Origin of the sequence: Enterococcus alcedinis (assembly GCF_014635985.1) — a bacterium.
Taxonomy (GTDB): Bacteria; Bacillota; Bacilli; order Lactobacillales; family Enterococcaceae; genus Enterococcus_I; species Enterococcus_I alcedinis.
In genome coordinates this window covers 57672-115342 of record NZ_BMDT01000005.1, presented here as the reverse complement: position 1 = coordinate 115342, position 57671 = coordinate 57672, and the positions used below count along the sequence as shown (strand labels likewise).

The following is a 57671-nucleotide window of genomic DNA, read 5'->3' as shown; positions in this document are numbered from 1 at the left end:
AGCACCAGGTACTTACTACTTGGTTGAAACAAAAGCACCAACTGGTTACCAATTAACGAACGAAAAAGCTTCGATTGTTATTTCTGATAAAGAAGAAGGTCAACCAACAGTTCAATTAGTCACTGTGACGAATGAGAAGGTCAAAGAACCGACACCAGAGAAACCAAGTAAACCGGGGCAACCAGGTAAGCCAAATAAACCAGGTCAAAAATTACCACAAACTGGTGAGGCGAACAACGCGATTTTAAGCGCCATCGGTTTAGTCTTGATTGCATCGACTAGTTTAGTCTTTGCCTTCAAACGTTTTAGAAAAAGATCATAAGAATTGAGAAAACAGCAAGAATGGCAAGTCGCCTCTCTTGCTGTTTTTTTTTGATTAATGGACCATTTCGCATAGAAAACAAACACGTTTGCAAGCTGATTCTCCTGAATGTTCGGAAATCACTGTATCTTTCATTAGAGTTTCATGAAAAATGATGAAATGAACTCATAAATCTTTACAAATGATTTTAGATGAGTATAATTCATCAAGTGGTCATCTTTATTGTCCGTGTTTAGCGGAATGAGATGAGTAAAAATCATTTTTTTTATGGCTTTAATCGTAAATTAAAAAGAATCAACCAACATTAGGAGGAAATATTCATGAAATTCAATAAATTAGGGTTATTATTTATGGCAGGAGCTGTTTTGTTAGCAGCTTGTGGCGGAACAACCGATTCTTCAAATAAATCAAGTTCGACTGAAACAGCAGGAAGTCAACAAGCCAATAATGATATCAAAACAGTTGCATTTATTACCGATACAAACGGTGTCGATGACCGTTCATTTAACCAATCAGCGTGGGAAGGTATGGTTGAATGGGGCGATGAAAATAATTTAGCACGTGGGAATGCAGGGTATCAATATTTCCAATCATCAAACGAATCAGACTACATCCCAAATATTGATCAAGCGTTAAACGCGGGCTTCCAAACGGTTTTTGGGATTGGTTATAAACTTGTTTCTTCAATGGAAGAGCAAGCTAAAGCGAATCCAAACGTGAATTTTGTAATGGTGGATGAAGTGATTTCAGGTTTAGATAACGTTGTTTCAGCAACATTTAAATCAGAAGAAGCGGCTTACTTAGCAGGTTTAGCAGCAGCTTATACAACGAAAACAGATAAAGTTGGTTTCATTGGTGGCGTTCAAGTCGCGGTAATCGAAGTCTTTGATGCCGGATTCCGTCAAGGAGTAGCTGATGCAGCAAAAGATTTAGGAAAAGATATTAAAGTCGTTTCACAATATGCCGGTGCTTTCGATGCACCAGACAAAGGCCGTACAATTGCCCAAGCGATGTATGCGCAAGACATTGATGTCATTTATGCAGCAGCAGGTGCCACAGGTAATGGTTTATTCCAAGAAGCAAAATCATTAAACGAAGTACAAGATAAAAAAGTTTGGGTTATCGGTGTTGACCGTGACCAAACTGAAGAAGGTAATTACGAAAAAGACGGTGAAAAATTAAACTTCACATTAGCTTCAACGTTAAAACAAGTCGGTGAAACAGTGAAAGACTTAGCAACTAAAGCAAATAGTGGTGAATTCCCAGGCGGAGAGCACATTGTTTATGGTTTAGAAGAAGAAGGCGTAGGACTAACAGACGGACAATTAACAGAAGATGTTAAAAATAAGATTGAAACTGCCCGTCAAGCGATTATTGATGGTACAATTACAGTGAAGGCAACATTAAAATAATTCAATGCAAGGAGAAATAAAAACATGCGTAAAGTTTATTTGAACCATGACGGTGGCGTCGATGATTTAGTGACACTCTTTTTAATGCTACAAATGAAAGAGGTCGAAGTAGTGGGGGTTGGAGTGATTCCTGCAGACTGCTACTTAGAACCGGCAGTTTTAGCGAGCCAAAAAATTATTGATAAATTTGGACATGGTCAAAAAATCAGTGTGGCAGCTTCAAATTCACGCCCACAAAACCCATTCCCGAAAGATTGGCGGATGCATGCTTTTACTGTTGATGCGTTACCGATTTTAAATGAAAGCGGCAAAATCGAAACGCAAGTATCGGAATTACCTGCTCACCTTCACTTAGTTGAAACATTAAAAAACCAAACAGAAAAAATTGATTTGGTTTTTGTCGGTCCATTAACCGACCTAGCAAGAGCTTTAGATGTTGATCCAACCATTGAAGACAAGATTCAAAAATTATACTGGATGGGTGGCACGTTCTTAGAAAAAGGCAACGTTGAAGAACCAGAACATGATGGGACAGCAGAATGGAATGCTTTCTGGGATCCAGAAGCGGTTGCTCGTGTCTGGGAAACAGCCATTGAGATTGATTTAGTTGCATTAGAAAGCACGAATAAAGTGCCATTAACACCAAGTATTCGCCAAATGTGGGCAGAAAAAAGAAAAGACGAAGGCATTGATTTCTTAGGTCAAGCCTATGCAATCGTCCCACCATTAGTCCACTTCCAAACGAATTCAACGTATTTCCTATGGGATGTACTAACAGCTGCAACTTTTGGTAAAGAGTCATTAGTGAAAAAAGAAGTCGTTTTATCAAAAGTTCATGCATACGGCGCAAGCCAAGGTCAAACCTATGAGGACAAAACAGGACGTCCGGTTAACCTTGTTCATGACGTAGACCACGATGCATTCTTTGAATACATCACAAACTTAGCAAAACAAGACTAAGGTTGTTTCTAGAGCGTCATGATACGAGTAATAAGGGGGATTTCGAAAAAATGGTACTTTCATTTTTATCGGAAGCCCCCTTATTATTGAGTATCAGCTCTACAAACACCGTTCAATAAAGGTTGTATTTAAAAAGTGTCCAGATCCCAAACACCAACACGCATCCACTTTATCCGAGATAAGGTTGGTGCGTGTTTTTGATATTCAAGGAGAATGTGAAATTTGCTTGTAGAAAAAAGGGTTTTCCATTAGAATTGAATGAAAGCGATTTACTGAGGAGTGGTTGGTTGGAGAAGTATTATAAAGTGTTGTTGATTGACGATGAGGCGGAGATTCGAGAAGGAATGGCCTTTCGAATCCCTTGGGAACAACTAGGATTAACGATTTGTGGTACGGCTGAAAATGGTGTCGAGGCACTTGAGCTAGCCGAAAAACACCATCCCGATATTATTATCACTGATATTCAAATGCCTTTTATGGATGGTTTAACGTTTATTCAAAAAGCACAAAAAATGTTACCGCTATCAAAATTTATTGTTTTTTCGGGATATGAACGATTTGAGTACGCGCAAAAGGCGGTGTCTTTGCACGTCACCGAATATTTACTAAAGCCTTTTTCCTCGCAAGAACTAGTCGAAGTCTTGATTCATACGAAAAACGAAATGCTTCGAGAAAAACAACAGCATCGTGATATTGAAAGGCTGCAACAACAATTCCAAGAAAATTTACCTTTGCTGAGGCAGAGTTTTTTATTGAGTTGCCTTAGTGGACTAGCGACAGAAGAAAGCATTGAACACCAAAGTGAAAGTTTTCAATTAATGGCGAATAATCATTATAGTCTCTTACTTTTTGATACAGGAAATCTCAAACATGCGAGCCACTTTAAAGGAAAAGAAGCACTTTATATGATTTCAATCAAGCAATTTGTCAATGAAAAGCTAAGCCAATTGTTAGTGAATGATACCTTTATTTTTGGTGATTATGTTGTTTCGCTTTTACCCTTAGCTCTCGATTTTGATGTGGATTTGTTAATGAAGCACGTGAATGAAATCTGCCGTGAAGTCAGTCGAGAAAATGGTGAGATGGTCGTGGCTGGTTTAAGTCAATCAGTTGCGGGCTTGGCTCAATTACCATTTGCCTATGAACAAGCACAAGATGCTCTCGCTTATAGCTATCGATTGGATCGACAAGAGTGGTTTGCGACTTACATTCAAGACGTCACACAAGCGACAGATTTAATCATTTTAAGTGAAAAAGGAGAAAGACAGTTAACCAATTTATTGAAATTAGGAAGCGAAAGGGATTTAGAGGAGCGAATCGCAACTATTTTTCAAGAAATCAAAGATAAACATCTATCCTTTCAAAATTATCGAGTGTATTTGATTGAGCATGTGACCTTACTACTACGTATCGTGGCGTCTTATGATTCCGACCCACAGCAAGTTTTTCAAGAAGACATCATGAAAAAAATCGCGATGCTTGATAAGCTCTCGTTAGAGGAAATGGCGGATTGGTTTTTAGAAAAGTCTACGCAATTAAATCAGTCGATTCAAATGAGTACCCTTGACTCTGGGAAAGCTGCGATTAATAAAGCGAAATGGTTAGTCAAAGAACGGTACCAAGACCCGGATTTATCGATTGAAGACATTAGCCAAGAATTGTTTTTAAGTTCAGCTTATTTTTCATCGATTTTCAAAAAGGAGACGGGGCAAAGCTTTATCTCGTACTTAACTGAGGAACGATTAAAACAAGCAGTCAGATTGCTAGAAACGTCAACGGATAAAAATTATATGATTGCAGAAAAAGTCGGATATAGCGAACCGAATTATTTTAGCTATGTCTTTAAAAAACATTACGGTTTGTCACCTTCGAAATACCGTGCGCAGCGTTTGACGGTTTAGGAGAGATGCGATGAAACGAAAAATAAAGCAACTTTACACGTCAATTACACAGTTTTTCCAACGTAAAGGTTTGCAGTTTACGTTATTATCTACTTTTACCGTTGTTTCGATTGTCGCCATTTTAATCGTTACGGTAGGGTATACACGCCAATTTTCACTTAAAATGGAAGAAACGACTCGCAAGAATAATGTTGATTTGTTGGCCCAAGTCAATTTAAATCTCGATGATTACGTGCATCGCTTGATGGGTGTTTCGAATACGGCCTACTATAAAATTCTAAAAGATGCAGACATTGTTAAAAACAAGACAGAAGTCGATCGAGAGTTAAGTTTGCTCTATTCAGCGAACGAAAGCATTGTATCAACGATTGCTATTTTTAGTTCGGATGGTCAATTGATTACGAGTTCACCTGCGAATCAATTGAGAGAAGGAGCGAATGCGACAGAGGAAAGTTGGTTTAAGCAAGCCAATGAACAAATTGAGAACGTGCATTTTTCCAAGCCGTATGTCGACAATCTGTTTCTCACACCGAACAATACGTATCACTGGGTGGTCTCGTTAAGTCGTTCCATTCAAATCATCAATAATGGCGAAGTTGAACGAGGCGTATTGTTAGTCAATATGAATTTTTCAGGAATCGAAAAAATCAGCACAAACGTAAATTTTGGTGAAGGCGGCTATATTTATTTGATGACACAAGATGGGCAATTGCTTTACCATCCAAGGCAACAACTCATTTATAGCGGTTTGATGCTAGAAAATACGCATAATGCTTCCAAGTACGCAGAAGGTAGTCATCTTGAGACCTTTCAAAATGAAAATCGAATTGTCACCTTAAAAACAATGGGGTATACCGGATGGAAAATTATTGGTGTCACACCAATTGATCAAATGCAGTCGGGTTTATTTGATAATCAGTTGCTATTGTGGAGTATCGCCTTAATGGTGAGCCTGCTATTATTCAGTGTGAATGCGGTGATTAGTGCCAAAATTACCAATCCTTTACGCCAGTTAGAAGAGGCCGTTTTTCGTATGGAGCAAGACCTCACAGACATCGACATTCCGATTGAAGGGACGTATGAAATTCAACACCTTTCAAAAACATTGGCAACAATGGCTCAAACGATGCAACGCCTAATGAAAGATATCGTGAAGCAACAAGAACAGCTACGTAAAAAAGAAATGACGGCATTGCAACAGCAAATCAATCCTCATTTCTTGTATAACACGCTCGATTCAACAATTTGGATGATTGAAAGTGGCCGGTTAGAAGGGGCGATTACGATGATTACTTCTTTGGCACGTCTTTTCCGAATTAGTTTGAGTAAAGGCAGCAATATCATTTCATTGAAAGATGAAATTGCCCACGTCCAAAGTTATTTACAAATTCAAGAAATTCGTTATCGCAACAAATTTGAATATTCGATTACGGTCGATCCATCAATTGAAGATGCGGCCACGATTAAATTAATTGTTCAACCTTTAGTCGAAAATGCCATTTACCATGGGATGGATTATATGTATGAAGAAGGGGAAATCCAAATTCGAGCGTATCGCTTTGAAGAAGACATTTATATTGATATTGAAGATAACGGTCCTGGAATGACGGAGGAGCAAATCACAACGTTACGTCAAAAAAAACAAGTAACCACACGGAAAAAAGGTTCGGGTATTGGTTTTTCAAACGTCGAGGAACGCATTCAACTTTTCTACGGCAAAGCATATGGTTTGGAAGTTTATAGTGAACCAGATGAAGGGACATTGATTCGTATTCGGATACCGTTCCAACCATTAAGTGAGGAGGATTTTGATGAAGGAATCGATTAAAAACTTTATACTCATTTTCAGTAGCATGCTATTTTTACTCTCGCTTGTCTATTCCTTTACACGTCCCAAGTCACAAGAAGCGTATCAATTCCATGCCTATTTGCGCAATACGTTTGATGATAATGGGTACAACGTCTTGAAACAAGGAATGGAGCAAGCAGCCAATGATTATAAGATTGAACTTTCTTTTAGTGTAATGGAAGAAGACGGTGAACAACAAGTCGACTTGTTGAAACAAGAGGTTGAGGCCGGAGTCGAAGGATTTATTGTCGAGCCAAAACAAGAGCCGTTCGATTTTAATCAAGCCATCACCGTGCCTTTTGTTTATGTGAATCAGCAAGAACTGGTTGATCAGATTCCGGTGGTCTCTGCAGATAATCACCAAAGCGGTTATGTATTGGGTAAGGAAATGTTAGCGACTACCAATGAACAAGGTCGCGTATTAGTTGTACGACCCAAAGTTCTTTATAGCGAAAATTCGGAAAACTACGTCGGATTACAACAAGCTTTTAGCGAACAACAAGTCGCCTTTGATGAATGGATCATAGAGGAAGGGCAAATCGATTCATTGATTCAACACTTGTCTGAGAAAAAAGATTATCTCGGGATTGTTTCCCTGAGCTTAGAACTAAGTGAAGCCCTCGGCAAAGCAAAAAAACAAGAGAAAACATTTGAAAACCAAGCTTTGTATGGCTTTGGCTTATCCAACCAATTGCTAAATTTTATCGAACAAGGTGTTTTCCAAGGTGTTGGTGTCAGTAATCAATTTGCCGTAGGGTATGCTGCTGTCGTGCAATTAATGAGTCAAGTCTCTGGAGAGTATCAGCGTATTCCTGGCATCGATACGCTTTTTATAACGAAAGAAAATTTATTTGATACGGATAATCAAAAACTGCTTTTTCCATTAATTCAGTAGGGGGATCAAGATGAAAAATTGGAAAATCTATCTGAGTATGCTTTTTTTAATATTGGCTTCCATCCTTTACTTTTCAGACGATGGTCAATCACTGGCAGAAGAAAAAAATCAGGAAAAGCCATTGAAAATTGGTGTCAGTTTGTATCGTGGAGACGATGAATTTATCTCATCGATCCGTCATGCCTTAGAAGAGGAGAAACTTGCACTTGAAAAAGAAACGAATCGAAAAATGACAGTTAAGATTTTAGATAGTAAAAACAGCCAAAGCATTCAAAATAGTCAAATCGATCAATTGGTTCGAAGTGATTATGATGTCATCGCAGTGAATGTCGTCGATCGAACGGTCGCCTCTAATATTATTTATAAAGCCCGACAAGCAGGGATTCCGCTCATTTTCTTTAATCGAGAACCGATTCAAACTGATTTGATTCAATGGAACCAGGCGTATTATATCGGAAGCAAGGCGCAAGAATCTGGTGAAATGCAAGGCGAATTAGTCCTAGAACAATATCGTTTAGCGCCAGAAACCATTGATTTGAATCGTGATGGAAAAATCCAATACGTCATGTTGGAAGGCGAAGAAGTTCACCAAGATTCACTGATCCGTACAGAATCGTCGATAAAAACCATTGTCGAGGGTGGTGTCAAAGTCGAACGATTAGCTCGTGGAGTTGGGAACTGGATGCGGCAACCAAGTAAGGAATTTGTACGTGAATGGTTAGAAAAATATCCCAATCAAATTGAACTCGTAATGAGTAATAATGATGAGATGGCGATTGGTGCAATCGAGGCTCTCCGAGAAATACCAGAGGGAATGACTTTACCTCATGTTGTTGGGATTGATGGCACATCGGAAGGTTTGGAGGCAGTCGATCGAGGGGAAATGTTGGGGACGGTTCGCAGTGACCCCAATGAGTATGCACGAGAAATGTTGACCTTAGCGAAGCAACTCGTAGAATCCAATGAACAACCAATTGGTAATGGGGACCCATATATTTGGATTCCTCACCAATTGTATCAAAAATAGAATAATCGAAAAAAGGAGGTATGACAAAAGTCATTTTTCTCTGAGAAACTGGAAGTAAATTCGAACAATTGGGGATTTCAATTCACTAGTTGCTAGAGGTAGAAGAGGATGATTGAAGCTTGGTCGGATGCCGCTTGGGACCATTATATTTTTTGGTATAATCAAGGAAATAAAAATAAATAAGCTGATTAAAGATATTGATCGTACACCTTTTTCAGGAATTGGCAAACCAGAACCATTAAAACATGATTTATCTCTATTCTGCTAAAGATCATTATTTTTAGATGTTGAAGTCAGTTATGTCTGTGACAAGGCTAGAACGTACCACTTTTTGATTGAAAATTAAAAGCATATAATACTTAGTGTTGCAAGAAAGCCTAATGAGGACTTCTTGTAACACTTTTTTGATACAGAAAGATATAAGCGTTTTCAAAGAATTTGCTAATTCATCTAAAAATATTCTATGTTTATCTTGTAAGCGATTTCGTACAATGAGGGTGTAAAGAAAATAAAGGAGGAATTACAAGATGAAGAAAAAAGTATTTGCGTTTGGGTTATTAAGTTTAACAGCAGCAATCGTTTTAGGGGCATGTGGTAGCCGAGGCGGCGCAAGCGATGGTTCTTCGGATGCTGGAAAGGAAGAAGGCAACGCAGAACAATTAGTTGGAGCTGCGATCTATAAATTTGATGATACCTTTATGACTGGCGTACGTACCGCGATGAGTGAAGCGGCGAAAGAATCGGGCATCAAACTTGAATTAGTGGATTCTCAAAATAAACAACCGACACAAAACGAGCAAGTCGATACATTCATTACAAAAGGAGTCAATGCATTAGCGATTAACGCGGTTGACCGTACGGCAGCAGGACCAATTATTGAAAAAGCGAAAGCAAAAGATTTACCAATTGTATTTATTAACCGTGAACCAGAAGCAACAGATATGGAAAGCTACGATAAAGTCTGGTATGTCGGAGCAAAAGCTGAGCAATCCGGGACACAATCGGGTCAAATCATTGCGGATTACTTTACGGCCAATCCCGATGCCGATAAAAATGGCGATGGTGTGATTCAATACGTAATGCTACAAGGAGAACCAGGACACCAAGATGCAACGTTGAGAACAGAGTATTCCATTAAAGCGATTGAGGATGCCGGTTTTAAAACAGAAAAATTAGCAGTCGATACCGCAATGTGGGATAAAGCCAAAGCAACCGACTTAATGAAATCATTCATTACGGGACAAAGTTTAGATAAAATCGAAGCCGTAATTGCTAACAATGATGACATGGCACTAGGTGCGATTGAAGCCTTAAAATCAGAAGGATATAACACGGGCGATGCAGCGAAATTCATGCCAGTCGTAGGTGTCGATGCAACAGCACCAGCATTAGAAGCAATGAAAGACGGTTCGTTACTAGGAACGGTATTAAATGATGCTGTCAACCAAGGAACAGCAACGATTAACGTAACAAAAGCAGCAATGGACGGAAAAGAAATCAATGAAGCAAACGTCGGCTACCCAGTAACAGACGGTAAATATATCTGGATTGACTACGTAAAAGTAACCAAAGACAACTATGCAGAATTTATGGAGTAAGGATGTTTTTGAAGTGTTTAGTGGTGAGTCATAAGTAAGGAATCTTACCAAAAGAGTTTCTTACTTTTGTAAGATCTTGGCTTATTACCGAGCCACTGCTCCAGAAACACCGTTCAATCAAGGTTATTTTTATTGCGTTTTGAGTTGAGAGATAAGAAGGAATGTGCAAAAAGCGTTCTGTGCTTTATGCAGATTTCGCCTTATCTCCGAGACTCAGCAATCAAAATACCGTTTAATCAAGGCTATCAATCAATCGTGTAATGTCGAGTAATAAGCAAAGAATCTTAGCAAAAGTGTTCTTTACTTTTGTAAGATTCAGGCTTATTACCGAGACATTGATTCATGCCGTTTAATCAAGGTTATTTTAAAAAATGGAAAGGGGAGAAGAAAATGTCAGAAATCATGTTGGAAATGAAAGAAATCGTTAAAGAATTTCCGGGTGTAAAAGCTTTAGATGGCGTGAGCTTAACCGTGCGTAAAGGATCCGTTCATGCGTTGATGGGTGAAAATGGTGCTGGCAAATCCACTTTAATGAAATGTCTTTTTGGGATTTATCATGAAGATAGTGGCGAAATTATTTTAGATGGAAAAAAAGAAGAAATCATGAATTCACGGCAAGCACTCGATTTAGGTGTGTCGATGATTCATCAAGAACTCCATCCGATTCGCTACCGTCCGGTCATGGAAAATATTTGGCTAGGTCGTTTTCCAATGAAAGGTATCGTGGTCGATCGCAAGGAGATGATTCGCCAAACAGAAGAATTATTTAAAGAAGTTGAATTGGACGTTGATCCGGAAGCTTTAGCAGGGTCGTTGTCACCATCGACTTTGCAATTGGTTGAGATTGCAAAAGCGGTGAGTTACCATTCGAAAATTATTATTATGGATGAGCCGACCTCTTCATTAACAGAAAATGAAACAAAGCACTTATTTAAAATTATTCGTTCCTTACAAGATCGAGGCGTAGCGATTATTTATATTTCTCATAAAATGGAAGAAATTTTAAAAATCTCTGATGATGTAACGATTATGCGTGATGGACAATACGTAGGTACTTGGGCGGCGAAGGAATTAACGACCGATTTGATTATTAAGCGAATGGTTGGTCGTGATATGACGCAACGTTTTCCAGATAAAAACTATACCCCATCAGAAGAAATTGTTTTACGTGGAATCGATTTAACCGCAACGGATCCAAAATCGTTTAAAAACGTCAACTTTGAGTTGAAAAAAGGCGAAATCTTAGGTATCGGTGGTTTAGTTGGGGCGCAACGCACCGAATTAGTGGAAGCGTTGTTTGGATTACGTGGCATTCAATCAGGAACGATTGAAAAAAATGGTAATAAACTAACGATTCGCCACCCGAAAGATGCGATTCAGAATAAAATTGCTTTGCTAACGGAAGAAAGACGAGCGACAGGAATTTTTGGCGTATTGTCGATCTTAGATAATACCGTCATCGTCAATCAAAAAGATTATGAGCACGCAGGCGTATTAAACGATCATGAACGACTCGAAGCTGCCGAAAAAGCCAATAAAGAATTGCGGACGAAAACACCACATATGGATGAACTGATTCGTAACCTTTCAGGTGGAAATCAACAAAAAGTATTATTAGCTCGTTGGTTACTGACGAATCCAGATGTACTGATTTTAGATGAACCGACACGCGGTATTGATGTCGGAGCAAAGTTTGAAATTTATACGATTATGCATAAATTAGCGGCAGAAGGCAAATCAATCATTATGATTTCATCTGAAATGCCAGAGCTAATTGGCATGTCGGATCGATTGATGATCATGGCGGAAGGACGAGTGACCGGGGTTCTAGACGCTAAAGAAGCCGATTCTGTAATGATTATGGATTACGCGACACGTTTTGCAGATAAAGGATCAGATGTCGTTGACGAAAGGGAGGAAAGATAAATGGAAGCAGGAATAAAAGTCTTGCCACGCAAGCAGTTTGGAATGTTTTTTGCCATTACTGGAGCGATTATTTTAGCATTAGCCATTGTTTTATGGTACACGTTAAATCCAAATGTTTTTTACGAATTGGCAATCTATGTTGGAATGGTTGGTGCAGGAGCACTTTATTATGGTAGTAATCAGATGTTCGCCAGAAAATATAAGGATGGAGAAGTTGAATTATCCAAAGAAAATACCAAAACATTTCTATTAAATAATGCGATTATTATTTCCTTACTCTTATTGGTAGTTGTGATCATGGTGATTGAGCCACGATTCATGCAATTGAATGTGTTATTAGATATTTTAACCATGTCTTCAACCAAAATGATTGTTGCACTTGGTATTTGTTTTACGTTATTAATTGCTGGAACGGACCTTTCAGCTGGTCGAATGGTTGGATTAGCAGCTGTTGTTTCGACATCGATGTTACAAAATCCAGACTATGCAAACCGCTTTTTCCCAGATTTACCGATGTTACCAGTTATCTTACCAATTATTATTGCCGTTCTTGCTACCGCAGCTTTTGGTGTATTGAATGGTTTCCTCGTAGCAAAATTTGATATGCATCCCTTTATTGCAACCTTAGCCGTATCGGTAATTGTTTATGGTGCAAACTCGCTTTACTTCGATATGGATCCCAATAAATCGCAACCAATTGGTGGGATTCGTAAAGATTTCATTTTCTTAGGACAAAAGAAATTACTCGAAATTGGAGATTTCCCAGGAATTTCAATTTTAGTCCCAATTGCGATTCTCTTTATTTTACTCGTTTGGTTTATTCTAAACAAAACCGTCTTTGGTAAAAACGTCTACGCAATTGGTGGTAACCGTGAAGCGGCGATTGTTTCTGGCGTGAATGTTTTCAAAACAACAATGGGTATTTTCGTTTTAGCTGCTGTATTATACGGAATTGCCGGTATTTTAGAAGCAGCCAGAACAGCAGGTGCAACGAATAACTATGGAAACTCCTATGAACTCGATGCGATTGCAGCCTGTGTCGTTGGTGGGGTCTCGTTGAGTGGTGGTGTTGGTAAAGTCAGCGGGATCGTGAGTGGGGTATTAATCTTCACGGTTATCCAATACGGACTCCAATTCATCGCCGTTAGCCCAATGTGGCAACAAGTGATAAAAGGTGTAATTATCGCAGTAGCCGTTGCGATTGATTTAATGAAACACCGTAAAAACTAATTCTTTTTCTTAGCTCCCCCCTTAAAGTTGAGAAGATAAATAAAAGAAACAGCATAACTTTGAAAAAAGATGTGCTGTTTTTTTGTTTTCGGCAACATGCACAAAAACAGCAAAAGGCAATATTCGGGAATTTCTTAGGTGGAAGGTGGGAAGATTTATTGAAAGCCTTTACTTATAATGAAGTTATCAAATAAAAAGGTTTTCAGGAGGAGAACAAATGACATTAAAAGTTGGAATTATCGGATGTGGCGGAATCGCGAAAGGAAAGCACTTACCTTCGCTTGCAAAAATTGAAGAAGTAGAAATCGTAGCTTTTTGTGATATCGTACTTGAAAGAGCAGAAGAAGCAAAAGAAACATACGGTGCAGCAGACAGTAAAGTTTTTGAAGATTACAAAGCAATGTTAGCTGAAATGGACCTAGACGTGGTTCACGTATGTACACCAAATATTTCTCACGCAGAAATCTCAATTGCTTCATTAGATGCAGGGAATCATGTAATGTGTGAAAAACCAATGGCGAAAACATCAGAAGAAGCGCGTGCGATGATCGAAGCAGCAAAACGTTCAGGTAAAAAATTAACGATTGGTTATCAAGGTCGTTTTGCAACAGAATCAATGTACTTACATGAAGTTTGTGGCGAAGGTGAGTTAGGTGAAATCTACTCAGCGAAAGCACATGCGATTCGTCGTCGTGCCGTTCCAACTTGGGGAGTATTCTTAGATGAAGAAGCACAAGGTGGCGGACCGTTAATCGATATCGGTACACACGCGTTAGACTTAACGTTATGGATGATGGATAACTACAAACCAAAATATGTTGTTGGTAAAACATACCATGAGTTATCAAAAACAAAAAATGCAGCAAATGCATGGGGCCCATGGGATCCAGAAAAATTTACTGTAGAAGATTCTGCTTTTGGTTTCGTTGTAATGGAAAATGGCGCAACGGTTTATTTAGAAGCAAGTTGGGCATTAAACACGCTTGACGTGAAAGAATCAAAAACAACGTTATTTGGTACAAAAGGTGGAGCCGATATGAACAATGGCTTAACAATTAACGGTGAAGCGCATGGTTTATTATATGAGAAGAAAATCGAGTTAGAAACAGGCGGCGTGGCATTCTACGATGGTGCGGGAACAGATCCAGCAGCATTAGAAGCACGTGCGTGGATTGACGCAATCTTAAACGATACGGATCCAGTTGTAAAACCTGAGCAAGCGCTGGTTGTTACTGAAATTTTAGAAGCAATTTACGAATCTTCTAAAACAAATGCCCCTGTCTTTTTATAGGAGAAGAATATGAATCCAAAAATTGCCTTACAATTATGGAGCGTTAAGGAAGATTGTCAAAAAGATTTTAAACAAACGTTAAAAGAAGTCAAGGAAGCGGGGTATGCCGGTGTTGAATTCGCCGGCTACTACGACTTACCAGCAGAAGAGTTAAAAGCTTATATCTTAGAGTTAGGCTTAGAAGTCGCTGGTTCACACATTCCTTATGAAAAGTTAGCCAATGATTATGAAGCAACGATTGCTTACGAAAAAATTATCGGAAATACACGAATCGTTGTTCCGTATATGACTTTCCCAGGGGACTTTGATGCATGGAAACAGTTTGTTACAGAGTTAAAAGAGTTAAGTCAAAAACTTCAAGCGCAAGGAATGACGCTTTATTATCATAACCATTCGCATGAATTTAAAGAAGTTGAAGGCGTAGACTTATTAAATTATATGGTCACAGAAGTGCCAGAATTGAAATTAGAAGTCGATTTATATTGGTTGCACGATGCGGAATTACCGGTTAATGACTGGCTCGATCAACATCAAGCCAACATTGGGTTATTCCATGTGAAAGAAATGCAAGAAGATCCAAGAGAAAGCACCGAAATCGGCAAAGGTATTTTACCAATTGTTGATTACATAAAAACAGCGCAAGCCTTTGGGTTACCATGGTTAGTCGTAGAACAGGAAGCGTTTCAGACGCTGACGCCAATGGAAGCAGTCAAAGAAGATTACATTGCTTTAGCGCAAATGATTGAGGGAGTGTCTTAAATGATTCAAGTAACCGTGTGGAATGAATTTCGTCATGAAAAAACAAATAAAACGGTCCAAGAAGTCTACCCAGATGGGATTCATGGACAATTAGCAAAATTTATCGGAGAAGAGTTTACCGTTAAAACGGCAACACTAGACGAAGAAGAGCACGGGTTAACCGAAGAAGTCTTAGCAGAAACCGATGTCTTAATTTGGTGGGGACATATGGCACACGATGAAGTCCAAGATGAAATCGTGAACCGAGTCCACCAACGTGTCTTGGAAGGTATGGGCTTAATCGTCCTACATTCTGGACACTTCTCAAAAATTTTCAAAAAATTAATGGGAACAAGTTGCGACTTAAAGTGGCGTGAAGACGGCAAAAATTGCCGCATTTGGAACGTGAATCCAAGCCATCCAATTGTTGAAGGTGTCGGTGAATGCATCGAACTTGAACAAGAAGAAATGTACGGCGAACACTTTGATATCCCAGCTCCCGATGAATTAGTGATGGTTAGCTGGTTCCCAGGCGGCGAAGTCTTCCGTAGTGGTTGTACGTACCGTCGTGGAAATGGGAAAGTTTTCTACTTCCAACCAGGACATGAAACATACCCAAGTTATTACAATGAGCAAGTCCAACGTGTCATTAAAAATGGCATCCGCTGGTGTGCACCAACTGAAAACGTGTACCCAAGTTACGGACATGCCCAACCAAGAGAGGAGATCTAAATTTAATGAAATTAGGCGTATTTACCCCATTATTTAACCAAATGAATTTTGATGAAATGATTGATGCCGTTGCTAAAAAAGGACTACAAACTGTTGAAATTGGAACAGGTGGTTATCCAGGGAACGCGCATTTAGATATTGATAAATTATTAGCGAGCAGCGATGCACGTATCGAATACCTTGCAAAATTAGCAGACAAAGGGCTAGAAATCTCAGCGTTAAGCTGTCATAATAACCCAATCTCACCAATTGCTTCAGTGGCCCAAGAAGCCGATGAACTGTTACGTAAGACGATTAAATTAGCGAATTTAATGAACGTTCAAGTAGTCAATGGTTTCTCTGGAATCGCTGCAGGAAATGCAACAGATACACAAGTCAACTGGCCGACATTACCATGGCCAACGGAATACGAAGACAGCTATAACTACCAATGGGATCAAAAATTAATTCCTTATTGGAAAGGCATTAACACAGATGCTGAAGCTGCCGGCGTTAAAATTGGTATTGAATTACATGGTGGTTTCTTAGCACACACACCATACACAATGTTGAAATTACGCGATGCTGCTGGAAAAGCAATTGGTTGTAACTTAGATCCAAGTCACTTATGGTGGCAAGGGATTGATCCAGTCGCGGCAATCAAAATTCTTGGAAAAGAAAACGCGATTCACCACTTCCATGCAAAAGACACGTACCTAGATCAAGATAATATCAATATGTACGGTTTAACCGATATGCAATCATATGGTAACGTGCAATCACGTGCTTGGACATTCCGTTCAGTTGGTTGTGGTCACGACTTAAAAGAATGGTCAGACATCATTTCAGCATTGCGCTTATATGGTTACGACTATGTTTTAAGTATCGAACATGAAGATCCAATTATGTCAGTTGACGAAGGATTAACACGCGCAGTGACAAACTTAAAGAGTATTATGATTAAAGACCAACCAAGCGATATGTGGTGGGCTTAAACATTAACAAAAAGTGAGGAATAAACAATGCAAAAAGTAAACTTCGCAATTGTCGGTTATGGCGGCATGGGTTCATACCACGCTCGTACATTAATGCCAACAGAATCAGAACGTTTAAATATTACAGGTGTTTACGATATTGATGCAGCACGTTTAGAGGCTGCAAAATCAGAAGGCTTTGAAACGTATGAAAGCTTTGAAGCAATTTTAGCGGATGAAGCTGTTGAAGGCATTCTAATCGCGACACCAAATGATAGCCACAAAGAACTAGCCATTACAGCATTACGCGCAGGCAAGCACGTTTTATGTGAAAAACCGGTAGCAATGAACGTGGAAGAACTGGATGAGATTTTAGCAGTTGCTAAAGAAACAGGAAAAACATTCATGGTTCACCAAAATCGTCGTTGGGACCCAGATTTCTTAATGGTTCGTAACATGTACCAACAAAAACCAATCGGTGACATTTTCCAAATTGAATCACGCGTTCAAGGAGCAAACGGCATTCCAGGTGACTGGCGTCATCTAAAAGAACACGGTGGCGGTATGCTATTAGACTGGGGCGTTCATTTATTAGACCAATTATTATGGTTAGTTGAAAGTCCAATTAAATCAATGAACGTTGATTTTAGTTATGTTTTAGGTGATCCAGTTGATGATGGTTTCTTTACCTATATCACTTTTGAAAATGGCGTTCGCGCGATTGTTGAAGTAGGAACAAGTAACTATACGAAATTACCACGTTGGTACGTTAAAGGAACCGAAGGAACAGCGAAGATTGACGATTGGGACCTATCAGGTGAAATGATTCGTGCTACCAATGCAGAAGGCGTTAGCGCACCAACACCAATCCAAGCAGGTGTTGGCCTAACGAAAACAATGGCACCACCATCTGAGGAAGCAATGGAAAAGATTGCCTTCCCATCATCAGAAGCGGATTTCATTCCTTTCTATCAAAATGTGTATGAAGTTATCCGAGAAGGCGCAGAACCAATCGTTAAAAACGAAGAAGTCCGTGTTGTACTAGCACTAATAGATGACATGTTTAAACAAGAGGCTATTTAATAAGCGTTTAGTAACGAGTAATAAGCAAGAAATCTCCCGAAAGTGTTCTTTACTTTTGGGAGATTTTAGCTTATTACCGAATTACTGCTTATTCAATGCCGTTTCAACAAGAGGCATAAAATAAACGTTTAGAAGCAAGAGATAAGAGGGCATTCAAAAAAAATCGTATTTTGATTTTATTCGAGTGACCACTTATCTCCGAAGCTTCTGTTTATTTTATACCGTTTAGACAAGAGGCTATTTAATAAGCTTATTACCGAGTTACTGCTTATTCAATGCCGTTTCAACAAGAGGCATAAAACAAAAGACAAAAATTTTGCTCATGCAATCTTTTTGTCTGTTTTTTTATGAATTTTTTTGGTTTTTGCATTGATTTCGTTTGAAACGCGGAGTAAAACGTTAATTTTGACGTGAAAAAAAGTAAAAACAATCGCATTAGTAGCTAATAAAGTAGTTTTTTCCGAAATATATTTATTTAGTTATTATGAAAACCCTTTATTTAGAGTGGTAACACGAACATTAATCGATTGTGATTCATAAATGATTGCTTTTAATTTGTAAAACCTTAAATCTTTGCTATAATAAGCGTTACAACTTACTTAAAGGAGAGAATGCAACATGACAGTTTATAACTTTTCAGCAGGACCGGCGATCTTACCGAAACCAGTATTGGAAAAAGCACAAAAAGAATTTTTAGATTACAACGGGAGCCAGTTGTCCGTAATGGAAATGAGTCATCGTTCCTCCATTTATGAAGGTATTATTAATGAAGCAGAAGCACGCTTAAGAAAATTAATGGCGATTCCAGATAATTACCATGTGTTATTTTTACAAGGTGGCGCAAGTCTGCAATTTTCAATGTTGCCTTTAAACTTAGCTGTAGGTAAAAAAGCACTTTACGTAAATACGGGGACTTGGGCTGAAAAAGCGATTGAAGCGGCACAAAGTGTACCAGGCGTGGAAGTGGAAGTCATTGCTTCAAGCGAAGACAAAAACTTTACTTACGTACCAAAAATTACAAAAGAAATGGTTGATCAAGACGCAGCCTATTTACATATTACAACAAATGAAACGATTGGTGGCATTGCGTTTCAAGAAATCCCAGATGCAGGGGTTGTGCCAATTATCGCGGATATGTCTTCAAATATTTTATCAAATGACTATAAAGTAACCGATTTTGGTGTGATCTATGGTGGTGCGCAAAAAAATATCGGACCTTCAGGGGTGACGGTTGTAATTATTCGTGATGATTTATTAAATGATGAACCGGTTTTTGCACCGATGCTTGACTATCGTGTTCAAGCGAAGAACAAATCAATGTATAACACACCTGCAACGTATGGTATTTACATTGCAAATCTTGTTTTTGAATGGTTAGAAGATTTAGGGGGCGTACCGGCAATCTTAAAAGCCAATCAAGAAAAAGCTCAATTATTATATGATGCAATTGACACGTCACCTATTTTCTCAAGCCCGATTGCAAAAGAAGATCGTTCAATTAATAATATTCCTTTTGTTACCGGAAATGCTGAGTGGGACAAAGAGTTCAATCAGATTGCACTTGCAGCTAATATGCAAAATTTAAAAGGTCACCGTAGTGTAGGTGGCATGCGCGCAAGCTTATACAATGCTTTTCCTAAAGAAGGCGTCGTAGCGTTAGTTGATTTAATGAAAAAATTTGAAGAAGAAAAGGCGGGAAAATAAATGTTCCAGATTAAAACATTTAACGCAATTGCGACCGAGGGTATGAGTCGTTTCGAGAGCGAAAATTATGGCATTAATGAGGACAACAAAGACCCACATGGGATTTTATTACGTAGTCAAAAGTTACATGACTATGCCTTTCCAGAAACAGTCTTAGGTGTTGCTCGTGCCGGGGCTGGAACGAACAATATTCCAGTGGAAGACTTAACGAAAAAAGGAATTGTTGTTTTTAATACACCAGGAGCCAATGCAAATGCAGTGAAAGAGTTAGTCGTTGCCAGCTTACTATTAAGCGTACGTCCAATCTTACAAGGTGCAAACTGGGTACAACAATTAGAAGGTGACAACTTAGAAGAAGTCGCTGAAGCCAACAAAAAACAATTTGCTGGAACCGAATTAGAAGGCAAACGTTTAGGTGTCATTGGTTTAGGATCAATTGGAGCGATGATCGCAAACGATGCTTACCGTTTAGGAATGGAAGTTATGGGATTTGACCCGTACGTTTCAGTCGATACGGCTTGGACGATTTCACGTCGTGTGAAACGTGCACAACAAATTGAAGAAGTTTTCCGTACGTGTGATTTTATTACCGTTCACGTGCCATTAAACGATGCAACAAATAACTTAATTAGTGATAAAGAAATTGCGATGATGAAAACAACAGCGAAGTTATTTAACTTCTCACGTGGTGAAATTGTCGATACGCAAGCGGTATTAAAAGCCATTGAAGCGGATGAATTGGCTGGTTTTACAACTGATTTTGCCGATGCAAAATTATTAAATAATCCAAAAATCTTAGTTTTACCACATTTAGGGGCTTCAACTGAGGAAGCAGAAGTAAACTGTGCTAAAATGGCAGCACGTACATTGAAACGCTTTTTAGAAACAGGTGTCATTAAACGTTCAGTTAACTTCCCAGCAGTGGAAATGGATTTCCAATCACCATACCGTGTGACAATTATTCATGACAATAAACCAAATGTCTTAGGTCAAATTTCAACAGAGATTGCTTCACTTGGAATTAATATTGATAACATGGTCAACCGTGGACGTGGGGATTATGCCTACACATTAGTTGATGTCAGTGAAAAAGATGATTTGAAAATGCAACGAATGAAACGCCACTTAGAACAAAAAGAAAATCTAATTCGTGTACGCACAATTAAAAATTCGGAGGTTTATAACGAATGGTCTTAGTCAAAGCTTTCAAGGGGATTCGCCCGAAATCAGAATTAGCTGCTAAAATTGCAGAATTACCCTACGATGTGGTGAATTCACAAGAAGCAAAAGAATTAGCGCAAAACAATCCGTATAGTTATTTCCATATTGATAAGGCAGAAATTGATTTACCAGAAACACTGTCCCAGTATGATGAGAAAGTCTATCAAAAAGCTGGTGATAATCTAGCGGACTTTTTAGAAAAAGGCTGGTTAGTCAAAGACAATCATCCGAACTTCTATTTGTATCAATTAACGATGGACGGTCGTAGCCAAACAGGAATCGTTGCATGTACATCCATTGATGATTACATGGAAGGCAAAATTAAAAAACATGAATTTACACGTTACGAAAAAGAAATTGATCGTATTAACCATATGAAAGCCTGTGATGCCAATACAAGCCCAATCTTCTTAACGTATAAAAATCAAGCAGCCATCCAAGAAATTGTTGAGAACTGGAAACGTACGAATGCGACATTATATGATTTCACCAGTTATCATGACGTGTCGCACCAAGTGTGGTTAATCGATGATGAAAAAATCACTGAGCAATTAAGCACATTATTTGAAGGTGTTGATGCGCTATATATTGCAGATGGTCATCACCGTAGTGAATCAGCGGTTAAAGTCGGCGTTGAAAAACGTGAAAATCAAACCAATAGTCCCGAAAGTGATTATTTCTTATCGATCTTATTCCCAGCAGAGGAACTAGCAATCTTAGAATACAACCGTGTATTAAATGTTCCAGTACCAGAGAACTTTTTAGATATGCTATCTGAACACTTTGAAATCGAAAAAACAACTGAAAACACGTCGCAAAATCCACGTGAAATTCAAATGTATTTAGACGATCAGTGGTACACTTTAACAATTCCAGCAGATAAAATCGCTGCAGATATTGTTGAAAGTTTGGACGTTTCTTACTTACAAAAACATGTTTTTGAAAAAATATTTGATATCATGGATATTCGCAGTGACAATCGCATTGATTTTGTCGGCGGTATTCGCGGATCAAAAGAATTAGAAAAAATGGTCGCAACACCTGATTGGAACTTAGCTTTTGCGATGTATCCAACACAAATGAGTGATTTACTGGCTGTCGCAGATGCCGGACAAATCATGCCGCCAAAATCAACTTGGTTTGAACCAAAACTATTAAGCGGTCTGTTTTTACATGATTTAGAAACAAAATAATTGAATTGAGCACGTCTTCAAAGTAGGAGGCGTGCTTATTCTTTCTTCTAGCAAAAAATGAACATTAAAGGGGATTCGCAACCAGTTTGTACGATAATACATATAAATCATCTTGACATTCCACGATATTTTACTTATAGTATATTTAAATTTAGATTAAAATACAATGTGAATATCGAGAAGTTACGATGAGTACTATCGAGAATCATACAATTGTGTCGTATGTCTAAATGTAAAACATCTACACAAAAACAAGTAAATCAGACTTTCGTTCTTCTAGTTTAGATGCTAGAAGTATGGGAGTTTTTTTAACTAAAAGGGGGCTTTTTATAATGGGGAAATGGAACAAAGGAAAATGGTTATTTACAGTAAGTGCGTTGGTATTAGGGTTAGCAGCTTGTGGTCAAGGTGCAGCCGAGAAAGAAGAAGGTGCTACGTCAGCTTCAGGTGAAGGGACACAGACTGTGGTGGTCGGTGTTGCACCAGGACCATATGGTGAGATGGTGACGGATGTTTTAGGACCATTGATGGAAGAAAAAGGTTTTACCTTAACAACCAAAACGTTTAATGACTATGTCCAACCAAACAAAGCACTCGCAGATGAACAAATCGATGCCAATTTATTTCAACACACGGCTTATTTAGAAAAGTTTTCTGCAGATAATGGTTTGGATTTAACAGCCTTAGGTCACGTACCAACTTTAGGAATGGGAATTTACTCCAAAGAATTAAAAAGTTTAAGTGAGTTACCAGAAGGTGCTAAAGTGTCGATTGCCAATGATGCTTCGAACTTAGCGCGTACATTGCAATTACTGGAAGCCAATGAATTAGTGACCATTGCAGACGAAATTGATGAAACAAAAGCGACAGTCAATGACATTGCCGAAAATCCGAAAAACTTCGATTTTAAAGAATTAGACGCAGCGCAATTGGCTCGTTCAATTGATAATGTTGATATCGCACTTGTACCAGGGAATTTTTCTTGGGCAGCGGATCTTGATCCAGCAGATGCACTGGCTTTAGAGAAATTACAAGAACAATACAAAAACGTTGTTGCTGTACGCACGCAAGAAAAAGATTCTGAGCTTGGTCAAGCCTTTACTGAAGTCTTAACGAGTGATGCATTTAAAGAAGCAATCGCAGCTTCTCCGTTTAAAGATTTTGATCAACCGGCTTCTTGGAATAAATAACGAGTAAGAAGGAGAAAATATGCGTAAAATTGAATTGAAACAGGTCACCGTCCAATTCAATCAGAAACATCGTCAAACACTCGCTGTTGACGATGTTTCTTTGAGTATTAATCAGGGCGAAATCTATGGCATTGTGGGTTTGAGTGGCGCAGGTAAAAGTACTTTAGTCCGTACAATGAATTTACTACAAGTCCCAACGAGTGGGCAATTATTGATTGACGGAAAAGACGTAACGAATGTTAAAGGTCAGGCGTTAAGCCAACTACGTAAAAAAATCGGCATGATTTTTCAACATTTTAATTTAATTCAAAACAAAACAATCGGTCAAAATATTTTATTTGCCTTAGAAGCAGGCGATTATCCGAAAGAAAAAAGACAAGAGCGAATTGAAGAATTACTATCGTTAGTTGATTTAGCCGATAAAATCAATGATTATCCGCGTAGTTTGTCTGGAGGACAAAAACAACGGGTTGGGATTGCGCGTGCGCTAGCCAATCAACCAGAAATCCTACTCTGTGATGAAGCAACAAGTGCTTTAGATGTCGAAACGACCGAGGAAATTATCATTTTGTTAGAAAAAATCAATCGAGAGTTAGGCTTAACCATCGTGTTTATTACGCACCAAATGGAAGTCGCTAAACGATTATTCGATCGCGTCGCGGTAATGGACCAAGGGAAAATCGTTGAAGAAAATGATACCTTTTCCATTTTTGGTCAACCGCAACATCCTTTTACCCAAAAACTTGTTGGGCGACACATGAATCTCGTCTTGCCATCCGAATTATTTGACCAATTTGATTCTGGGCAATTATTAGAGTTAACCTATCTAGGAGAACAAGCGATTGAGCCGTTGATTAGTCTGATTTCACGTGAATATCCGGTCCTAATGAGCATTATTCACGGAAAGATTGAGTACATTCATGGTAAAGCGATTGGGCGTTTAATCCTTCATATTGATGGTGAACAAGCAGTCATTGACGAAGTTGTGCGTAAGATGGCAACAAAAGTCGATCACTTGCGAATCGTTGAAAGACAGGAGGCGTTGTAATGGAAACATGGGAAATTATTCAACTAGAATTGCCAAAAGCATTATGGGAAACCGCTCAAATGGTTTTTGTTTCGACGTTGATTGCGGTCGTTATTGGTGGCGCGTTTGGTTTATTTCTTTATTTTTCAAGCAATCCTTTATTTGCCAAACAAACTATTTTTTATCCCGTGCTTAGTTTTGTGGTGAACGCAGTCCGTTCGTTGCCCTTTTTGATTTTGATGGTCGTCTTAATTCCTGTGGCCAAATGGTTAATCGGGGATCCGTATACTCCTGCTGGAGGAACGGTATCATTAACCGTTGCTGCCATTCCATTTTATGCCCGAATTGCTGAAGGCGCCTTTTCAGAAGTCGATCATGGGATTTTAGAAGCCGCAATTTCAACGGGAGCCAGTAAACGACTGATTTTTAAAGGTGTGCTGCTTCCGGAGGGATTACCGAGTTTGATTCGTGGCTTTGTTTTAACCATTATTAGTTTAATTGGTTATTCGGCAATGGTCGGAACGATTGGAGCCGGTGGTGTCGGCGACTTAGCCATTCAGTATGGTTACTACCGTTATGAGACTGGTGTGCTAGTCATTATTATTGTAATCCTCATTATCATTGTGCAATTGATTCAGTGGCTTGGTGATTATCTTGCCAAAAAAGCCTTGAAAAAATAAGGAGTGAAGAAAATAGTATGCAAAAATTAATCGAGATTTTTGGGAATGAGCGAGTGGTCCTCGGGACAGCAATTCCGAAAGTTTACCTTGAAACACCTTTACTCGCTCAAAAAGGTATCGCACAAGCACTCGTCTTTCCTAAAACCACGCAAGAAGTACAGGACTTGGCGCTTTATGCGAAAGAACAGCAATATCACTTAATCCCTCGTGGTGCAGGGACGGGTGTGACCGGTGCAACATTTCCCGTCAAAGGAGAAATTTTAATTGATTTCTCTCAGATGAATCAAATCACTGCATTCGATGAAGCGACACGCACGCTTTTTGTTGAACCAGGTGTGACTTTGGAAGAAATTCAGACGTTTGTTGAAGCGAAAGGTTATCTTTATCCACCTGATCCAGGATCAAATAAGGCAACAATAGGCGGAACCGTTGCAACGAACGCAGGAGGCATGCGTGCCGTCAAATATGGGGTGACTCGTAACTATGTTCGTCAAATGGTTGTTGTCCTAGCGAGTGGCGAGAAAATGACAGTTGGAAGCTTAACCGAGAAAAACAGTTCAGGCTATGATTTAAAAGATTTATTTATTGGATCAGAAGGAACGTTAGGAATGATTATTGAGATTGCTTTGCGTCTCGTGGTACCGCCTAAAATTACCCAGTCCTTATTAGTTGGTTTTGATCACTTGTCAGACGTTTCAAAAACAGTGAACGCGTTATTATCAAGTGCAGTCAACCCAACAGCGCTCGAGTTTTTTGAAGAAGAAGGAATCGCCTATAGCCAACAATTACTTGGACTTTCTTTTCCTTTAAAGCAGTCAAAAAATTACTTGTTGTTAACCGTTGATGGTAATCAACGCGCAGATGTTGAAGAACGCCTCGAACAGGCATTAGCATTAGCGGATAAAAATCAACGAGTGGAGTATCGACACTTAAGCGATGAAGTTGAGGCACAAGTCTGGAAGTTAAGAGGCGCCATCGTTTCAGGCATCGAAGCCGTGACGAAACAAGAGCCATTAGATATCGTTGTTCCAATTGATAAAATTACCGAAACCATCGAGAAAATCAAACAAATGGGGCAAACATATGATTTAGCCACCATTACATTTGGTCATGCAGGCGATGGTAATATTCATGTATGTATCTTAAAAAATGCAATGACCGATGACAGATGGAAGAAACAGCTAGCCTTATTCTTATCCGAGCTCTATCATTACGTCGCCTTGCAAAAGGGACTACCTTCTGCCGAACATGGCATTGGATTACTGAAAAAATCCTATTTCTTAAAAGAAATCGATCCAACCGTTTTGACCTACTTACGTCAAATAAAAGCCGTTTTTGATCCAGAAAACCGCCTAAATCCAACGAAGATGATGTAAAATCGGCTTCGTTTAGGTGTTTGAACATGAAATTAAAAAGCGATAGAAAAGCTGATGTGACAGCTATTCTATCGCTTTTTCTTTGGTGTGAAGAAGTCTATGTGTTTTTTGAACAAACGACAAGGAAGTTAACAAGCTTCTTAGCGGTCACTTAAAGGACTCGATTTCTCACAAATAAAAAATGTCTTTTATGATAGAGTTTGCTAAAATCAATCGTATATAGTATTAGAAGGAGGCAGTGAGATGGAAGCGAACGTAAAAGTGATTATTGAACGGTTAACAGCCAAAGATTTTACCGGACTTGAGTTATTAATTGAGCATTTTAGTTTTAATATCCTGTCTGCCATACACCAAATACTAAATCGTCCAGAAGACAAATCACTTGTGGACGACGTCGCGAACGAAAGTTTTTATAAAATATGGAAAAATATTTCCCGATACGATGAGACAAAAGCTGCTTTTAGCACTTGGACAAGCACAATCGCGAAACGAACCGCCCTTGATTATAAGAAGAAAAATATTAAACAGCAACAATTGGTTCCATTAGAAGAAAAACAAGCTGAACTCGTAGCGCAAGAAACCGTCCTTTTTGAACAAGAAGGATTTATGAGCTTAATCGATCAATTATCCGAAGAAGATCAACTGATTTTTCTTAGCTACTACTATTACAATGATGCCCCAAAAGAAATTGCTGAAAACTTAAATTTATCGACCGACATTATTTATAATCGACTATCCCGAGGTAAAAAGAAATTGAAAGAACAGTTATTGAAAGGAGTCGAGAGAAAATGACTATTCGAAATATCTTTAAAAGAAGCGTCTCCGATTTAGAAACACCATCCGATCAACAGCCCGTGCAACAAGACTTAACAATAAGTGAGAAAAAACAATTGTTTTTACGTACAAAAATGTATGTCATCTTGCAAGAAGTCATGGAAGAATTGCAAGAATATTTTGCTCCAGAAGAAGAAATCATCGGCTATCTCCCGTTTACGAATCAAGAAAATTCAACTGCCGCAACAGTCGGAATTGCAGGAATGATGCATGTGAAAACACCGAGAGGACGAGATTACCTAGAGACATTCCATGAATTAAGAGGTAATCGTTTACTCGTTTTTACAAACAAAAAAATCTATTTTATGGTCGTTTTAGAGTTCATTGAGGAAAAGTTGTTTAATGCCTATGATTATGAATCAATTGCTAAAATTAAATTTAAAAAAAGTCAAACAAGCTACCGAGAATGGCAGTCAAATAAAGGTTTTAAGAAAGAGACAATCACTCACTACACGCTTGATTTTCAAGCAGGTGATCATGTCTTTACCGAAACCCTAACGGATACAGATGGTCAAAAATTCTTAGCCTTACGTGAACAAATACCAGCTTTAAAAGCTATTGAACTAAGTAATAAAGTGACAAGAAATTCATTTATGGATTATATGTTCAGTAATATTAATTTCTCGATACGCACCTTTACGATTCTGTCGTGGCTATTTTTTGGTTCGCTCTTTTTATACTTCGTGTATATGATAGTGAAAATCTACTTTTTCCCAGAAACGATTCGAATGCCAGACTTGGATAATTTACCGGAAATACCTCATGCACCCAAAATACCTGGAGGAGCAAGTCTCTCGAATAATTTTCTCGGGTGCGTTCAATCCCTAGGTCTAATCTTTCGGTTGTTTATTTAATAAAGTACTGTTTGAATGAAATAGCGTCAACTCAAAAGGCCAAACCTTTGAGTTGGCGCTATTTTTCACCATTAATGGAATCGGTTGCGTAAAAATAGATAGGTAAAAATTCTTTAGTTCGTGTTCTTTTATAAGTGCTGTCTAATTGTCTGAATAATAAAAAATACAAAAATGATGAAAACGCTTGCTTTTTACTGCAATCGGTTGCATAATGAACTTATAAAAGAAAAGGGGGCTTTAAAATGAGACATAAACGAATGAAAAAATGGGGAACTGGACTTTTGGCAGCAGGACTATTACTAACTTTGGCCGCATGTGGAAATGCAGCGGATCAGGGCGGTGACAAAACATCGGGGAGCGGTTCAGAAGCTGAAGCGGTTGAAATCGATATTTTCCAATTTAAAGTTGAGTTTAAAGATCAGTTTGAAGCATTAGCAAAGAAATACGAAGCAGCCAATGAAGGGGTTAAAATCAATATTGAAACGGTTGGTGGTGGTTCGGATTATGGAGCAGCTCTTAAATCAAAATTTTCATCTGGTAATGAACCTGATATTTATAATATAGGTGGACCAGAAGATGTGAACATGTGGTTAGAGAATTTAACCGATTTAAGTGATACAAAAGCTGCAGGTGAGGCATTAGAAGGAACACTAACAGGTGCGACGAAAGATGGTAAAGTATTAGGATTGCCTTATAACATCGAAGGCTATGGCGTTATTTATAATAAAGAAATTTTTGAAAAAGCAGGCATTGATGCATCCACGATTAAAACATTAACGGATTTAGAAAATGCAGCAAAAACATTAGACAGTAAAAAAGAAGAGTTAGGTTTAGATGCGCCATTTGCTTTAGCAGCAAAAGAACTTTGGATTACAGGTCTTCACTCAGGAAACGCCTTTTTGAATGCTGAGTTTGATAATGACGTAATGAAAGCTTTTGACTCAAAAACAGTTGAATTTAAATACAGCGAGCAATTCAAAAAATATATCGACATTAGTAATGATTATTCTGTTCAACCAACGAATAGTTTAGATTATTCACAACAAATTGAGCAACTTTTCTCAAATGGAAAAGTCGCAATGACCCAACAAGGAAACTGGGTTTATCCAACAATTGCCGATGTGAATCCAGAATTAGCTGAAAATATTGGTATCTTACCGATTCCAATTGATGGGGTAACAGAAGGCACGATTCCAGTCGGTGTTCCGATGTATTGGGGTGTGAATCCGAATGGTTCAGAAGCGGAAATTCAAGCTTCAAAAGATTTCCTAGATTACTTATATACGTCAGATGAAGGAAAACAAATTGTTTTAGAAGAATTTAAATTTGTACCGGCTTATAAAGGTTATGATACAGAGAAAATTTCTGATCCTCTTTCAAAAGATGTCTATACCTACTATACAGAAGGAAATACAACTGGTTGGGTCTTCATGGGATATCCAGCAGGTTGGGGAGAGCAAACATTAGGCGCTGAAATCCAAAAATATGTAGCAAAAGAAGCAACATGGGAAGAAGCGATTCAATCTGCAAAAGATAAGTGGGCAGAAGAAAGAGAATAACACCTGCGGAAGTAAGAGAGAGCTTCGGCTTTCTCTTACTTCTATTCATTAGAATAAGTAAGGAGGGATTTGGATGACGCATCAAAAGAAAACATGGTTTTATTTGTTTTCCGCACCAGTAGTTATTGCTTTACTATTAGTCGTAGTGATCCCATTTTTTTATGGAATTTACTATTCATTTACTGATTGGAATGGCGTTTCAAAAGAAACATTCATAGGTATGAGCAATTATGTTAAGTTAATGAAGGATTCAGAATTTTGGACAGCGATTTGGTTTACCGTAAAATTTTCAGCGGTCACAATTATTTTGATTAATTTAATTGGACTGAGTCTTGCACTTTTAGTCACCAATAAATTTAAGGGCGCAAACTTATTACGTACGATTTTCTTTATGCCGAACTTAATTGGTGGCTTAATCTTAGGATTTATTTGGCAATTTATTTTCATCAATGCTTTTTCTGCGTTAAGTGAGATTTTTAATTCTCCAGGATTAAAAACATGGCTGTCGACAACGGAAACAGGGTTCTGGGCAATGGTTATTGTGATGTGTTGGCAAATGTCCGGTTATGTGATGGTCATTTATATCTCCTATTTACAAGGTGTAGATGAATCATTACTTGAAGCCTCTGATTTAGATGGCGCCTCTGATTTTCAAAAATTTTGGTTTGTAAAATTCCCATTGATTATGCCAGGTTTTACGGTTAGTTTATTTATGACATTATCGAATGCATTTAAATTGTACGATCAAAACTTATCTTTAACTAATGGTGGCCCGTATAAATCAACACAAATGGTGGCAATGAATATTTACAATACCGCATTTGTGGAAAATAAAATGGGTTACGCTCAAGGAAAAGCAGTTATATTCTTCTTATGTGTTGCTATTATTTCTTTAACTCAAGTTTACGTTACAAAAAGAAAAGAGGTTGAAGCATAATGAAGCAAGGGTCAAAACAACTAGGAAAAGCATTTATCGGGTTGGGATTAGGCTTAGTTTGGCTAATACCTTTTTACTTAATGCTGACCAACTCTTTTAAGACGAAACAAGAAATTTTTACGAATCCATTAAATATTCCAGAAAATTTCACGTTCGAAAACTATCCAGAAGCTTTTACACAACTTGATTTTCTTAAGACATTAATGAATTCGTTAATTATTACGGTGAGTTCGGTTGTGATTATCATTATTTTTTCAGCAATGGCAGCTTATGCGCTTGAACGAGTAAAATCGAAGTTAAGTATTGTTATCTTTATGGTCTTTGTTGCGGCAATGCTTGTTCCTTTCCAATCGGTCATGATTCCATTAATTACGGTTTTTGGAAAAGCGCAAATGCTCAATCAAATCGGGATTGTCTTTATGTATCTAGGGTTTGGTGGTAGCATGTCGATTTTCTTATATCATGGGGCGATGAAATCGATCCCTCGTGCTTTAGATGAAGCGGCGATTATTGATGGTGCGAGTCGTTGGCATTTATTCTGGAAAGTGATATTCCCGATGTTAAAACCAACAACGGTGACAGTAGCGGTACTAAATACAATGTGGATCTGGAATGACTACTTACTGCCATCACTTGTCATTAATTCACCAACAACGCAAACAATTCCACTTAAAATGTTCTTTTTCTTTGGGCAATATACGAAACAATGGCATTTAGCTTTAGCTGGATTAGTCATCGCAATATTACCTGTTATTATTTTCTATTTCTTCATGCAAAAACAAATCATCAAAGGTGTTTCTGATGGTGCAGTCAAATAAAAAAAGCATTCCTTCAATTTAAATGGTGAAGGGATGCTTTTTCGTTTTCCTCTTTTGTTATTCTGTCATAATTTTTGGTAATCGAATGATCACTTTTGTGCCGACCCCAATTTGGGAGTGATAGGCGATCGAGCCTCGAGTACCATAATAAAGTGCCATTCGTTGTTGAATGTTATAAATCCCATAGTGCTCTCCTTGCTGCGATTTTAATATCGTTGCAATTTGCTCGCTATCCATTCCAGCACCGTTGTCGGAAACTTCAATATAAATGGAATGAGCGGTGGCATAGCCTTTGAGTAGTAAGCGCCCACGTCGTTCATCTTCGATATGATCAATCCCATGAAAAATGGCGTTTTCGACAAAAGGTTGAATCAGCAAATTCATAATTTCGTAAGAATAAATCTGCTCATCAATCTCCGTAACCAAATCGAAGGAATCTCGATGCATCTTTAGCTGGATTTGAGCATAAGCAATCGTTAAATCCAATTCTTGTTTGACACTTAAACGATTTTTCCCATTGTTTAAACTCAAACGATAAAAAGTCGAGAGTAATTGAGCCATCTCGCTAATCTCCTGGTTCCCGATCATGACGGCCTTATTGTTAATGAGTGACAAAGAATTATAGAAAAAATGAGGATTAATTTGCGCTTGTAACGCACGTAATTCATGTTTCTTCTGGTTGATTTCCCCTTGATAGACATCATCAATCAGTGTATGAATCGTTGAGAGCATCTGGTTAAACTCATGATAGAGTTGGCCAATTTCATCTTTTGCTTCGTAAGTCAGTTGGTGCTTTAAGAAATCTTGTTCGTCGATCGTTCCCATCTCTTTTGATAAGGTTTGTAGCGGGGAAACGACGGTTTTATTTAAGCTCCATATCGCCACGAAAACGAGTAGTAAGGAAAGGAGTAACAAGCTCGTTGCGAATAAAATCAGTAATAACGTTCCGTGATACATGGTCGCCAGAGGACGTCTGAATTGCACGACCCAACCATTTGAGAGTGTTTTTTGATAACGATCATCGCCTGGGTATAAAGCCGCTAATAACTTTGGAAATAGTTGATTAGAACGATCGTCTGGTTTTTGCGTACGATAAAACAAATCACGACCATAGCGATCTTGAATACTTAGGGTATAAGATTCTTCAGAAATGGGACTAATATTACCGAATAAAGTATTTGGATCAATATCAAAGACAATGACGTGTTTTTCCTTACTATTTCGTGAAAAAAGTTGGCTGTACAAATACATACGGTCGTTGGGTTTATCGTAAAAATACTCAGTCGAAGTTTTCTTATCGAACGTAAAAAAACGAGTAATGTCATCTTTCTCGATTTTTCGCACAAACTCCCCATGATTGTAAACATCAAGTGTCGTATATAAGGTGATGTTTTGAATGTCTGGTTGTAGGGCAGTGATACTATTAAATAAGGGCACAATCGTATAAATATATAAGTTGTACTGATCGTAGTTTGTCGGGTCTTTTAACGAAAGTTCGCGATCCAATTGATCATTATTTACGAGAAAAGCCAAAGCGTCCTCATAAGAAGAAAGCGTGGCATTGAGTTGCTGATAAGCCGAAAGTAAATTATCTTCATTTTTATTTCTTTCTGTCTGCAGCGTAAAGTATTGAATAATGACTAAACTAAAAATCGTTAATAACAAAAGCGGGAAAATGCCCGCAACAGAGAAAATCAACAATACTTTGTTTTTTAACTGCAAGTTTTGAAAGAAGTATTTCCAGCGCCGAATCATTTTTTCACCTGACGATTCATCTTGCGATAGGCATCCGGAGTCATTTGAAACAGTTCACGGAAATTACGAATAAAGTAGGAGTGACTAGAAAATCCGACTTGATCACTAATTTCACCGACACGTAAGGTGCTATTTTGTAATAAATCTTGTGCTTTTTCCATCCGAATTTGTTTGAGGTATTTACTAATTCCAATACCTTCTTCGCGGATAAATAAATCACTTAAGTACTTAGGAGAAATGTTAATCGTACTAGCAATGGCTTCTAAATTCAGTTCTTGATTATAATAATTTAAAATATATTTTTTTGCTTCTCGCACGTAATCGTTGCCGTCATCATTGATAACTTCTTGTCGATCGGTTAATTTTTGCAATAAATTATCCAGAAAAGGCGCAATGTCAGAGAATTTTTTGACTTGTAACAATTGTTGGAGTTGAACTTGTTTCGTCTCCAAAACAAAATTAGAGGCTTCAAGAATAGTCTTAAATAAATTAGCAAAAAAGAATTTCGTGAGCATCGGTGATTCATAGGCCGCTTGGTGATACAGTTCAAGTAAGGAATCAATCTTTTCTTTCAATAAGAGAAAATCCGATTGACGCAACAAGTCCTTAAGTTCTTTAATGAGCGCTAACTCCTCGATTGGGTTGGCTGTCGGAAGCTGTAAAGCTAAGCTTGGATTGGGCGCTTGTTCATAAAAGCGATGGGTCAGTTGTGTTTCAAGGAGCTGATAGGCGCTAAATAGCTCATCGGGTGATGTTAGTAAATTAGAGCGCTCAATCGTATAATTTCCCGTCGTTTGTAAGGTAAGGTGTTGTTCAACGAGTTGAATTTTTTTAAGCGCAGTCGCTAAATTTTGTGTGAAATAAAATAAAACCACTCGTGAAGAACTCACACGATGATGGAGCAAGCGTTTTGGATCATTGTCTTTGAGAGAATGAATGAGACTCGTGATTTGCTCCGGTTCACTTTCGATTAAAAAGATAAACGTGCTTCGATCAAAAACGTCTTGAGCGATTTTTTGCTCACTTATGTTTAACTGTGCGCAAGAAATTCCATGGAGCAAATTCGTAATCATTTTTTGTTGTTGCAGTTGTTTGATATCGATTAAATGTTGCTGTCTTTCTTTATCAACAGCGACACGTTGAATGAGCAAGTCGATTTGTTCGTTGAATTCTTGTGGATTAATTGGTTTTAATAAGTAGTCAATCGCCTGTAGTGTCAGTGCTTTTTTGACATAATTAAAATCATCGTAACCACTAATAAACAAAATGGGAATCTGAATGCCTTTTTGACGTAAAGCTTCAGCGAATTCAATACCAGACAAAAATGGCATTTTGACATCTGTAATAATGAAATCAAAAGCTTGTTCTGAGCAAAGAGCGAGCGCTTCTTTACCATTGACAGATTCAGTGATTTGAAAGGAAACAGGATGGTTCTTCAATAAAAATTGAAGAAATTCACGTTGATCAACATGGTCATCAACAATTAAAATATGGTACATCAGCAAAACTCCTAATCGACAAATTGTATTGAAATAATCATACCATGTATTTGGCATCGCTTCATCTATAAGTATTGAAAACGCTTTTTAATTAGGAGAAATTAATATAAATTCGGAAAAAGTGCTATTTCTTAAATGCAAGCGGTTGCGTATGATAAAGATAGTTAAAATACATCGAGAAATGGGAGAGAAAAAAGATGGCAAAGTGGAAAAAAACATTGTTTAGCTCATTATTATTCAGCTTACCTTTTGTATTAGCAGCATGTGGTGGAGGCGGAGCAAAAGAAGCGCCAGTTAATGCGGATGGAAATACAATTGTTAAATTAGGGCAGCAAACAGCGCCAAACTCTAAATTACCTAAAGGTGATACATATAGCGATAACGCTTATCGTCGATTAATGAAAAAGGAACTAGGCATTGAATTGGAAAGTGCTTTTGAAGCGCACGGAGATGATTATGGTCGTCAAGTATCACTAGCGATTGCTTCAGGTGAAATTCCAGATATTATGGCAGTTAGTCGAGAAGAGTTAGAAGAACTAGCAGATAACGATTTAATTGCGGATTTATCTGAAGTTTATGAAGAGTTTGCGAGTGACCACATCAAAGAAATTTATAATTCTTTCGATAAGGTTCAATTGGATGCAGCAACGGTTGACGGTCAATTGATGGGAATTCCAGGAACGGCGAATGATTTTGGTCCAAACATGGTTTGGATTCGTCAAGACTGGTTAGACAATTTAAATATTCAACTAGATACGGATAAAAATAATGCGATTACACTAAAAGAACTAGAAGATACAGCCAAAACATTTAAAGAAAAAGATGCGAGTGGCACTGGAAAAACACAAGGATTAGCAATTGCTCACTGGTTAAGCTCTGATAACCATGGAGGATCAGCTTATACAGCGTCAGCTATTTTCAACGTTTTTGATGCTTTCCCTAAAACACATATTAAGGATAGTAACGGAAAACTTGTTTATGGATCAAATACGCCAGAAACAAAAGAAACATTAGTTCAATTAAACAAATGGTTTGAAGAAGGGTTATTAGACCCACAATTTGGAACCCGTACGTACGATGACATTCATGCAATGATGGTTAACGGTGAGTTAGGAATTGTACCAGGACCATGGCATATGTCTGATTGGGGATTGGTTCAAGCGAAAGCTTCAAATCCGGATGCGCAATTTACACCTTTTGCGATTGAAAATGACGAAGGATTTGTTAACGGTGTAAGTAAACCAGGTGTGGGATCATTTATTGTTGTTCGCAAAGATTTTGAAAAACCGGAAGTTGCAGTTCAAATGACGAATTTATTGTTTGACGAAATTCCAAATTCGGAAGACATGGCAACAGAGTTTCCTGAAATTTATGAATACACACAACTTGCAGTTGATGGTTCGGTACGACCAATTAATATTGAATTATTCAAAAACCTAAGTGAAATTGACGATGCTGTGATTGCATCTCAAGCGGCACTAGGCGAAACAAACATGGATGATATTAGCAGTTTCATTGTTAAAAATAATGCTGAAAAAATTAAAGCTTACCTAGACAATCCAGAAGGTGCAGACACGACGGATTGGGCAGTTTATGCGTCACGTTACTTAGCAGTGAATAACGTAATGGGTGGCGTTCGTGAACAAGGTAATTTTAATGAAATTAACCCGATAGCAATTTTTGAAAGCGTCAAAGCAGCTGAACGAAATGGTGCACAAATTGGTAAATTAGAGGAAGGTCAATTTATTAAATTTGTAACGGGAGAAGAATCACTCGATAACTTTGACAAGTATGTAAAAACTTGGGAAGAACAAGGTGGAAAAGCGATTTTAGAGGAAATGCAAACGATAGTAGATGCGGATAAATAATGACAATGAGGTAGAGCATTTGCGTAATAAACAAATGCTCTATTTTTTAACTTAAAAATAAGAAAAAAAGATTATGGTTTAAGATAAGGAGAAAGAGATGAAAGCAAAAAAAGTAAAAAGAGCCTATTTTTCTAGAAATCAATGGTTATTTCTAGCAATGATTATGCCAGGAATATTATTCTTACTTGTTTTTTCATATGCACCAATGTTTGGACTCGTCATGGCTTTCCAAGATTTTGTTCCTGCGAGAGGTTTTCTAGGATCAGATTTTGTAGGATTTGATAATTTTAAGTACTTATTTAATTTACCCGATGTATGGCAAGTAACGTATAATACCGTCTTTATTGCGGTAGGTAAGATTATTTTAAACACGTTATTACCAATTTGTTTTGCAATTTTATTAAACGAAATCCGTGTAAAATGGATGAAAAAATCAATGCAAACGATTGTTTATTTACCACATTTTCTATCTTGGGTTATTTTGGCTTCAGTAGTTGTGAACTTATTTAACTTAGATGGGACAGTGAATCAAATTTTAGAGAATATTGGTTTAAATCCAATTAACTTTTTAGGAGATAATAAAGTTTTCCCGCATCTATTAATTTGGACGGATGTTTGGAAAGGCTTTGGTTATAACTCAATTATTTTCCTAGCAGCGATCACATCGATTGATCCAGGCTCTTATGAAGCGGCAACAATGGATGGTGCAAATTGGTATCAACAAGTTCGCTACATTACGATTCCAGGAATGATGCCATTTATTATTCTGATGACCATTCTGGCGCTACCAGGAATCTTGAATGCTGGTTTTGACCAAGTTTATAACTTATATTCACCGCCAGTTTATGAGAGTGGTGACGTGTTGGACACCTACATTTATCGTATTGGTTTAATTGGTCGAGACTATAGTTTAGGTGCGGCTGTAGGGCTTGTGCGTTCGATTATTGGTTTGATTTTAATCTTAGGTTCAAATAAATTAGCTGAGAAGAAAACCAATCGAGTGATGTTCTAATTATTTAGAGGAGGAAATTTATTATGAAGGAAAAATTTGGTATACGCCAATTTGTCATTTATTTAATTGTTATTTTATTGACACTCTCTTGTTTGATTCCATTATTAAACGTAATTGCACTGTCTTTAAGTAGCTCAGAAGCTGTTGCAGGAAATAATGTGGGACTGATCCCTGTTGACTTTACTTGGGCAGCTTACGAACGAATTATTGAAGATTCTCAATTTTGGCGCTCATTCGGTATTTCCGTTTTCCGTGTTGTGATGTCCTTGATTATCAACTTAATACTAATCGTGACTATGGCTTACCCATTGTCAAAATCCGAAAAAATATTTCACTCACGCAAATTTTTCATGAGTATTATTATTTTCGCAATGTTATTTAGTGGTGGGATGATTCCAACTTATTTAATCGTACGGAATTTAGGACTCCTAAATAATATTTGGTCATTAATTTTACCAAGTGCTGTTCCTATAGGAAGTTTAATTTTAGTTATGAACTTTTTCCGAGGAGTACCAAAATCATTAGAAGAATCAGCTTTACTTGATGGCGCCAATGCATGGGATATTCTAATGAAAATCTATGTGCCAATCTCACTGCCATCTTTAGCAACCGTATCGTTGTTCAGTATTGTTGGAAGCTGGAACGATTTCTTTGGTGGATTAATTTATATGACGCAAGTAAGCAACTATCCATTGATGACTTATATTCAATCACTCTCAGTTAATATTGCAGAGACGCTTCAAAATTCAACAGGACTGTCATCGGAGCAATTACAGAGTTTATTGGCCGTTTCAGATAGAAACTTAAATGCTGCAAAAATCGTCATTGCGATTATTCCATTGTTAGTTATTTATCCGTTTTTACAAAAATATTTTGTGTCTGGAATTGTTGTTGGCGCTGTAAAGGAGTAGGGAAATGGAGACATTCTTTCGTATCGAGGGACCTTTTTATCGAATTATGCTAAAAACTTGGCATCTACTCACGTTAAATCTCTGTATCTTATTAGCTAGCCTGCCCCTATTCACTATTGGGGCAGCGCAAACGGCTGGTTTTGTGGTGGTTAAACGAATGATTGAAGTGGATGAAAGCAAGATTGTTTCAACTTTTATTCGTGCGTTTAAAGAGAATTTTAAAAAAAGTACGTTGCTATGGGGGATCATTGCGGGCATCTTCTACTTTTTATGGCTTGATTGGCAATTTATTCTTGTCATGAATCAATCGATTTTTGTATTGGTTGGTGTTGCGATTGTCAGTATCATGGCGTTGAATCTTTTCCAGTATGGCTTTTTTTATCAAGCAATTTTCAAGGATACCATCAAACAAACCCTAAAAAACACCGTAAAATTACTCATTAAAAAACCGGTTAGTAGTTTATTTTTACTTGTTTTAATGGTTGGACCATACATTTTAATGGGGGTATCAAGCTACTTACTTATTTTTGGTATTTACATCCATCTATTTGTTGGGATTAGTTTTCAACTGTATATTCGTACATTTATTTTACTGAATCTTTTTAAAAGTCAATTAGAGAAAGAGGACACATTGCAATGAATTTAATCGCCGTTAAAGAAAATAGAATACAGCAACTTGAAGAAAAAAGTGTTTTAGATCATCAACTTGGTTTAACGTATACGCCTGAAAAATCAACGTTTAAGCTTTGGGCACCGGATGCCGATCAGGTCATGGTTTATTTATATGAAACGGGCGATAAGAAACAACAAACCGTTTATCAGAAATTAGAAATGACGCAAATCAACAATCTCTGGACGTTAGAAGAGGCCAAAGATTTGAACGGATTTTTTTATACTTATGTGATTCAACGTGGAGAAGAAATTGTGGAAGTTGTCGATCTTTATGCCAAAGCTGTGGGAATAAATGGCGATCGTGCAGCGATTATTGATTTGAGTCAAACCAATCCAAGTGATTGGGGAAACGATCAATTTGTAGGTAAACAATTAAACCAAAGTTATATTTGGGAGATTCACGTAGAGGATTTTAGTGCGTCGACTAGTAGTGGGATTCGTGAAGCATATCTTGGGAAATATCTAGCTTTTACTGAGGAAAATACGACGCTTCATCAAGCCGGGGAAGTGGCGACAGGCTTAGCGTATTTAAAACAGTTAGGCATTAGTCATGTGCATTTATTGCCTGCATTTGATTATGACAATGACGAGCAAGAAGCAGTCTATAACTGGGGCTACAATCCCAAAAACTACAACGTACCTGAAGGGAAATATTCCAGTGACCCAAGCAATCCAGTCACACGGATTAAAGAATTTAAGCAAATGGTACAAGGGTTACACCAAGCGAATATTGGTGTCATTTTAGATGTCGTTTATAACCATACCGCGTTGACCGAAAACTCATGGTTTAATTTGACCATACCTGATTATTATTATCGTCAAGATGCGAATGGTGGTTTTGGGGACGGTTCTGCCTGTGGCAATGAAGTGGCTTCAGAACGTCAAATGATGCGCAAATATATGATTGATTCTATCCTTTATTGGGCCAAAGAGTATCATCTCGATGGTTTTCGTTTTGATTTGATGGGCTTGCATGACGTGGAAACAATGAATCAAATTCGTGAAGCGTTAGATCAAGCGGGCCTTGAGCATGTCTTGATGTACGGCGAGCCGTGGGACGCAGGCACGAATCAGATTAAGGAACCGAATCTACCGGCCAATAAAACCAACGTCAGCGCTTTTCGTGAAGGGATTGCGGTCTTCAACGACAACTTACGCGATAGTGTCAAAGGGGATGTTTTTATTGAAAACGAAGGGGCTTTTGTCCAAGGGATGAATGGTGTGTATCAAAAGAAACAAACGGTCTATAACAAAGAATTACAAGCCGGTATTTTAGGTAATTGTGTGCCAGTCACAGGTGTTGAAGAAGCCGTGATTTGGAGTCAAAATCCGAGTCAAGTGGTGGCATATGTTTCCGCGCATGATAATCTCACGCTGTGGGATAAACTAGTGGCAACAACGGTCGAAGAACCACAAACGGCTGACTATGTACGCAATGAAGCATACGTACAAATGAATCGTCTAGCTGCGACATTGTTATTTACAAGCCAAGGCGGCCTCTTTACCCATGCTGGTGAAGAGTATGGACGAACCAAACTTGGGGATGATAACTCGTACATTTCTAGTTTAGCAATCAATCAAATTGATTGGGAGCGAATGGCTGAATTTTCAGATTTAGTCGATTTTTATCGTGGGTTAAATCAAATTCGAGAACAATTTACACCGCTGACCAGTGGAACAATTGAAGCGGCTCAAAGTTATCAATTTTATCCAGAAATGCCAGAAAATATGGTAGCCTATCAAATAAGGGATGCTAGCCAAACGAGTCAGTGGGAGTCATTGATGGTATTGGTTAATAGTTCGGATGAGACGTATGATTTTGACTTGCAACAAGAATCAACCTGGCACGTTTTAGCAGATAATGAAAGTGCGAGTGAGGTTTCAAAGGGAATACGAACAGGTAAACAAATTCAATTGTCTGCCAAAAGCTTATTGATTTTAGCAAAATAAAAGGAGCGACATCTATGAATACAGCAGCAATTTATCATCGTCCTGAAAGTGAATTTGCGTATCTTTATGATAAAGATACGATGCATATCCGCTTACGTACGGCCAAAGGTGATGTAAAAAAAGTAAACTTATTAAGTGGCGACCCTTATTTAGTCAGTCAAAAGTGGTACCAAGAACCTCAAGCGATGCTTAAAATCCTTTCGACAGACCTTTATGATTATTGGTTTATCGCCGTGACTTCGGATACGAAACGTTTATCGTATGGCTTCACTATAGAAGGTGAAGATGGTTTATCCGCTTTTTATGGTGACCATGGGATTTATCCATTGGAAGAAAAATATTTAGCGATGGCCAATAATTATTTTAGAATGCCGTTTTTCCAAGAAATCGATCGTTTTAAATCACCAGAATGGGTGAAGGAGACGGTGTGGTATCAAATCTTCCCAGAACGTTTTGCCAATGGTGATCCGACCAATGATCCTGAAGGGACGCTTCCTTGGGGCAGTCAAGATCCTGAGCGTCAAGATTTCTTTGGTGGCGATTTACAAGGTGTTCTAGATAATCTCGATTACTTGGAAGATTTAGGAATCAACGGGTTGTATTTCTGTCCGATTTTTGAAGCAGGATCGAACCATAAATACGATACGATTGACTACTTAAAAATCGACCCTGATTTCGGGGACGGAGCGTTATTTAAAAAGCTGGTTGAAGCGTGCCATGCTCGTGGAATTAAAGTCATGTTAGATGCGGTCTTCAATCACATGGGCGATGTGTCGCCACAATGGCAAGATGTGATTAAAAATGGGGAGAATTCTAAATATGCCGACTGGTTTTACGTTCGTGAATTCCCAGTCACATATACGGAAGGCAAAGATTTTGAAAATGCTTCTGAGATTACGTATGATGTGTTTGCCTTTACGCCACATATGCCGAAATTAAATACCGCCAATCCAGAAGTACAAGCATATTTATTAAATATTGCCAAATATTGGATTGAAGAATATGACATTGATGCTTGGCGTTTAGATGTTGCCAATGAAGTCGATCATTTATTTTGGAAGAAATTCCGTCAAGTTTGTGACGAGACGAAAGAAGACTTCTATATTTTAGGTGAGATTTGGCATTCTTCCCAACGTTGGTTGCAAGGTGACGAGTTCCATGCCGTGATGAATTATGCATATACCGATGCGATTCTAGGTTACTTTGTCAAAGAAGAAATCGGATTGGAAAAAATGGTGTCAGAAATTAATAGCCAGTTAATGCTTTATCCGGATCAAACGAATCAAATGCAATTTAACGTGCTAGATTCACATGATACCGCACGTCTGTTGACTGAAACGAAAGAAGACAAGGACTTGATGAAACAAGTCATGGCCTTCACCTACATTCAACCAGGAGTGCCATGTCTGTATTATGGCGATGAAATTGGTATGACCGGTGGAAACGATCCGGATTGCCGTAAGTGTATGGTTTGGGAAGAAGACAAGCAAGATCGTGAGTTGCATCAATTTGTGAAAGAGTTGATTGCGCTTCGTCGAACCAAATCTTCTATCTTATCTGAGGGAACTGTCCAGTGGTTAGAAACGAATAACGTAGATGGACGCATTGTTTTTGAACGACAATTATCGAATCAAAGCATTCAAGGGATTTTCAATACAGGTACAACAACGATAACAAGTGAGATAAGCGGAAAAGTCTTACTTTCAAACGGTGTTCAAGTCACAAATCAGCACAGCGAAATTGCGCCAAAGGGATTTGTGATTACGTCAAAATAAAAAAAAGAAACGGTTGGCAATAAACCAACCGTTTCTTTTTTTGATAACTTGCACGCTGAGAAGAATCTTCCCCAAAATCCTTCTTGCCTCCATTATAGCTACTATTTGCCTTTTTCTCAAATAATAGCTACTTAATCAAGCATTCGGGAGGGAAGTAGCTCAAAGTGAGTCGTTTTTACTTTAGAGATGTAAAAGTCAATTTTTAGCTTCAGGGACTCAAGAAAACCTTTTCAATCAATGGGGAAAATCAAAATTACACGTTTAATAGAGTTTTTCCTAGTAATTTTCAGAGATTATGATAGAATGATGAAAAAATGTTTAGAAATGAAGGAGTTGCTTAAGAATGAGTAAGAGTTATACAATCGCAGTTGCAGGAGCGACAGGAGCCGTTGGAACAAAAATTGTTGAGCTATTAAATGGAGCAAATTTACCAATTAAAGAAGTGAAAGCTTTGGCTTCAAAACGTTCAGTCGGCAAAACAATTCCTTTTAAAGATACGACGATCGTAGTCGAAGAATTAACAGCTGAGGCCTTTACAGGGGTCGATATTGCGATTTTTAGTGCAGGAGGTAGTTTATCTGAAAAATTCGCACCAGAAGCAGTCAAACGTGGCGCTGTCGTAATTGATAATACGAGCCATTACCGTATGGATGAAAACGTGCCGTTAGTTGTACCAGAAGTCAATCCAGAGAGTTTACGTGACCACCAAGGCATTATTGCCAACCCAAATTGTTCGACCATTCAAATGATGGTTGCTCTAGAGCCGATTCGCCAAGCGTTTGGTCTTGAGAAAATTGTCGTATCGACTTATCAAGCCGTTTCTGGTGCAGGTGCACAAGGAATTGCTGAGCTTGAAAACCAAGTCAAGGCTTACAGTGAAGGCACGCCCTTAAAAGAGTTAAAAGCAGAAGTTTTACCTTCAGCTGGCGATAAAAAACATTACCCAATCGCATTTAATGCCTTACCACAAATCGATGTCTTTGGTGAAGATGGGTATACGTTAGAAGAATGGAAAATGATTAACGAAACGAAAAAAATTATGAGTGACGATACGATAAAAGTTGCAGCAACGTGTGTCCGTATCCCAGTTGTCAGTGGACACTCAGAATCGATTTATATTGAAGTCGAAAAAGAAACAAACGTCAAAGCATTACAAGAACTATTAGCGAATGCTCCAGGCGTGGTTTTACAAGATGATCCAAGCCAACAGCTTTATCCACAAGCAATCAATAGTATTGATGATAAAGCAACATTCGTTGGACGAATTCGTCGCGACTTAGATAATCCAAAAGGTTTCCACTTGTGGGTTGTTTCAGATAACTTACTAAAAGGTGCCGCATGGAACTCGATTCAAATCGCCGAAAAAATGCACGCACTAAAATTATTATAAAAGAGGTCATAATAAAAGCGTTTAACGACAAGAGATAAGAGGGTACCAGAAAAAATCGTTTTTTTTTGATTTTTAGCTGGGAGCAACTTATCTCCGCGGTCGTTGCTATTATTATACCGTTTCAAAAAAGAGGTCATAAAAATTTAAACGGTAGTGCGACTTATCAATCGTAAGTTGCGACTATCGTTTTTTCTATGGAATCGTTCGTTATTCCTAACGATTTTTATGCTTTTACAATCGGAATCCGTACTTTTTACGTATTTTCGTGTATAATAAAAGAGATGGGATTTTTTTTGTAAGAGAAAATAAATAACCAATAAAATAAAAAGTGAGAGGTGAACAATTTGAGTTCAATAAAAATTATTCCACTAAGCGGTGTACGCGAGAATGGAAAAAACTTATACATTGCAGAAGTGAATGACGACATCTTTGTACTAGATTGTGGTCTAAGATATCCAGAAAATGAATTGCTTGGAATCGATACTGTGATTCCTGATTTTACGTATTTAGAAGAAAATGCGGATCGTGTCGTTGGAGTTTTCTTAACTCACGGACATGCCGATGCAATCGGCGCGTTACCTTATCTACTTGAAAAATTCGAAGTGCCTGTTTTTGGTACAGAGTTGACGATTGAGCTAGCGAAATTAGCAGTCCAACGCTATGAACCAACGAAAAAATTCAGAGAGTTCCATGTGATTGATACGAAATCAGAAATTGATTTTGGCTCAGGTGTTGTTAGTTTCTTCCCAACAACACACTCCATTCCAGATTCAGTTGGTATTTGTTTAGCGACTCCAGAAGGCAATATTGTTTATACAGGTGATTTCAAATTTGACCAAACAGCAATTCCGATGTATCAAACGGATTATGCTCGTTTGGCAGAGATTGGTCGCCAAGGAGTGTTAGCTTTACTAAGTACGTCAAGCAATGCCGAAAACCCAGAGCCTGTAGCATCGGAATTACAAATTGCCGATGAAGTTTATGATAATATTCGCTACTGGGAAGGTCGAATTATCGCGGCTTGTGTTGCCAGCAACTTACAACGTGTGGAGCAAATTTTAATTGCGGCACATCGTTCAAATCGTAAAGTCGTGCTAACGGGTCAAGATTTCAGTCGCATCATTAAAACAGCGATGAAGTTAGGTAAATTAACCTTACCATCCGATGATTTATTAGTAACATTAAAAGAGATGAAAAACTACCCAGACGAAGAAATTCTAATTTTAGAAACCGGTCGTATGGGCGAGCCAATTAAGTCTTTACAAAAAATGGCAAACGGCACACACCGTACGATTCGTGTCAAAGAAGGCGATCTTGCTTATATCGCGACAACACCAACGCTTGCGATGGAAACAGTCATGGCAAAAACGGAAGATATTATTTACCGTAATGGCGGTATCGTCCGTACGATTTCTGATAATTATCGCGTATCTGGTCATGCTGGTCAGCAAGACTTACAATTATTAATGAATTTAATGAAACCAAAATATTTATTCCCAATTCAAGGTGAATTCCGTTTATTAGCCGCGCATGCGCGCTTAGCTGAAGAAGTGGGGATTCCGAAGAAGAATATCCATATTGCTGCTCGTGGTGATATTTACGAGCTAATTAAAGGTGAGTTGAAACAGGCAAGTTCTGTTCCTGCTGATAATGTAATGGTTGATGGTATCGGTGTTGGTGACATCGGAAATATCGTGTTAAAAGACCGTAAAGTGTTATCAGAAGATGGCGTGTTTGTCGCTGTTGTAACAATTAGTCGTCGTGAAAAACGTATTATTTCAAAACCGCAAATTACAACGCGTGGCTTCGTTTATGTTAAAGCGAATCGTGATCTATTACGTGAAGGTAGCGAAATGGTCGAGCAAATCGTTGAGAAACACCTACAAGATGACGAATTTGAGTGGGCAAAACTGAAACAAGACATTCGTGACCAGTTAAGCCGCTTCTTATTTGACCATACAAAACGCCGTCCAGTTATTTTGCCAGTTATCATGGAAGGTAGCCAAAGAAACCGCCGTCGTTCATAAGACTGATATTGTCTGGAAATATGAAGAGTGTTACAATGGGTCCGAAATCAAAATAAAAGGAGTCGTCAAAAGATGAACATTATTCGTGTAAAAGATGCCGCTGAAGGCGGAAAAAAAGCATTTGAATTAATTCAAGAAGGATTAAATGCAGGAGCAAAAGTTTTTGGTTTAGCAACAGGTAGCACACCAGAAACATTATACAAAGAAATGGTTGCAAGTGACCTAGACTTTACAGAATGTACTTCAGTAAACTTAGACGAGTACGTTGGTTTAAGTGGCGATGATGATCAAAGCTACCGTTACTTCATGAACAAACATTTATTTGACCAAAAACCATTTAAAGCAACGTTTGTACCAGATGGTAAAGCAGCAGATCTAGATGCTGAGTGTGCAAGCTATGAAGAAATCATTGCAAACAATCCAATCGATATTCAAATTTTAGGAATTGGTGAAAATGCGCATATTGGTTTTAACGAACCAGGAACGCCATTTGATGCACCAACTCAAGTCGTTCAATTAACTGAATCAACAATCAATGCGAACAAACGCAATTTTGAAAAAGTAGAAGACGTACCAACAACTGCGATTTCAATGGGAATTGGTTCAATCATGAAAGGGAAGAAAATTATCTTAATGGCCTTCGGTGAAGCAAAAGCAGAAGCAATTGCGAACACAATCAATGGACCAGTGACAATTGACGTTCCTTCAAGTATTTTACAAAACCATGCAGATGTGACAATCATCGTTGACGAAGCAGCTGCAAGCAAATTATAAAATAATTGATCTTTAAGCGACATTATGAAGATAAATTAAAACGAGAGCCACGACGGCGTGTGTACTTTTAACCGAGGTGCACTAAAGTCAGAAAAGGAAGAGATGAAAATCTCTTCCTTTTTCATTTGCCTATGCTGAGAGATAGAAAAAAGCAGAGCGATTACCCACTCTGCTTTTGAAATGAATCGATGGAATTGTTTTATTGAAAGAGACCTAACATAACGAGATCGTATGTTAGGTGAATAATTAGTGGCATAATGATAGAGTTTGATTTTAGCCCACTTAAGTTAAAGGCGATGCGGGCACTACCTTGAATCAATAGAATGTGTATTAACGTGGTAAATGGATTGCCATTAAAATAAGTTGAGTAGTGGAGTAGACCAAAAATGACACTACTAAGAATGATGCCGAACAGTTCGGCTGATTTTTGGTTACCGGTTTTTTTATAAACGAGATTAGCGACAACGAGTAGAATATAAAAACTAATGAGTTCTTCACCAAGAAGCATGAAAGGGATTTTAGCGATAAGTGAGAACAGATGTCCAGATGTTGGATTAGCGGTTAAATTGAGTTTAAGAATAAATTGTAAAAAAATACTTGCAGAAATCCCTAAAACGGCTGTTAAAATGAAATATTTAAAAAAGTTTTTGATATTACCTTTGGGATCACTTGGTTTACTAAACAGGTCTTTAATGCCTGGAAGACCAAAAGCGATAAAGAAAGCAATGAAACCTGTAATCATCAAACTGTAAGGTGCTAAAAGATTAAGGATTGGGGTGATTTCATTTGTGGCTACATAAAAACCGAGAGCTAAAATCAATGCACCAATGATTGCCGGGACAATCGTTACCTCGTATTTGCTAATCAACTTTTTCATTAAAAAAACCTCCACTCTTTTTTTGTACGGTTTATTATTATCCTTTTATTTTAACTTGTCAATTATTATCCTTTGTTTTATGAAAAATTTCACAAAAGTTTTCAACGAGCACCTATATTAGAAAGGGAATGAAAAGCATCATCAAAATATCATCGGATAATTTTTGGGTTAAAAACTTGATAAATCAGGGAAATAGTCGGAAGAACCATGAGTAGTATGAAATGAAAGAGAAATTATAATGAAAAACTTTATGGCAAAAAAATGAAAATATGGTAAGATGGATGAGATAGATTTTCATAGGAGGATGTTCAATGAGCTTTAAGGAATTAAGTAAAAAAATTGATGTGGACCGTGTAAAATCCATTTCAAAATTAAGTGAAGAAGAAATGGCATATAAAGCGAAGCGCGATGCCGAATTAAAAGCGATTATCGAAGGGAACGACCAACGATTCCTTTTAGTCATGGGGCCTTGTTCAGCAGATGATCCAGAGGCGGTATTCGAATATGCGAAACGATTAGCCAAGCTACAAGAAGAAGTCAAAGAGACCGTCTTTATCGTGATGCGCGTGTATACAAATAAGCCACGTACAAATGGCGATGGCTACAAAGGCATGATGCACCAACAAGATGCCTCACCAACGGGCGAAATTAACCTTGTTCGTGGGATGGTTGCCGTTCGTAAAATGCACAAACGTGTCTTAGCTGAAACGGGACTAACAACAGCAGATGAAATGCTTTACCCAGATAACTTACAATTTGTCGATGACTTAGTGAGCTACCATGCAGTTGGTGCGCGCTCTGTTGAGAACCAACAACACCGGTTTGTCGCAAGTGGCATCGATCATCCAACAGGATTAAAAAATCCAACAAGTGGTAATATCAATGTGATGTTTAACGCGATTTATGCAGCACAACAAAAACAAGAATTAATGTACAACGGCGTCGAAGTTGAGACGAGCTCGAATCCGTTAGCGCACGTTATTTTAAGAGGCGCTTTAACCGAAGCAGGCGAAGCGGTTCCGAACTACCATTACGAAGATTTAGTCAAAGTAATGAACGCCTACAAAAAAACTCAATTGAAAAACCCATTTATTATGGTTGATACGAACCATGATAACTCAGGGAAACAATACAACGATCAAGTCCGGATTGTTCAAGAAGTATTAACGAATCGTTCATGGAATGAAGAGTTAAAACAATACGTTCGTGGCTTTATGATTGAAAGCTATCTAGAAGATGGACGCCAAGAACCTGGCGGAGATGTTTTCGGACAATCAATCACAGACCCATGCCTAGGCTGGGATAAAACAGAAGAACTTGTACGTTACATCGCAGAGAATATCTAGAAAGAAAACCAAAAAGTTGAACCTCAAACTTTTTGGTTTTTTTTGAATATTTTTAACTACAATTCCTTGACAACGATTCAAAATCTGCTAGAATTACGAGTTGTTAACATATTTTATTTCATGTGACTAGATCGTACTAGGCATGGAAAACCTAAAACGAGGGGATAGTCTACCCATTTTTAGGTTTTCCATGCCTGGTTTTTTGTTGGCCGCAAAGTAAGAATCAGTCAGATGAGATTGAACTTTCTCGAGAAAGGAATCAATAAAATAAATGAAAATAAAAAAAATACTCAATCAAAATGCCGTCTTAGTTGAAGAAAACGGAGAAGAAAAAGTGGCAATTGGTAAGGGAATTGGATTTAATAAAAAACGAAATGATATTTTACTACAACATGAAATTGAACGTATTTTTGTCTTGGAAGCAGAAGGACAAATGAAGCTTCAATCATTGCTAAATCAAATAGATGAAAAGTATTTGTTTGCTGCGGAAAAAATTATTGATCATGCAGAAAATATTTTGATGGAAACATTAAATGAACACGTGCTAATCGCCTTAACGGATCATTTAGCTTTTGCCGCGGAAAACTTAAAGAATGGCATTATTATCCGTAATAAATTATTACCGGAAATCGAAGTGCTTTATCCAGAGGAGTTCCAAGTTGCACAATGGGCTGTCGGTTATTTAGTTCAAACGCTAGATGTCCCTTACACATACGATGAAGCAGGTTACATTGCCATTCATCTACACAGTGCGCGAGCAGGTGAAAGAAGCAAGCATCAAAGCATTCGTGAAGTGACGATTGTTTCTGAGATTGTCCGCTTGATTGAACAAGAATTAGCAATTGATTTACGCGCTAAAACGATGGCGCTAAATTATACCCGCTTAGTCAATCACTTGCGTTTACTTTTACAACGTTATCATAACCAACAATATGCAACGCTAGACGATGAAATTGTTCAAATGGTGAAGATGAAATATCCTGCTAGTTTTGAAATTGCGAAAAAAATTCGTGTCTTATTACTAAAAACCTACCAATTATCCACGACTTCTGAAGAATTAGGCTATTTAGCCATTCATATTGAACGTTTACGCCTAGCCGGTCAAGAACGATAGAGTCAAAAAGAGTCGGAGGAATTATAAATGAAAGCATATATGCAACGCATGGGTCGCTCATTAATGCTACCTGTTGCCACATTACCTGTCGCAGCCCTATTCATGGGAATCGGTTATTGGATCGATCCAAGTGGTTGGGGTGGCAATAACATTTTAGCTGCCTTTTTAATCAAAGCAGGTGGAACCATTCTAGATAATCTAGGGGTATTATTCGCTGTTGGTTTAGCTTTAGGTATGTCAAAAGATAAAGATGGATCGGCTGCATTAGCCGGATTAATCGCCTTTTTAACGCCAATGACTTTGGTTAGTACAGAGGCAGTAAAACTGTTTACTGGATTAGAAACAGTCAATGTCGCTTTTGATGCGATTAACTTTAAAAACGTCTTTGTTGGTATTTTAGCCGGTTTAGTTGCAGCAGCAATGTATAACCGTTTTTCAAATGTGAAATTACCAATGGCGCTTTCTTTCTTTAGTGGAAAGCGTGCCGTTCCAATCGTTACAGCCGCTGCGATGTCAGCTATATCAGCCATTTTAATTTTCACGTGGCCACCTGTTTATTCAGGACTTGTAAGCTTCGGTGAAATGATTTCAGGCTTAGGTCCAATCGGAGCCGGTCTTTACGGCTTCTTTAACCGTTTATTAATCCCAACTGGGTTACACCATGCGTTAAACAACGTCTTCTGGTTTAACTTAGCGGGTATTGATGATATCGGTAAATTCTGGGCATCTGAAGGTGTTAAAGGCGTAACTGGTATGTATCAAGCTGGTTTCTTCCCAGTGATGATGTTTGGTTTACCAGCTGGAGCCTTTGCGATTTATCGCACAGCACGTCCAGAACGTAAAAAAGAAATTGCTTCGCTAATGTTAGCGGCTGGTTTTGCATCATTCTTTACCGGTGTGACAGAGCCGTTAGAATTCTCATTCATGTTTGTTGCATGGCCGTTATACGTGGTTCACGCAGTATTAACAGGAATTTCATTATTTGTTGCAGCCTTCTTCCAATGGACAGCCGGCTTCAACTTTAGTGCTGGTTTCGTCGATTTCTTCTTAAGTTTACGTGTGCCAATCGCGAACAAACCTTACATGTTACTAGTAATGGGTCTAGTGATGGCAGTCGTTTACTACTTTACCTTCATGTTTGTTATCAAAAAATTCAATTTAATGACACCAGGGCGTGAAGTATCAGTTGAAACAGATGAAAACGAAGCCGTAGCAGAAGGTTCAAACAAGTTTGCTGTAATGGCTAGCCGTATTTATGACGCTTTAGGTGGCGCAGAAAACGTGGTAACCGTTGATAACTGTACAACACGTCTTCGTTTACAAGTCAAAGATACCGGTATTGTTAACCAAGATAAAATCAAAGCAACCGGTGTTCCAGGACTAAAAGTTATCAACAAAGAAAACATCCAAGTCGTTGTTGGAACGGAAGTTCAATTCGTAGCCGATGAAATGAACCGTCTACAAGGACAACCTGTTCAAAGCAAACCAGTCGCACCTGTGGTCAAAGAAGCGCCAAAAGCCGAAGTTGCGGTTGCAAAAGAACAAGAAATCTATGCAGTCGGTGAAGGACAATTAATCCCAATCGATGAAGTAGCCGATGAAGTATTCTCACAAAAAATGATGGGTGACGGCTTTGCTGTGATTCCAACAGAAGGTAAAATCTTTGCACCTGTTTCAGGAACAATCCTAAATATTTTCCCAACAAAACACGCACTAGGCATTCAAACAGCAAGTGGTGTTGAAGTGTTATTACACATGGGAATTGATACAGTTAGCTTAAAAGGTGAGCCATTCACATTATTTGTAGAAGAAGGACAAGAAATTCGTCAAGGACAATTGATTGCAGACGTTGATTTAAAAGCAATCACAGATGCTGGACGCAAGATCGATATGATTGTTGTCTTCACAAATCCTGATGCAATCGAAAGCCTAGACATCCAACCAGGAGCAGTCAAAGCCAACCAAGTATCAGGAACTTTAAAAGCAAAATAATTTATCCTATTAAGTGTTGAGAGAAAATCGCTATGAGATTTTCTCTCAGCACTTTTTTTATTCGAATCCCAGATCGTAATCAAGCGAACGAATCCTCTTTTATTTTCGTCTAAAACAATGTCAATTATTTGTTTCTTTCTCAGAATCTGTTACAATATAGCTGTTAAGCTGTACCTGTATTTTGTAATTAAAAAGGATAGAAACAATGCTGTTTAACGTACAGGGAACTATGACAGATTTTTAAAGACTGTCCTAGTGTACGCAAGAAAACAAATGAGAACATAAAGGGGAAGAGAAATGGCGACAAAGCATGATATCATATTAGCGCACATCGAGAGTCTACCCGTTGGCGAACGCATTTCTGTTCGAGGGATTGCCAAGGATTTGGCAGTCAGTGAAGGAACAGCTTATCGAGCAATCAAAGATGCCGAGACCGATGGCTTGGTTTCAACCATTCAACGTGTAGGGACGATTCGAATAGAACGTAAATTAAAGAAACACATTGAAAAACTAACCTTTGCAGAAGTGGTACGGATTGTCGAAGGGGAAGTCCTAGGTGGAGCAGAAGGACTCGAAAAAGATTTAAATAAATTTGTGATTGGTGCCATGCAAGAAAAAGAAATGGAGCGCTATATTACGCCAGGTTCTCTAATGATTGTCGGAAACCGTGAAAATGTACAAACATTAGCCCTAAAAGAAGGGGCAGCAGTATTGATTACTGGTGGTTTTGAGACTACCCCTGAAATTCAAGCACTCGCCGATGAGTTGACGTTACCCGTTATTTCGACGACGTATGATACGTTTACTGTGGCAACAATTATTAACCGTGCTTTAAGTGATCAGTTAATCAAAAAAGAAATTTTACTTGTCGGTGATATTTACATGCCACTAGATAAGACTCAATATTTAATGACAACTGAAACCGTAAAAGACTATAAAGTTTTATCGGATAAAACAGGACATTCACGTTTTCCAGTAGTCAATCGCAATATGCGAGTTGTTGGAATTATTACAGCGCGTGATATTTTAGAAAAAACAGACACACAAATTCTTGAACGAATCATGACTCGTGACCCACGTATTTCTAAAAAAGGGATGAGTGTGGCATCGGTTAGTCATCAAATGATTTGGGAAGGGTTAGAAGTCATGCCAGTCGTGGCGGATGATTTATCTTTACTGGGTATTGTGACTCGTCAAGATATTATGAAAGCGATGCAACTGGTTCAGCGCCAATCACAAGTTTCAGATACCATCTCAGATCAAATTGCCGGACATTTACAAATGATTGATCATACGTTTGAAGGCATCAAAATGGAACAACCAGAATTCTCCTTTGTTGTAACGCCACAAATGGTCAATGAACTTGGGACGATCTCTTTTGGTGTTCTGAGTGAAATTATCGCTAACACAAGTAAACGTAGCTTATTAATTAATCAACGCCGTAATACTTGGATTGAACAAGTCAATTTACATTATTTCCGACTAATCCAATTAGAAAGTGAAATTATTTTAAAACCGAAAATTTTAGAATTTGGTCGTCGTTCAGCAAAATTAGATATTGAAGTGCTAATCGAAAACTCACTTGTCGCCAAAGCAATCGTTGTCTGCCAAGTGATGGAACGACCATAGAAAATGGAGTGAATCATTCAATGAGTGAACGAATATTAGAAGAAATCAAACAAACCATTCGACAATACGAAACAATTATTATTCATCGCCATTCAAGTCCCGATCCTGACGCGTTAGGATCACAAGGTGGCTTAGCGGCAATTTTACGTGAAACATACCCAGAAAAGAAAATTTATAAAGTTGGAGAAGTTGTCAGTGGTTTAGAATTTTTAGTTACAATGGATGATATCTCAGATGAGCTTTATAAAGGAGCCTTAGTGATTGTGACCGATACCGCCAATTCCCCACGAATTAGCGATCCACGTTACGCACTAGGCGATAAACTGATCAAAATCGATCATCATCCAAATGATGAACCTTACGGTGATTTGATTTACGTAAACACGAAAGCAAGTAGTTGTAGTGAAATTATTGCCGATTTGTGGCAATTTTTTGAAGATGAATGGATCATGACCAGTGAAGCAGCGCGCTTACTATATGCGGGTATTTTAGGTGACACTGGGCGTTTCTTATATCCAAGTACGACGTCACACACACTAAACGTTGCGGCAGACCTTAGACAATATAATTTTGATGCCGCAAAATTAACGCGTGAATTACAAGAAATGCCTTTAAAAGTAGCACGCTTAATGTCCGTTGTCTATGATCGCTTAGAAGTCGATCAAAACGGTGCTGGACGTGTGATCTTACCGCATGATCTTTTAATCGAATTAGGTATTAGTGATTCAGAAACATCGCAAATCGTCTCTTCACCCGGTGTGATTGATGACTTGCTTGCTTGGGGGATTTTTGTCGAACAAGCACACGGAGGCTATCGTGTACGCTTACGTTCAAAAGCACCAATCGTTAATACCATTGCGAAAGAACACCACGGTGGAGGACACCCACTGGCAAGTGGCGCTAGAGCCCACGATATCACCGAAGTCGATGCCATTTATACGAAGATTAAAGCTGCATGTGCAGAATTTATAAATAACGAAAAAAAATAAATGAAACGCCCTTTAAACCAAAAAAACTGGATTTAAAGGGCGTTTGTGTTTACAAAACAACAGTTATCTTTTATCATTAAATCAAGCGGTTACATATACGTTACTGAAAGGGGAAATTATCATGAGCGACAAATCAAAAGAAAAAGTTTTTGCTGAACGTCAAGACGAGTACAAGCAAGAAAAAGAAGAAATTTTCCGTGAAGCAAGAGAAGTAGCAAAAGAGCAAAATTTAATCGACGAAAAGCCAAAGTATGCAGGTAAACGCGTCTTCAGTTTCCGAAAAGACAAACCATAATTCAATTTAATTAATGAGTAAACCAGTCAAGAGAATATTCTCTTTTGACTGGTTTTTTTGATCTTTAGTCATAGGGAAAAAGAGATTTCGACCAATCTTTGTGAAAAAAATACGGATGTGGTATACTAAATCCGATTGAGAACGATTCTTAATTAGGAGGTAATTAGATGGAAATCGATTTTTCAAAATCATTGTATGAACTCGTCAGCCAATACCCAATTGTGAAAGAAATCATGTTTGAAATTGGCTTTAAAGATATTGTAAAACCCGGTATGCTTCAAACAGCTGGCCGTTATGTAACAATCCCAAAAGGGGCGAAAATGAAGAAAATCCCGTTAGCAACTGTGATTGAAGTATTCGAAGCCAAAGGATTTCAAATAATAGGAGTGGAATAAATGGAGACAACAAAACCAACTAGAACCAAAGAACAACGGCAAGCACGAATCGTCGAAATTTTGTCGTTACTACATGAAGGTGGCGCTTTTGAAGAAGCCAAACGTTTATTTAACGAAGAATTTGATGGTGTCGACGTTTTAGAAATTACAGCCGCAGAACGCGCATTAATTCAAAGTGGTTTAGATCCCGCTGAAATTCAAAAACTCTGTAATATCCATGCTGCTGTCTTTAAAGGCTCCATTAATGAAATCCACCATTCAAACGAAGAACATGGACATCCAGGTCATCCTGTCCATACGTTAAAATTAGAAAACCAAGTCCTGCAATCACTTTTAAGTGATGAAATCGAAAGCCTATTAGAAAAAATCGAAAAGGGCGATTGGTCCTATAAAGGACGTTTGATTGATGCATTAACGGATTTATTACAAATCGATAAACATTACGCGCGCAAAGAGACACTGATTTTTAGTTTTATGGAAAAATATGGCATCACTGCGCCACCGCAAGTCATGTGGGGCGTCGATGATGAAGTCCGTGAGATGGCGAAAGAACTACTAGCCTATGTCAAAGGCGATAATGTTGTTTTTAATCCAATCAAGGCCCAGTGGGAAGAACTCAAAGAAGAAATTGAAGAAATGATTTTTAAAGAAGAAGAAATCATGGTGCCAATGACCTTAGACGTCTTTAGTTTAGCGGATTGGGAACAAATCGCGAAAGACAGTTACGAAATTGGCTTTGCATATATCCCAGAACCTTTACCATGGAAAGCTAGCCCAGACGCCTTATTAAAAGAAGAAGAACGTGAACCACTACGTCAGATGGCTATTGCTCAAGCTAAAGAAACGACCGATGGCATTGCCGAAGGTTTAGCCCAAGAAAAGCAAGGAAGTACAAGACGCAGTCGACGTTACGATTGGGAAGACACGCCACAAGCGGATCAAGTCGTCTTCAAAACCGGTATTTTAAGTGTCGACCAACTAATCGCCATCTTCCAAACATTACCAGTCGATACGACTTTTGTTGATGCAGACGATCGCGTACGCTTTTATTCTGAAGGCTCGAATCCAATCTTTCCTCGAACAAGATCCGTTATTGGACGCGAAGTGATGAACTGCCACCCACCAAAAAGCATGCATATGGTCGAAGAAATTTTAAATGATTTCAAAGCAGACCGACGCGATAAAGCAGAATTTTGGATTGACCTCCGTGACCGTAAAATTTACATTCGTTACTTTGCCTTAAAAGACAATGAAGGTAAATACATGGGCTGCTTAGAAGTCTCCCAAGACATCACTGAAATCCAACAAATCGAAGGACAGAAACGATTACTGGAAGGTATCACAGAATAATTAAGAAGTTGTTTATCGTTTTTTTTATGATAAGAATAGTCAGTGCTATGCCTTCTACTAAAGAATTTATCCATTCTTAGTAGAAGGCATTTTGTCGCTTTTTATTAGAGTGGGTGCATTTTAAGATGGAATAGGGGATATAACATTAGCTAAAATGAGTTGATGCCATCGCACAAAAAATAGACAAAGATAACTGTTGTAACCGGTTGATACACCATGTATGATTTCTATAGTTAAAAAGGTTCCAACAGGAGGAAAAAATGACTAAAACAATTTACTTAATCAACCATTCGCATACAGATATTGGCTACACTGATGTGCAAGAAATTATTACAGAATACCATGTCGATTATATTCGACAAGCAATGGAAATTATCGCCAATGAACTGGCAAACCACGAATCATGTGATTATATTTGGACTTGTGAGAATTATTGGCAAGTCGACTTATTTTTAAATGAGGCTGAACCTACTGAAATTGCAGTATTTGAAGAATACATAGCTGCAGGTTATATCGATTTTGGAAAAAATTATTTAAATATGACCGAATTGGTCGATTCAAAAATGTACGAGAAGTATTTAAAAGAAGGCGATGACTATTCGAAAAAGTTTAATCGCCAATTGAATTCAGCGATGACAGCGGATATTAATGGCTATTCTTGGAGTTATTCAGATTCATTACTTGAAAATGGCATTGATAATTTATTTTCTTGTATTCACGGTCATCATGGCATGTACCCGC

48 protein-coding genes and 1 pseudogene (2 of these 49 cut by a window edge) are annotated in these 57671 nt (G+C 38.1%); 46 read left to right on the top strand and 3 right to left on the bottom strand.

What is annotated here, in order from left to right; translation table 11 throughout:
- The 28 genes and pseudogenes from IEV09_RS07005 to IEV09_RS06870 all read left to right on the top strand — a co-directional run.
- Positions 1-322, top strand: partial view of a SpaA isopeptide-forming pilin-related protein gene (locus IEV09_RS07005; RefSeq protein WP_188367571.1) — the end only. The gene continues 7238 nt to the left of window position 1, outside the view; 322 of the gene's 7560 nt are visible here — the last part of the coding sequence; its start codon lies off the left edge, out of view; its stop codon occupies positions 320-322.
- Between the two features lie 320 nt (positions 323-642).
- A complete protein-coding gene (locus IEV09_RS07000) occupies positions 643-1734 on the top strand; it encodes a BMP family lipoprotein (RefSeq protein ID WP_188367570.1) in 1092 nt (363 codons plus the stop codon).
- Positions 1735-1758: 24 nt separating this feature from the next.
- Positions 1759-2694 (top strand): nucleoside hydrolase, encoded by a 936-nt coding sequence (locus tag IEV09_RS06995; RefSeq protein WP_188367569.1) that lies wholly within the window; start codon positions 1759-1761, stop codon positions 2692-2694.
- Positions 2695-2981: 287 nt separating this feature from the next.
- Positions 2982-4595, top strand: a complete 1614-nt coding sequence (locus tag IEV09_RS06990) for a response regulator transcription factor (RefSeq protein ID WP_188367568.1) — start codon at positions 2982-2984, stop codon at positions 4593-4595.
- 10 nt (positions 4596-4605) lie between these two features.
- The gene (locus IEV09_RS06985; RefSeq protein ID WP_188367567.1) at positions 4606-6423 is read left to right on the top strand and encodes a sensor histidine kinase family protein; all 1818 of its coding nucleotides are present in this window, start codon (positions 4606-4608) and stop codon (positions 6421-6423) included.
- The gene (locus IEV09_RS06980; RefSeq protein WP_188367566.1) at positions 6407-7339 is read left to right on the top strand and encodes a sugar ABC transporter substrate-binding protein; all 933 of its coding nucleotides are present in this window, start codon (positions 6407-6409) and stop codon (positions 7337-7339) included. Before IEV09_RS06985 ends, IEV09_RS06980 begins: the two co-directional genes overlap by 17 nt.
- Before the next feature lie 10 nt (positions 7340-7349).
- A complete protein-coding gene (locus IEV09_RS06975; protein WP_188367565.1) occupies positions 7350-8366 on the top strand; it encodes a galactose ABC transporter substrate-binding protein in 1017 nt (338 codons plus the stop codon).
- Between the two features lie 108 nt (positions 8367-8474).
- Positions 8475-8622 (top strand): annotated as a pseudogene (locus tag IEV09_RS06970) (type II toxin-antitoxin system YoeB family toxin); the annotation flags it as partial.
- Between the two features lie 271 nt (positions 8623-8893).
- The gene (locus IEV09_RS06965; protein WP_188367564.1) at positions 8894-9964 is read left to right on the top strand and encodes a galactose ABC transporter substrate-binding protein; all 1071 of its coding nucleotides are present in this window, start codon (positions 8894-8896) and stop codon (positions 9962-9964) included.
- Between the two features lie 390 nt (positions 9965-10354).
- Positions 10355-11890, top strand: a complete 1536-nt coding sequence (locus tag IEV09_RS06960; RefSeq protein ID WP_188367563.1) for a sugar ABC transporter ATP-binding protein — start codon at positions 10355-10357, stop codon at positions 11888-11890.
- Positions 11891-13120 carry a galactose/methyl galactoside ABC transporter permease MglC gene (gene mglC / locus IEV09_RS06955; protein ID WP_188367562.1) on the top strand — a complete coding sequence of 410 codons (1230 nt, stop codon included), beginning with the start codon at positions 11891-11893 and terminating at the stop codon, positions 13118-13120.
- Positions 13121-13337: 217 nt separating this feature from the next.
- Positions 13338-14411, top strand: a complete 1074-nt coding sequence (locus IEV09_RS06950; RefSeq protein ID WP_188367561.1) for a Gfo/Idh/MocA family protein — start codon at positions 13338-13340, stop codon at positions 14409-14411.
- 9 nt (positions 14412-14420) lie between these two features.
- Entirely contained in the window at positions 14421-15170 is a 750-nt protein-coding gene (locus tag IEV09_RS06945) for a sugar phosphate isomerase/epimerase family protein (RefSeq protein ID WP_188367560.1), read from the top strand.
- Complete coding sequence (locus IEV09_RS06940) at positions 15171-15881, top strand: ThuA domain-containing protein (RefSeq protein ID WP_188367559.1); 711 nt, start codon at positions 15171-15173, stop codon at positions 15879-15881.
- A gap of 5 nt (positions 15882-15886) precedes the next feature.
- Positions 15887-16855, top strand: a complete 969-nt coding sequence (locus tag IEV09_RS06935; protein ID WP_188367558.1) for a sugar phosphate isomerase/epimerase family protein — start codon at positions 15887-15889, stop codon at positions 16853-16855.
- Positions 16856-16882: 27 nt separating this feature from the next.
- Positions 16883-17917 (top strand): Gfo/Idh/MocA family protein, encoded by a 1035-nt coding sequence (locus tag IEV09_RS06930; protein ID WP_188367557.1) that lies wholly within the window; start codon positions 16883-16885, stop codon positions 17915-17917.
- A gap of 618 nt (positions 17918-18535) precedes the next feature.
- On the top strand, positions 18536-19621 hold the full coding sequence (serC, locus tag IEV09_RS06925) for a 3-phosphoserine/phosphohydroxythreonine transaminase (RefSeq protein ID WP_188367556.1): 1086 nt from the start codon (positions 18536-18538) through the stop codon (positions 19619-19621).
- Positions 19622-20818, top strand: a complete 1197-nt coding sequence (locus tag IEV09_RS06920) for a 3-phosphoglycerate dehydrogenase family protein (RefSeq protein WP_188367555.1) — start codon at positions 19622-19624, stop codon at positions 20816-20818.
- Positions 20809-22035, top strand: coding sequence for a DUF1015 domain-containing protein (locus tag IEV09_RS06915; protein ID WP_188367554.1), 1227 nt, complete (start codon positions 20809-20811; stop codon positions 22033-22035). The genes IEV09_RS06920 and IEV09_RS06915 overlap by 10 nt, the downstream gene beginning before the upstream one ends.
- A gap of 332 nt (positions 22036-22367) precedes the next feature.
- Positions 22368-23225, top strand: a complete 858-nt coding sequence (locus tag IEV09_RS06910) for a MetQ/NlpA family ABC transporter substrate-binding protein (protein WP_188367553.1) — start codon at positions 22368-22370, stop codon at positions 23223-23225.
- 19 nt (positions 23226-23244) lie between these two features.
- Positions 23245-24273 carry a methionine ABC transporter ATP-binding protein gene (locus tag IEV09_RS06905; protein WP_188367552.1) on the top strand — a complete coding sequence of 343 codons (1029 nt, stop codon included), beginning with the start codon at positions 23245-23247 and terminating at the stop codon, positions 24271-24273.
- Positions 24273-24932, top strand: coding sequence for a methionine ABC transporter permease (locus IEV09_RS06900; RefSeq protein WP_188367551.1), 660 nt, complete (start codon positions 24273-24275; stop codon positions 24930-24932). The genes IEV09_RS06905 and IEV09_RS06900 overlap by 1 nt, the downstream gene beginning before the upstream one ends.
- 17 nt (positions 24933-24949) lie before the next feature.
- The gene (locus IEV09_RS06895) at positions 24950-26308 is read left to right on the top strand and encodes an FAD-binding oxidoreductase (RefSeq protein ID WP_188367550.1); all 1359 of its coding nucleotides are present in this window, start codon (positions 24950-24952) and stop codon (positions 26306-26308) included.
- A gap of 243 nt (positions 26309-26551) precedes the next feature.
- On the top strand, positions 26552-27100 hold the full coding sequence (locus IEV09_RS06890) for a sigma-70 family RNA polymerase sigma factor (RefSeq protein ID WP_188367549.1): 549 nt from the start codon (positions 26552-26554) through the stop codon (positions 27098-27100).
- Positions 27097-27996 carry a hypothetical protein gene (locus IEV09_RS06885; RefSeq protein WP_188367548.1) on the top strand — a complete coding sequence of 300 codons (900 nt, stop codon included), beginning with the start codon at positions 27097-27099 and terminating at the stop codon, positions 27994-27996. The genes IEV09_RS06890 and IEV09_RS06885 overlap by 4 nt, the downstream gene beginning before the upstream one ends.
- 242 nt (positions 27997-28238) lie before the next feature.
- Positions 28239-29555 carry an ABC transporter substrate-binding protein gene (locus IEV09_RS06880; protein WP_209651426.1) on the top strand — a complete coding sequence of 439 codons (1317 nt, stop codon included), beginning with the start codon at positions 28239-28241 and terminating at the stop codon, positions 29553-29555.
- A 73-nt stretch (positions 29556-29628) separates the two neighbouring features.
- A complete protein-coding gene (locus IEV09_RS06875; protein ID WP_188367547.1) occupies positions 29629-30492 on the top strand; it encodes a carbohydrate ABC transporter permease in 864 nt (287 codons plus the stop codon).
- Complete coding sequence (locus IEV09_RS06870) at positions 30492-31310, top strand: carbohydrate ABC transporter permease (RefSeq protein ID WP_188367546.1); 819 nt, start codon at positions 30492-30494, stop codon at positions 31308-31310. The genes IEV09_RS06875 and IEV09_RS06870 overlap by 1 nt, the downstream gene beginning before the upstream one ends.
- 57 nt (positions 31311-31367) lie before the next feature.
- Here the strand turns inward: IEV09_RS06870 and IEV09_RS06865 are convergent, their stop codons facing one another.
- Both IEV09_RS06865 and IEV09_RS06860 read right to left on the bottom strand, forming a co-directional pair.
- Positions 31368-33065, bottom strand: a complete 1698-nt coding sequence (locus tag IEV09_RS06865; protein WP_188367545.1) for a sensor histidine kinase — start codon at positions 33063-33065, stop codon at positions 31368-31370.
- Positions 33062-34564: a response regulator gene (locus IEV09_RS06860; RefSeq protein ID WP_188367544.1), complete on the bottom strand. Its 1503-nt coding sequence runs from the start codon at positions 34562-34564 to the stop codon at positions 33062-33064. Before IEV09_RS06860 ends, IEV09_RS06865 begins: the two co-directional genes overlap by 4 nt.
- Before the next feature lie 197 nt (positions 34565-34761).
- Here IEV09_RS06860 and IEV09_RS06855 point away from each other — a divergent pair, with 197 nt between their 5' ends.
- The 9 genes from IEV09_RS06855 (at position 34762) to IEV09_RS06815 (ending at position 46943) form a co-directional block, all read left to right on the top strand.
- Positions 34762-36432 carry a type 2 periplasmic-binding domain-containing protein gene (locus IEV09_RS06855; RefSeq protein ID WP_188367543.1) on the top strand — a complete coding sequence of 557 codons (1671 nt, stop codon included), beginning with the start codon at positions 34762-34764 and terminating at the stop codon, positions 36430-36432.
- Positions 36433-36529: 97 nt separating this feature from the next.
- Positions 36530-37444, top strand: coding sequence for an ABC transporter permease (locus IEV09_RS06850; RefSeq protein ID WP_188367542.1), 915 nt, complete (start codon positions 36530-36532; stop codon positions 37442-37444).
- A 23-nt stretch (positions 37445-37467) separates the two neighbouring features.
- Entirely contained in the window at positions 37468-38355 is an 888-nt protein-coding gene (locus IEV09_RS06845; RefSeq protein WP_188367541.1) for a carbohydrate ABC transporter permease, read from the top strand.
- Positions 38356-38359: 4 nt separating this feature from the next.
- Positions 38360-38995 (top strand): DUF624 domain-containing protein, encoded by a 636-nt coding sequence (locus IEV09_RS06840; protein WP_188367540.1) that lies wholly within the window; start codon positions 38360-38362, stop codon positions 38993-38995.
- On the top strand, positions 38992-40977 hold the full coding sequence (gene pulA / locus IEV09_RS06835; protein WP_188367539.1) for a type I pullulanase: 1986 nt from the start codon (positions 38992-38994) through the stop codon (positions 40975-40977). The genes IEV09_RS06840 and pulA overlap by 4 nt, the downstream gene beginning before the upstream one ends.
- 14 nt (positions 40978-40991) lie before the next feature.
- Complete coding sequence (locus IEV09_RS06830) at positions 40992-42752, top strand: glycoside hydrolase family 13 protein (RefSeq protein WP_188367538.1); 1761 nt, start codon at positions 40992-40994, stop codon at positions 42750-42752.
- Between the two features lie 343 nt (positions 42753-43095).
- Positions 43096-44142 carry an aspartate-semialdehyde dehydrogenase gene (locus IEV09_RS06825; RefSeq protein ID WP_188367537.1) on the top strand — a complete coding sequence of 349 codons (1047 nt, stop codon included), beginning with the start codon at positions 43096-43098 and terminating at the stop codon, positions 44140-44142.
- 344 nt (positions 44143-44486) lie between these two features.
- Entirely contained in the window at positions 44487-46169 is a 1683-nt protein-coding gene (locus IEV09_RS06820) for a ribonuclease J (RefSeq protein ID WP_188367536.1), read from the top strand.
- 72 nt (positions 46170-46241) lie between these two features.
- Positions 46242-46943, top strand: a complete 702-nt coding sequence (locus IEV09_RS06815; protein WP_188367535.1) for a glucosamine-6-phosphate deaminase — start codon at positions 46242-46244, stop codon at positions 46941-46943.
- A gap of 199 nt (positions 46944-47142) precedes the next feature.
- On the opposite strand, the gene IEV09_RS06810 is transcribed toward IEV09_RS06815, so the two are convergent.
- Positions 47143-47820: a CPBP family glutamic-type intramembrane protease gene (locus IEV09_RS06810; protein WP_188367534.1), complete on the bottom strand. Its 678-nt coding sequence runs from the start codon at positions 47818-47820 to the stop codon at positions 47143-47145.
- Between the two features lie 311 nt (positions 47821-48131).
- On the opposite strand from IEV09_RS06810, the gene IEV09_RS06805 reads away from it, so the two are divergent.
- The 9 genes from IEV09_RS06805 to IEV09_RS06765 all read left to right on the top strand — a co-directional run.
- The gene (locus IEV09_RS06805; RefSeq protein WP_188367533.1) at positions 48132-49166 is read left to right on the top strand and encodes a 3-deoxy-7-phosphoheptulonate synthase; all 1035 of its coding nucleotides are present in this window, start codon (positions 48132-48134) and stop codon (positions 49164-49166) included.
- Positions 49167-49437: 271 nt separating this feature from the next.
- The gene (locus IEV09_RS06800; protein WP_188367532.1) at positions 49438-50280 is read left to right on the top strand and encodes a PRD domain-containing protein; all 843 of its coding nucleotides are present in this window, start codon (positions 49438-49440) and stop codon (positions 50278-50280) included.
- Between the two features lie 27 nt (positions 50281-50307).
- Entirely contained in the window at positions 50308-52272 is a 1965-nt protein-coding gene (gene nagE, locus IEV09_RS06795) for an N-acetylglucosamine-specific PTS transporter subunit IIBC (RefSeq protein ID WP_188367531.1), read from the top strand.
- A gap of 297 nt (positions 52273-52569) precedes the next feature.
- On the top strand, positions 52570-53901 hold the full coding sequence (locus tag IEV09_RS06790) for a DRTGG domain-containing protein (protein ID WP_188367530.1): 1332 nt from the start codon (positions 52570-52572) through the stop codon (positions 53899-53901).
- Between the two features lie 20 nt (positions 53902-53921).
- Positions 53922-54890: a DHH family phosphoesterase gene (locus IEV09_RS06785; protein ID WP_188367529.1), complete on the top strand. Its 969-nt coding sequence runs from the start codon at positions 53922-53924 to the stop codon at positions 54888-54890.
- Positions 54891-55011: 121 nt separating this feature from the next.
- Complete coding sequence (locus tag IEV09_RS06780) at positions 55012-55185, top strand: hypothetical protein (protein WP_188367528.1); 174 nt, start codon at positions 55012-55014, stop codon at positions 55183-55185.
- 167 nt (positions 55186-55352) lie between these two features.
- A complete protein-coding gene (locus IEV09_RS06775) occupies positions 55353-55580 on the top strand; it encodes a DUF1858 domain-containing protein (protein WP_188367527.1) in 228 nt (75 codons plus the stop codon).
- Entirely contained in the window at positions 55581-56930 is a 1350-nt protein-coding gene (locus tag IEV09_RS06770) for a DUF438 domain-containing protein (RefSeq protein WP_188367526.1), read from the top strand.
- 260 nt (positions 56931-57190) lie between these two features.
- Positions 57191-57671, top strand: the 5' portion of a protein-coding gene (locus IEV09_RS06765) for a glycoside hydrolase family 38 N-terminal domain-containing protein (RefSeq protein ID WP_188367525.1). The gene runs 1943 nt beyond the window's last position; only the first 481 of its 2424 coding nucleotides appear in the window; it begins with the start codon at positions 57191-57193; its stop codon lies beyond the right edge, outside the window.

Excerpts from the sequence above, each read along its gene's own strand:
- IEV09_RS06805 (WP_188367533.1), top strand. The coding sequence starts at position 48,132 with ATGAGCTTTAAGGAATTAAGTAAAAAAATTGATGTGGACCGTGTAAAA.
- IEV09_RS06920 (WP_188367555.1), top strand. The coding sequence starts at position 19,622 with ATGTTCCAGATTAAAACATTTAACGCAATTGCGACCGAGGGTATGAGT.
- IEV09_RS06785 (WP_188367529.1), top strand. The coding sequence starts at position 53,922 with ATGAGTGAACGAATATTAGAAGAAATCAAACAAACCATTCGACAATAC.
- IEV09_RS06930 (WP_188367557.1), top strand. The coding sequence starts at position 16,883 with ATGCAAAAAGTAAACTTCGCAATTGTCGGTTATGGCGGCATGGGTTCA.
- IEV09_RS06855 (WP_188367543.1), top strand. The coding sequence starts at position 34,762 with ATGGCAAAGTGGAAAAAAACATTGTTTAGCTCATTATTATTCAGCTTA.
- IEV09_RS06830 (WP_188367538.1), top strand. The coding sequence starts at position 40,992 with ATGAATACAGCAGCAATTTATCATCGTCCTGAAAGTGAATTTGCGTAT.
- IEV09_RS06980 (WP_188367566.1), top strand. The coding sequence starts at position 6,407 with ATGAAGGAATCGATTAAAAACTTTATACTCATTTTCAGTAGCATGCTA.
- IEV09_RS06985 (WP_188367567.1), top strand. The coding sequence starts at position 4,606 with ATGAAACGAAAAATAAAGCAACTTTACACGTCAATTACACAGTTTTTC.
- IEV09_RS06865 (WP_188367545.1), bottom strand. The coding sequence starts at position 33,065 with ATGATTCGGCGCTGGAAATACTTCTTTCAAAACTTGCAGTTAAAAAAC.
- IEV09_RS07000 (WP_188367570.1), top strand. The coding sequence starts at position 643 with ATGAAATTCAATAAATTAGGGTTATTATTTATGGCAGGAGCTGTTTTG.
- pulA (WP_188367539.1), top strand. The coding sequence starts at position 38,992 with ATGAATTTAATCGCCGTTAAAGAAAATAGAATACAGCAACTTGAAGAA.
- IEV09_RS06815 (WP_188367535.1), top strand. The coding sequence starts at position 46,242 with ATGAACATTATTCGTGTAAAAGATGCCGCTGAAGGCGGAAAAAAAGCA.
- IEV09_RS06840 (WP_188367540.1), top strand. The coding sequence starts at position 38,360 with ATGGAGACATTCTTTCGTATCGAGGGACCTTTTTATCGAATTATGCTA.
- mglC (WP_188367562.1), top strand. The coding sequence starts at position 11,891 with ATGGAAGCAGGAATAAAAGTCTTGCCACGCAAGCAGTTTGGAATGTTT.
- IEV09_RS06825 (WP_188367537.1), top strand. The coding sequence starts at position 43,096 with ATGAGTAAGAGTTATACAATCGCAGTTGCAGGAGCGACAGGAGCCGTT.
- IEV09_RS06770 (WP_188367526.1), top strand. The coding sequence starts at position 55,581 with ATGGAGACAACAAAACCAACTAGAACCAAAGAACAACGGCAAGCACGA.
- IEV09_RS06810 (WP_188367534.1), bottom strand. The coding sequence starts at position 47,820 with ATGAAAAAGTTGATTAGCAAATACGAGGTAACGATTGTCCCGGCAATC.
- IEV09_RS06875 (WP_188367547.1), top strand. The coding sequence starts at position 29,629 with ATGACGCATCAAAAGAAAACATGGTTTTATTTGTTTTCCGCACCAGTA.
- IEV09_RS06940 (WP_188367559.1), top strand. The coding sequence starts at position 15,171 with ATGATTCAAGTAACCGTGTGGAATGAATTTCGTCATGAAAAAACAAAT.
- IEV09_RS06780 (WP_188367528.1), top strand. The coding sequence starts at position 55,012 with ATGAGCGACAAATCAAAAGAAAAAGTTTTTGCTGAACGTCAAGACGAG.
- IEV09_RS06995 (WP_188367569.1), top strand. The coding sequence starts at position 1,759 with ATGCGTAAAGTTTATTTGAACCATGACGGTGGCGTCGATGATTTAGTG.
- IEV09_RS06895 (WP_188367550.1), top strand. The coding sequence starts at position 24,950 with ATGCAAAAATTAATCGAGATTTTTGGGAATGAGCGAGTGGTCCTCGGG.
- IEV09_RS06965 (WP_188367564.1), top strand. The coding sequence starts at position 8,894 with ATGAAGAAAAAAGTATTTGCGTTTGGGTTATTAAGTTTAACAGCAGCA.
- IEV09_RS06850 (WP_188367542.1), top strand. The coding sequence starts at position 36,530 with ATGAAAGCAAAAAAAGTAAAAAGAGCCTATTTTTCTAGAAATCAATGG.
- IEV09_RS06960 (WP_188367563.1), top strand. The coding sequence starts at position 10,355 with ATGTCAGAAATCATGTTGGAAATGAAAGAAATCGTTAAAGAATTTCCG.
- IEV09_RS06935 (WP_188367558.1), top strand. The coding sequence starts at position 15,887 with ATGAAATTAGGCGTATTTACCCCATTATTTAACCAAATGAATTTTGAT.
- IEV09_RS06860 (WP_188367544.1), bottom strand. The coding sequence starts at position 34,564 with ATGTACCATATTTTAATTGTTGATGACCATGTTGATCAACGTGAATTT.
- IEV09_RS06900 (WP_188367551.1), top strand. The coding sequence starts at position 24,273 with ATGGAAACATGGGAAATTATTCAACTAGAATTGCCAAAAGCATTATGG.
- IEV09_RS06800 (WP_188367532.1), top strand. The coding sequence starts at position 49,438 with ATGAAAATAAAAAAAATACTCAATCAAAATGCCGTCTTAGTTGAAGAA.
- IEV09_RS06885 (WP_188367548.1), top strand. The coding sequence starts at position 27,097 with ATGACTATTCGAAATATCTTTAAAAGAAGCGTCTCCGATTTAGAAACA.
- IEV09_RS06870 (WP_188367546.1), top strand. The coding sequence starts at position 30,492 with ATGAAGCAAGGGTCAAAACAACTAGGAAAAGCATTTATCGGGTTGGGA.
- IEV09_RS06915 (WP_188367554.1), top strand. The coding sequence starts at position 20,809 with ATGGTCTTAGTCAAAGCTTTCAAGGGGATTCGCCCGAAATCAGAATTA.
- IEV09_RS06975 (WP_188367565.1), top strand. The coding sequence starts at position 7,350 with ATGAAAAATTGGAAAATCTATCTGAGTATGCTTTTTTTAATATTGGCT.
- IEV09_RS06845 (WP_188367541.1), top strand. The coding sequence starts at position 37,468 with ATGAAGGAAAAATTTGGTATACGCCAATTTGTCATTTATTTAATTGTT.
- IEV09_RS06905 (WP_188367552.1), top strand. The coding sequence starts at position 23,245 with ATGCGTAAAATTGAATTGAAACAGGTCACCGTCCAATTCAATCAGAAA.
- IEV09_RS06910 (WP_188367553.1), top strand. The coding sequence starts at position 22,368 with ATGGGGAAATGGAACAAAGGAAAATGGTTATTTACAGTAAGTGCGTTG.
- IEV09_RS06890 (WP_188367549.1), top strand. The coding sequence starts at position 26,552 with ATGGAAGCGAACGTAAAAGTGATTATTGAACGGTTAACAGCCAAAGAT.
- IEV09_RS06880 (WP_209651426.1), top strand. The coding sequence starts at position 28,239 with ATGAGACATAAACGAATGAAAAAATGGGGAACTGGACTTTTGGCAGCA.
- IEV09_RS06945 (WP_188367560.1), top strand. The coding sequence starts at position 14,421 with ATGAATCCAAAAATTGCCTTACAATTATGGAGCGTTAAGGAAGATTGT.
- IEV09_RS06775 (WP_188367527.1), top strand. The coding sequence starts at position 55,353 with ATGGAAATCGATTTTTCAAAATCATTGTATGAACTCGTCAGCCAATAC.
- IEV09_RS06790 (WP_188367530.1), top strand. The coding sequence starts at position 52,570 with ATGGCGACAAAGCATGATATCATATTAGCGCACATCGAGAGTCTACCC.
- serC (WP_188367556.1), top strand. The coding sequence starts at position 18,536 with ATGACAGTTTATAACTTTTCAGCAGGACCGGCGATCTTACCGAAACCA.
- IEV09_RS06950 (WP_188367561.1), top strand. The coding sequence starts at position 13,338 with ATGACATTAAAAGTTGGAATTATCGGATGTGGCGGAATCGCGAAAGGA.
- nagE (WP_188367531.1), top strand. The coding sequence starts at position 50,308 with ATGAAAGCATATATGCAACGCATGGGTCGCTCATTAATGCTACCTGTT.